Here is a 56,176-nt window from a genome sequence, read left to right as displayed (position 1 = left end):
GACCTGGAAACCATCGCCAAGCTGATTTCCCAGGACCCGGGCTTGTCCGGTGCCTTGCTCAAGCTGGTCAACTCGCCGCACTTCGGGCTGTCCAACAAGATCGGTTCGATCCAGCGTGCGGTGAACCTGCTGGGTAGCCGTTCGATCATCAACCTGATCAACGCCCAGTCGATCAAGGGCGAGATGAGCGACGAGACCATCGTTACCCTCAACCGCTTCTGGGACACTGCCCAGGACGTGGCCATGACCTGCCTGACACTGGCCAAGCGCACCGGCATCCAGGCGGCGGACGAGGCCTACACCCTCGGGCTGTTCCATGATTGCGGCGTCCCGCTGATGCTCAAGCGTTTCCCCAACTATATGGATGTACTTGAAGAGGCCTACGCCAAGGCTGATGCGCAAACACGCGTGGTCGACACCGAGAACCGTGCATTCAACACCAATCATTCGGTGGTCGGCTATTTCACCGCCAAGTCCTGGCGCCTGCCGGAGCACATCAGCGCGGCCATCGCCAACCATCACAATGCCTTGGCCGTGTTCCGCGAGGAGTCGCCGCGCAACACCCAGAGCCAGCTGAAGAACCTGCTGGCGGTGCTGAAGATGGCCGAACACATCTGTGCGTCCTGCCGGGTCTTGGGCAACCAGCATGTCGACCATGAGTGGAATGCGGTCGGCCCGCTGGTACTGGACTACATCGGTTTGTCGGAGTACGACTTCGAGAACCTCAAACAGACCATTCGCGAGCTGGGCGGGCACTGATTCATGCCGGAATTACCCGAAGTCGAGACTACGCGGCGCGGTATCGCACCGCACCTGGAAGGCCAGCGGGTCAGCCGCGTGGTGGTGCGAGACCGGCGCTTGCGCTGGCCAATCCCGGAGGACCTGGACGTGCGTTTGTCCGGGCAGCGTATTCTCAGCGTCGAGCGGCGCGCCAAGTACCTGCTGATCAATGCCGAGGTCGGCACCTTGATCAGCCATCTGGGCATGTCGGGCAACCTGCGTCTGGTGCAGATGGGGCTACCGGCGGCCAAGCATGAGCACGTCGATATCGAGCTGGAGTCGGGGCTGATGCTGCGCTACACCGACCCACGCCGGTTCGGTGCCATGCTCTGGAGCCTCGATCCGCTCAATCACGAGTTGCTGCTGCGTCTGGGCCCAGAGCCGTTGACCGACCTGTTCGACGGCGAGCGCCTGTTTCAGCTGTCGCGCGGGCGGACGATGGCCGTCAAGCCTTTCATCATGGATAACGCGGTGGTGGTGGGCGTGGGCAATATCTACGCGACCGAGGCGCTGTTTGCCGCCGGTATCGACCCGCGCCGTGAGGCGGGCGGAATCTCCCGTGCCCGTTACCTGAAACTGGCCATCGAGATAAAGCGCGTGCTGGCGGCAGCCATCGAGCAAGGGGGTACGACCTTGCGCGATTTCATTGGCGGCGACGGGCAGCCTGGGTATTTCCAGCAGGAACTGTTCGTGTACGGCCGGGGCGGTATGCCTTGCAAGCTGTGTGGCACTGCCTTGCGCGAGGCCAAGCTTGGGCAACGGGCCAGCGTTTACTGCCCGCGTTGCCAGCGTTGAATGGCATGGCCCAATCGCCGGCTAGCCGGCGATTGGGCCATCAGGCGCAGCGCAGCGCTCAAGCCTTGCCGGTAATCCGGCGGTACTTGGCCATCAGCTGCTCTTCGGTTTCCGGGTGCGCCTCATCCAGCGGGATGCAGTCGACCGGGCAGACCTGCTGGCACTGCGGCTCGTCGTAGTGACCCACGCACTGGGTGCACAGGTTCGGATCGATCACGTAGATCTCTTCGCCTTGGGAGATTGCCTCGTTCGGGCACTCGGGTTCGCAGACGTCGCAGTTGATGCAATCGTCGGTGATTATCAGGGACATGGGGACTCCGGCCGGGGCTCACCGCCCGGGCATGTTCAACGCAATGGGCACAATTGTGCCGCATTCGCGCCCGCAGTGCACGCGGGCGCGATAATCAGCGCTCAGGCTTACTTCTTGAAACGCTCAGTCAGGGCCTCGGCCACCACCGGGTGCACGAACTTGGTGATGTCGCCGCCCAGCGCTGCGATTTCCCGGACCAGGGTCGAGGAAATGAACGAATAGCGCTCCGAAGGCGTGAGGAACAGGCTTTCGACCTCTGGCGCCAGTTGCCGATTCATGTTCGCCAGCTGGAATTCGTATTCGAAGTCGGACACTGCCCTCAGCCCACGCAAGAAGACGTTGGCGCCCTGTTCCTTGGCAAAATGCGCAAGCAGGGTGGAGAAGCCGATGACTTCGACATTGGGCAGGTGCCTGGTGACCTCACGGGCCAGCGCTACCCGTTGTTCCAGCGGGAACAGCGGGTTTTTCTTCGGGCTGGCTGCCACTGCGATGATCACGTGGTCGAACAGCCGCGAGGCGCGCTCGACCAGGTCGCCATGGCCCTTGGTAATAGGGTCGAAAGTACCCGGGTACAACACTCGGTTCATCGCGTCATCCTGGCTGGAGTGCGTTGGGGAGTCGGATGGTAGCGCAGCGATTGCGCCCGGCCAAGTCATGCGGCCGGCTGATGGCACTATAGACAGCAGGGGCATTTGTTGTCATGCACTCTGTGCCAGGCGGGCTATCAGGGTGTCGGTGAGCTTCGCGCTGATGGCGTAGACCGACAGTTGTGGGTTGGCACCGATGCTGGTCGGGAACAGCGAGCCGTCGTGAATCGACAGGTTTTCCAGCTGATGGTGACGGCCCAGGCTGTCGCACACCGCGTGACGTGGATCCTCGCCCATTGCGCAGCCGCCCATCACGTGTGCGCTGCCCAGGCGCGTCTGGAACGGCTCCAGGCGCAAACCGTCGATCATGCGTTGGGCCTGCGCCAGACTGGCAGCTGCGCGGGCATCGCTGTGCGCGGGTGTAACCTGCGTGGCGCCTGCTGCGAACTGGATCTGCGCCATGCTGTGAAAGGCGCGGCGCAGGCCGTCTCGCAAGTAGTCGGTGACCGGGTAATCGAGCACCGGTGAGCCATCGCCACGCAGTTCCACCGCGCCGCCCGGGCTTTCGGGGTGGAAACCGTCGCGCAACAGCGCAAGCATGACGTGGGTATGCGGCAGCTCGGCCATGCGCCGGGCATTTTCGACACCATCGCCACCGAGCAAGGTGCTGGCCAGCGCCGGGTGCAGGGGCGGCACTTCAAGTTTGTAGCCGACCGCGCCATCGACGCCGTCCTGCCATTGGAAGTGGTCACTGTAGATGGATTGCGGGGCGCCGTAGTAAGGGTCGATGCGTGCGTCGAAGCGTGCCGCGCTGAAGTTGACCAGGTGCAGGAAGGTCCGCTTGCCCAGGCGCTCGTGGGGGTCAGGAGCCTTGGAACGCAGCAGCAGGGCGGGGCTGTTGATGCCGCCGCCTGCGAGGATGTAGTGGCGTGCGCGCACAGTGATGCTGCGCCCGTTGGTGTGTATCCCTTGAGCATCCAGCCCTTGGCAGCGCAGATGCTCGATGCGCTCGCCGTCATGCTCGAAGCGTTCGGCCCGGGCCAGATACAGCAGCTCGCCGCCCTTGTCGAGCATGGCTGGAATGCGCGTCACCAGCATCGATTGTTTGGCGTTGACCGGGCAACCCATGCCGCAATAGCCAAGGTTCCAGCACCCCCGGACATTGCGCGCAATCACGGCCCATCGGTAGCCGAGCCGTTCACACCCACGGCGCAGTACGTCGTTGTTGGCGTTTGGCGGCACCGCCCAAGGCGTAATGCCGAGGTCTTGCTCGATGCGTTCGAACCAGGGGCGTAGTGCGTCGTTGTCCAGCCCTTTTACGTTGTGGGCCGCGGCCCAGTGGGCCAAGGTCGGCGTGGGCGTGCGAAAGCTGGAGGTCCAGTTGACCAGCGTGGTGCCGCCTACCGCACGGCCCTGCAGAATGGTGATGGCGCCGTCCTTGCTCATCCTGCCCAGGCCTTCCTGGTAGAGACTGGCGTAGGCCTCATTCTCAAGCAGGTGGAAGTCACTGCTGGTCTTGAGCGGGCCTTCCTCGATCAGCAGTACCTTGAAGCCTGCGGCGCTGAGCATCTGCGCGCTGGTGGCGCCGCCGGCACCGCTGCCTATCACGGCAATGTCGGCTTGCAGGCTGAGGTCCTGCCCCAGGCGTGAGCCGTCGTAGGTGATCCAGCCGCGTTCGAGGCCTTGGCGAAACGGGTCGATGACAGGCATTGAAGATGCTCTTGTTGTTGGTCAGATTTTCGGCGGCCCGGGGTAACCACAGGCGGCCCAACTTTCCGGGCGCTCGTACCAGGCCATCGTCAGCAGTTGCACGATCGACGAGTGTCCCATGCGCAGCAGGTTCAGCGAACTGTCCTGCCAGCGTTGCAGAAACCCCGCAATCTGCTGTTCACCGGCCTGTTCCCAGGCGCCCCAGACCCCGGTCAGTGGGCCACGGGTCAGCGGCAGGCTGAGCACATCGAACAATTGCCGGGTGAGCTTGAGCATTTGCGGGGACAGTGCCGCCAGTTTGGCGTCGAGAGTGGGCAGCACCAGTGCTGCGCTTGCCGAAGTACCGGCGAGCACCACCGGGATCAGTGCCCGCAGCAATGGCAGGTCGTCATCGCGCAATACGTGGTACCCGGTTGCAGGCGCCTGAGGGCTGCAACCGACCAGGCTGGCACTGGCCAGAAACACGCTGGCTCCCAGGCTGAAACGCATGAATTCGCGCCGCTGCATGGCCCGGCCCTCAGCGGATGAACAGTTTGTAGACCAGGCGCTGCAAGGCCTTGCCATACGGCGGGTAGACCAGGCGTGCGGCGTTCAGGCGCTGCTTGGCCAGCACTGCCTTGGCCTTGCTGAAGGTCAGGAAGCCGTCGTGGCCGTGGTAGTGCCCCATGCCCGAGGGGCCGATGCCGCCGAACGGCAGGTCGTCCTGAGCGACATGCAGCAGTGTGTCGTTGAGGCATACACCACCGGAGTGGCTGTGCTGCAGTACATATTCCTGCTCGGCACGGTCGTAGCCGAAGTAGTACAGCGCCAGTGGGCGTGGCCGTTCATTGATGTAGGCCAGTGCGCCGTCGAGGCTGTCATAGGGTACTACCGGCAGCAGCGGGCCAAAGATTTCGTCCTGCATCACCTGCATGCTGTCGTTCACCTCCAGTAGCAGCTGCGGCGGCAGGCGCCTGCCTTGGCGGGGCTCGTCTGGGTACAGGTCGATGATCTGCGCGCCTTTGCTGCGGGCGTCATCCAGCAGGTGTTGCAGGCGCTGCAATTGCCTCGGATTGATGATGGCGCTGTAGTCGGGGTTGTCGGCGATGCGCGGGTACAACCGGTGGACCGCCCTGCGGTAGGCATCGCTGAAGGCGTTCAGGCGCTCGCGTGGTACCAGGACGTAGTCTGGGGCGACGCAAGTCTGGCCGGCATTGAGGGTCTTGCCGAACGCGATACGCTCGGCAGCGCTGTCCAGCGGCACGCTGGACGAAACGATGGCTGGCGACTTGCCGCCAAGCTCCAGTGTGACCGGGGTCAGGTTTTGTGCTGCGGCCAGCATGACCTGGCGCCCGACGCTGGTGGCGCCGGTGAACAGCAGGTGATCGAAGGGCAACCGGGCAAACGCCTGGCCGACTTCCACCTCGCCCAGCACCACGCTGACCAGCTCGTGCGGGAATACCCGCTCAAGCAAGGTTTTCAGCGCCAGGGCGCTGGCAGGTGTGGCCTCACTGAGCTTGAGCATCACCCGGTTGCCGGCGGCCAAAGCGCAGGTCAGCGGGCCGATGGCGAGAAACAGCGGGTAGTTCCACGGCACGATGATGCCAACTACGCCAAGCGGCTGATACAGCACGCGGGCGCTGGCCGGCTGGAAGGCCAGGCCTACGGTTCGCCTTGCGGGTCGCATCCAGCGCTTGAGGTGGCGCTCGGCATGGCGAATACCTTGTACCGAGGGCAACAGTTCGGCCAGCAGGGTTTCGTCGGCGCTGCGGCCGGAAAAGTCCGTATCGATCGCCTCTATCAGCCGTTGTTGATCCGCCAGCACAGCCTCGCGCAGGCTTTTCAGCCATTGCCGGCGTTGGGCCAGGGGCGCCATGGGGTTGCCCGCAAATGCTTTGCGCTGGGTGGCGAACGTGGCCGCCAGGTCGATGTCGGACTGCAAGGGAGGCACGGCGATAGGTGAAGTCACGGCGGCTCTCATCGGGGCTAGAGAATCTCTAGAGCCTATACTCTAATCGGGACGATGGTACGAATATTTTTCCCGCCACCGCACGGTGCATCCGGGCCCTGTTACCCCGTAATATGGACCCTTACCGTAAGCCTGCAGACTGGGAGCTGAGCATGGCCCCGCGCATGAAGACTCGAGAGCGCATCGTGCAGAACAGCCTTGAGCTGTTCAACCAGCAAGGCGAGCGTAGCGTGAGTACCAACCACATTGCTGCGCACATGGAAATTTCGCCCGGCAACCTCTACTACCACTTCCCCAACAAGCAGGCGATCATCGCCCTGCTGTTCAGCCAGTACGAAGAGCTGGTGGACAGCTTCCTGCGCCCGCCGCAGGGGCGCGCCGCCACCGTCGAAGACAAGCGTTTCTATCTCAAGGCGTTGCTCGCAGCGATGTGGAGCTACCGGTTCCTGCACCGTGACCTCGAGCACCTGCTCGACAGCGACCCTGAGCTGGCTGCCCGTTACCGGCGCTTTTCCGAACGTTGCCTGCGCCAGGGCCAGGCGATCTATCGGGGCTTCGTCGAGGCCGGCATTCTGGTCATGGCACCTGCGCAGATCGAATCGCTGACCATCAACGCCTGGATCGTGCTTACTTCTTGGGTCCGCTTTCTCAGCACCACGCGCGAGCACTCCGCTCACCTAGGTGAAGAAGCCTTCAAGCGTGGCGTCTATCAGGTACTGGTACTGGAACTCGGCTTCGTCACCGCCAACGCCCGCAGTGCCGTGGATGCCCTGTGCCAGGAATTCCATGTTCCGTTCAACCAGGCTCTGGAACGTTAACCCAGAGCCTTCGTGCCATCGATCAGGAGATTGTCATGCCCCTTGCGCAATTGATCACCCCGCAGCAACTGGCCGAGCGCCTGGGCTCGCCCAAGTTGGTGATCCTCGATTGTCGGTTTGCCTTGGAAGACGTGGATTACGGCCAACGCAGCTATGCCGAGGGGCATATCGCCGGGGCGCACTTCGCCGACCTGGAGCGCGATCTGAGTGGGCCGGTGAGCAAGGGCAAGACCGGCCGCCATCCCTTGCCTGACCCACAGCGGCTGGTCGAGCGTTTGCGTGAGTGGGGGCTGGACAATGACAGCGAAGTGGTGCTGTACGACGATGGGCCTGGTGCTTTTGCCGCCCGTGCCTGGTGGCTGCTGGCCTGGTTGGGTAAACGCACAGGTGTGGCCATTCTCGATGGAGGCCTCAAAGCCTGGCACACCGCGGGCCAGCCATTGAGCCTGGACGCGCCGGCACGCTATGAGGGTACGTTCAACGGCGAGCCGGATGCGAAGCTGCTGATTGACGCCGAGCACTTGGCCACTGAGCTTGCAAGCCCCAAGCTGACGCTGATCGATGCGCGTGCCTTGCCGCGTTTTCGTGGGGATGTGGAGCCGATCGACCCGGTGGCCGGGCATATTCCCGGCGCTCAGTGCGCAGCCTTCACCGACAACCTGGGCGAAGATGGGCGTTTCCTGGCGCCAGAGCAGCTCAGGCAGCGCTTTGCCGAGAAGCTGGCGGGGCGTTCACCGGAACACCTGGTGGCGTATTGCGGTTCGGGAGTGACGGCTTGCCATAACCTGTTTGCCCTGGCATTGGCGGGGTATCCGCTGGGCAGGCTGTATGCCGGGTCGTGGAGTGAGTGGATCAATGATCCGGCGCATCAGGTTGCCACGGGCGACTGATACGCCGGGTTATCGCCTATCCACCAGCCACTGCGGAATCCGCCGCTCAAGGTAATACCCCGGATTTCGCAGGCTGCCTTCGACAAACCCCACATGTCCACCCCGCTCATGCAGCTCGAACTGAGTTTGCGGCGTCAGCTCGCTGGGGGTGGGCAGGCTGTGGCGGTATACGAACGGATCATCGTTTGCCTGGATGATCAGCGTCGGCGTGCGGTTTTCCCCGAGATAGTAGCGGCTGGATGAGCGACGATAGTAGTCGTGTACATCGTCAAAACCGTTGAGTGGCGCGGTCACCTTGCCGTCAAAATCCCAGAAGGTACGCAGCTTGCGCAACGACCCGAGCCGGTCGAGCGCGGCCAGGCCTTCATGATGGCCCTGTGCGCGGAAATGCCGTTGTTTGATCTGCACATAGGCCATCATTTCACGCATGAAATGCGCCTGATACACCTTGGAAAAGCCTTGGCCGATGCGGTCGGCGCACTGATCCAGGCGAAACGGTACGGAAACCGCCACGGCCGCCTGCAGTTGGCTGGCGCTGCCACTTTCACCCAGGTACTTCAGCAGTACATTGCCGCCCAGTGAATAGCCGACGGCATACAAGGGGGCCAGCGGGCGTTGAGCGCGCAGGTGGGCGACGACCTCGGCCAGGTCCCCGCTGGCCCCGGAATGGTAACTGCGTGCCAGCAGGTTCGGCTCCCCCGAGCAGCCACGCCAGTTCACCGCAACGCTGGCCCAGCCGCGGGCATCGAGCGCCTGCTGCAGGCCTTTGACATAAGGCGAATGGGACGAACCGGTCAGGCCGTGCAACACCAGCACCAGCGGTGTATCTGGCTGGTGGGGCCCGTGCCAGTCGAGGTCCATGAAGTCGCCATCGGCCAGCCACAGGCGCTCACGCTTGCGTTCAAATGCAGGCAGTTTGCGCCACAGCGGGCCCCAAAGGGTTTGCAGGTGAGGGTTGGACAGCCCGGTGGCCGGGCGGAATGTGGCGGTAAGACTGGGCATGCTGGGCGACTCGTGTTGTGCCTGCCTAGATTGCCATGAAACACCGCCGTTGTACTTGCGCTATTGGTCGGTCAGGGCAGCTCGGGCAAAGGTTGTTGCGCATGGGGCGGGCCGAGAGTGATGAACACTTCCTGCGCAGGGCTCAGCCATATGCGCGCGGCTTCGAGAATGTCCTTGGGCGTCAGGGCTGCCAGGTTTTGGATGTAGGTTGCAAAATGATCTGCAGGTTGGCCAAGGTGGCTTGACGTTGCCAGGCTCTTGGCCAGCTCTGCGTTGCTCGCCATGGTGCGATGCAACCTGCCTGCTATCTGGTTGCGCGCCATGTCGCACTCCGCCTGGCTTGGGCCATGCTCGCGCAGGCAAGCCAGCATCCCGGAAACCAGCTCACGCGAGGCATCGCGGTATTCGGGTGCGACGTCCCATTCAATCTGCAGCAGGCTCGCCGCATCAAAGGGTTTGAGCGACGAGCGGATGGTGTAGGTCAAGGTACGACGGCTTCGTAGCTCTTGTGTCAGACGCGACTCGAAACCGCTGCCGAGGATTTCGTCAAGCATGGTCAAAGCTGCATACCCTGGCTTGTCGGGTGATATGGGCAGCAGCAGAGTTAGCGTGGCCCGTGTGGTACTTGCGGTGTGTTCTTGATGCCGAGTGAGGGCCTCTGGCAACGGCGCCGGTGGCGGGGGCTGTCCTGCCCAGTGTTGCGGTAGCGCCTGAAGGAGTTCCGTGATGAGTGTCTGCGCCTCGTCGCGCGACAGGTCGCCCACCAGGCCGATATCGAGGTTGTTGGCAGAGTAGGCACGTCGGTGGAAGTCGCGCAGCTGCTGCTCGTCGATCTGGTTGAGGCTCTCAGGCGTGCCAGCCCAATGTTTGGCGTAGGGGTGGCCATCGAACACATGGCTCATTGTCGCGTGGGACATCCCAAAGACCGGGGTCGATGCCATTGCGCCAAGGTAGTTGAGCAGTCGTTCGCGGATACCTGCGACGGCTTCTTCCCGGAAGGCGGGGCGTGCCAGCATTTGCGTGAGCAGTTGCAGGGCGCTTGTACGCAGTGCCGGCAGGCTCAGGCAGCGCAGCGTGATCACGGCCTCATCCTGGTTCATTTGCCTTGCCATGATCGCACCCAGCCCCTCGATGGCCTGTGCGAATTGGGCGGCATCCAGATGCTCGGTACCCTGATCGAGGCTGTAAAGGACAAGGGCGGCCAGGCCCGGGCTAGTGCCGTCGAGCGCACTGCCAGCGCGAAAGCGTAGCGCCAGGTCGAATATCGGGCGGTCATGGGATGGCATGAAGCTGACCTTGGCGCCTTCGTCGGTCTGCCATTGCTGTATCTGGGCCGGCAAGGGCTGGTGCTGCTCCAGGTCCAGGCCTTGCGTGGACTCCAGCCGGGCCATTGCCGCCACGGCGGTATCGGTCATGGGGCCCTTGCAAATCAGTGGCATGCTGCTGGTGGAAAGAGGTTTGTTCATGCCGGTGCTCCTGTTTGCAGATGAGTGATGGTCAGCCTTTCGCGGCTCAGGTAGTCGAACGCTACCTGTCGTAATGTCGCGCTATCGAGGTGGCGGACACGTTCGGCTTCTTGATCGATCAGCGAGGGAGACAGACCAGCGGCCGCCGCTGCGCCGATGCGCCCAGCTTGCAGGGTGACGCTGTCGCGGCTGAACAGGCGGCGGGTAAGCATGCGCAGTTTCGCGCGCTCCAGTTCCTGGGGGGAAAGCAGCGTATGGCGCAGGGTATCGATCAAGGTATAGATCGCTTCTACGGCGTGCTCGTGGGTGGATCTTTGACTGTTGATATAGGTTGAAAGGGTCAACAGCGTGTCGCCACGCACCATTGGCTCATATGACAGGCCGATGCCCTTGAGCAGCCGTCGGTCTCGCACCAGCTCGCTGTAGAGCCTTGCGCTGAACCCTTTGCCAAGCACTTCACAGAGCACGCCCAAGGCAGGCACTGTGGTTGCCTCGGTGGCCGTGGCGTGGCTTGGTGCATTGAAGGACATGAACAAACCATCACGCAGGCCTGGCAATTTCAGCTTCTGGCTTCGCTCCTGCAGGTGCGCGTCATGCCGGGGGACCGGTGCTGCGCCAAGCGGGGCCCTGGCGATGCTGGCGAAATACCGGCTCACGTGCTGGCGAAGCGTGGGGAGGTCGACGGCGCCCACCACCACGAGGGTGGCGTTATTGGGCCGATACCACGTTTGATACCAGGTGCGCACGGTATCCAGGCGCATGTTGTTCAGGTCTGCCGGGTTGCCAAACGCCGCCGTGGCATACGGGCTGCTGCCGTGAGCAAGCGCTATGTGCCGTTCAGCTGCCTGCTGTGCAGGAGCGTTTTCGACTTTGAGTCGGCGCTCGTCTTCGATCGCTTTGACTGCCCGTTCCATGTCTGCCTGGCCAAAGGTTGCGCCCGCCATGGCATCCGCCATTATTTCGAGTGCAATCGGCAATCGTGCCGCGGGTAACAGGACATCGTATGCCGTTGCGTCATCGGTGGTAGTGGCATTGGCCTTTCCGCCGAGCCGCGCGATCACCTGGGTGTATCGGCCCGCTTCGAGTTTGCGGCTGCCTTCGAATATCAGGTGTTCCAGCAGGTGCGAGAGGTTGGTATGGCCGGCCGGTTCATGGCTGGTGCCAACGTGGTACCAGAGCTGGATTGCGGCGAGCGGGGTGCTGTGGTCTTCACGCAGATAGACAGCCAGGCCGTTATCCAGTGTGAAATGCTGCAACGATGTGGGGGTGGCATCCGCGATGGAGTCGATGCCGGCTGACACCGTTTGGTCGTCGAGGGTAAACGGGGGAGTCGATGGCATTGCTCAAGTGCTCCTGGTTGGGGTGACCAGGAGCAGCTTCGGCGAGATTGTGCGCTTGCCTGCGCTATATAGTTAGGGCCTGCGTTCAGGCGCGCTGCCACAGCGCGTAATGCACCTGGCCGGTCTTTTTTTCGCGGTGCAGGCGCCAGTTGCCTGGCATTTGCAGGGTAGAGGGTGCCGCTTCGCTCTCGGTGTAGATCCACGCCTGCTCGCGAAGCCACTGGTTCTGCTCAAGCAGGTTGCAGGTGTTGGCCAGCAGGTCCTGATGGAACGGCGGATCGAGAAACACGACGTCGAACTGTTGCTTGGCCGGGGCTTGCAAGTAGCGCTGGGCGTCGGTCTGGAGGATTTGCCCGCGCGGACAGCGCAGGATTTCCAGGTTGTTCTTCAGGTTGTTGATAGCTGCCGCGTTGCTGTCCAGTGCGACGGCATCTGCAGCACCGCGGGACAACGCTTCGAGCACCAGGGCGCCACTGCCGGTAAAGGCATCCAGCACCCGGGCGCCTTCGATGTAGGGCGCCAGCCAGTTGAACAGGGTTTCACGCACCCGATCGGTGGTCGGCCGTAGGCCTTCGCCTTCAGGCACCGCCAGGCGGCGACTGCGCCACTCGCCGGCGATGATGCGCAGGTGGCCCTGACCCTTGCTTTGGCCCTGCTGAGGGCGGGCGGGAGGGGTGGATCTAGGCATTAGTGCTCCGGTACGCCGAGGGGCTGCTCGGCGGGTTTGTCAGTAGGGGCTGGCAGCGGTTTTTGCGGCACGCTCGGGCCGACGGTAACGATCACCAGTTTGTCGGCTGCCAAATGCTTGTTCATGGCTGCCTTGACCTGCTCGACGGTCAGCGCTTGGGACTGCTGCATGAAGTCTTCCAGCCAGGTCAGTGGCAGGTTGTAGAAGCCGATGGCGCCCAATTGGCCGACGATGCTCGCATTGCTGGCGTTCGACAGTGGGAAGCTGCCGGCCAGTTCGCGCTTGGCGTCGTCCAGTTCCTGCTGGGACGGGCCGTTCTTGAGGTAGTCGGCAAGGATACCCTGCACCAGCTTGAGTGTGCCCTCGCTGAGTTCGGCACGGGTTTGCAGGTTGATCATGAACGGGCCGCGCACCTGCATCGGGCTGAATACCGAGTATACGCCGTAGGTCAGGCCGCGTTTTTCCCGCACTTCGCTCATCAGGCGGGTACCGAAGGCGCCGCCACCGAGAATCTGGTTGCCCAGCGACAGGGCTGGCCAGTCCGGGTCCTGGCGGTCGATGCCCAGCTCGGCCAGCATCAGGTGGGTCTGCTTGGACGGGAAGTCGATGTGGGTGGTGCCTGCCTTGGGCTCGACGGGTTGCGCAGGCTTGGCCAGTGCCGGGCCTTTGGGCAGGGCGGCGGAGACCTGGGCGGCAATCGCCTCGGCCTCTTCGCGGCTGAGGTCGCCGACCAGTGCGATTACCGCGTTGCCCGCTGCATAGGCTTTGGCGTGGAATGCGCGCAGCTGTTCCAGGGTGATGCCCGGGATGCTTTCAGCGCTGCCGTCGCTTGGATGGGCGTAAGGGTGGTCGCCGTAAAGTTTGCCGAACAACGCCTTGCCGGCGATCTTGCCGGGGTTCTGCTTCTCGTATTCGAAACCGGCCAGCAGCTGGTTCTTGATTCGTTTGAGTGCGTCCTCCGGGAAGGTCGGCTTGCCGGTTACTTCAGCGAACAGCTTCAGGGCCGGCTCGCGCTTGTCCTTCACACTCAGGCTGCGCAGCGAGGCCACCGCCATGTCGCGGTAGGAACCGTTGCCGAAGTCTGCGCCGAGCCCTTCGAAGCCTTCGGCGATGGCGGTCACATCCTTGCCGGCAACGCCTTCGTTGAGCATGGCATTGGTCAGGGTGGCCAGGCCCGGCGTGTTGCCGTCCTGGCTGCTGCCGGCGGCGAAGGTCACGCGCAAATCGAACATCGGCAGCTCGCGGGCCTCGACGAACAGTACGCGTGCACCTTCGGCAGTGGTCCAGTTCTGGATGTTCAGCTGGCGCCGGCTGGGGGCCTTGCCGTCCAGCTCGGCCAGCGACTGCAGGGTATTGGCGGGGCGGGCCGCGGTGCTGTCGGTTTCGGCGTGGGCAGGGCGAGCCAGGACGCAGGTCATCGCCACCACCAGTGCGATGATGCCCGTGCCGATCAGGGTGTAGCGTGGTGCGCTGCAATCACTCATGAGCGGACTCCTCAGGCAGTACATGGGCAACGCTCAGGCGTTCGCGGGTGAAATAGGTGCGTGCGGCGGCCTGGATATCTTCGGGGGTCACGCGCTTGAGTTCGTCCAGTTCGCTGTCGATCAGTTTCCAGGACAGGCCGACCGTCTCTAGCTGGCCAATGGTGGTGGCCTGGCTGCTGATGGAGTCGCGGTCGTAGACCAGGCCGGCGATCACCTGGGCGCGTACACGTTCCAGTTCCTCGGCGCTCGGCGGGGTGGTCTTGAGCTCATCGAGCAACTGCCAGACGCCTTTCTCGACATCGGCGAGCGTCTTTTGCTTCTGTACGTTAGGAGTAGCCGAGATCATGAACAGGCTGTCGCCGCGGGTGAAGGCGTTGTAGCTGGACGAGGCGCCGGCCACCAGTTCCTGGCCACGCTCCAGGCGCGCAGGCAGGCGGGCGCTGTAGCCGCCGTCGAGCAAGGCCGAGATCAGCCGCAGGGCGTGCGCGGTGCGCGGGTCCTTGGCGGTGGCAAGGCCCGGTACGTTGAAGCCGTAGATCAGGCTTGGCAGTTGGGTGCGCACGTGCAGGGTCAGCTGGCGCCGGCCTGGCTCGGCCAGCTCCAGCGGCAGCTTGGCCGGCGGCACGGCGCGCTTGGGGATAGTGGCGAAGTACTTCTGCGCCAGGCCTTTGACCTCGGCGGCGGTAACATCGCCGACCACCACCAGGGTGGCGTTGTTCGGCGCGTACCAGGACTCGTACCAGTGGCGCAGCTCCTCGACTTTCATGCGTTCGAGGTCGGCCATCCAGCCGATGGTCGGGGTGTGGTAGCCGCTGGCCGGGTAGGCCATGGCGCGGAACAGCTCGAAAGCCTTGGCGCTTGGCTGATCGTCGGTGCGCAGGCGGCGCTCTTCCTTGATCACCTCGATTTCGCGGCTGAACTCATCGGCCGGCAGGTGCAGGCTGGCCAGCCGGTCGGCCTCCAGCTCCAGAGCCACCGGCAGGCGGTCGCGGGCCAGAACCTGATAGTAGGCGGTGTAGTCGTCGCTGGTAAAGGCGTTCTCTTCCGCGCCCAGGTCGCGCAGGATGCGTGAAGCTTCGCCGGGGCCGACCTTGGCGCTGCCCTTGAACATCATGTGTTCCAGAGCGTGGGACAACCCGGTCTGGCCGGGTGTCTCATAGCTGGAGCCGACCTTGTACCAGATCTGCGAAACCACCACTGGCGCGCGGTGGTCCTCGCGCACGACCACTTTCAGGCCGTTGTCGAGGATGAATTCGTGGGTGGGTTGCGCATCGGCGGCAAAGGCTGCGAGCGGCAGGCAGAGCGTGCTGAGCAACAGGCCAGCGGCGCGGCGGGCTAGAGCATTCATAAGGTGTTTAACCTGTTCGGCGGCCCGCAGGGTTTAGCGTCGGCGGGCCAGGAGGTGCTAGGATACTGATCCGGTTGCCTGGCGACCATGCCTGTCGCCGTTCTGGCCTGCAGGTCCATTAAGACAAAACATTGCGCATGAACCAGCCGGCTTCAAAACAGTCTGTTCTGCGTTTAGAGAATTCCAGATGAGCCGCTGCTGGCCCATCGCTACCCTGAGATAGCCGTCTTCCATGTTTGGTTCCAACGACGACAAAAAAGCGCCGGCCGAGGCTGGCGAGAAAAAAGGCCTGTTCAGCTGGTTTCGCAAGAAGCCGCAGCAACCTGTCGCCGAACAGCCACAAGCCCCTGATGCTCAGGCAGTAGAGCCGGTATCGCCGCAGCCTGCCGCCGAGCAGCCTGAAGCGGCTGCGGCCGAGCCGGTGGTTGCCGAAGCGCCCCCGCCTGCCGTTGAGCCGGTACGTCCCGCTGAGCCGGTACTGGCCCCCCAGCCTGCGCCTGTCGTTGAGCCTGCTCCGGCCCCGGAGGTCGCACCGGCCCCTGAGCCCGCTCCGGCTCCTGAGGTTGCACCGGTCCCTGAGCCTGCTCCAGCCCCTGAGCCAGTGCCGGTTCCCGAGCCTGTCCCGGCCTCTGTGAGAGCGGAGTTGCCTGCGAGTGCTGAGCCCGCTGCTGCGCAGCTCGAAAGCCCTGCTCCAGTCGCAGCAGCCCCCGAAGCCCCGGTCAGCAACCTGGTCTTGCCCGTTGCCGAAGAGCCGGTCGCCCTGGTTCCAGACCTTGAGCCAAAAGCCCCGCCAGCGATTCCCGAGCGCCCGGCCCCCGAACAGGCCGTCGCGGCCGTCACCCCAGCCGTTGCCGAACCTGCCAAGCCCGGCTTCTTCGCTCGCCTCAAGCAGGGCCTGTCGAAGACCAGCGCCAGCATCGGCGAAGGCATGGCCAGCCTGTTCCTGGGCAAGAAAGTCATTGATGATGACCTGCTAGACGAGATCGAAACACGCTTGCTGACCGCCGACGTTGGCGTGGAGGCGACCTCGACCATCGTTCAGAACCTGACCCAGAAGGTTGCGCGCAAACAGCTGGCCGATGCCGATGCCCTGTACAAGTCGCTGCAGGAAGAACTGGCCGCGCTGCTGCGCCCGGTCGAGCAGCCGCTGAAGATCCAGGCGCAGAACAAGCCCTATGTGATCCTCGTGGTAGGCGTCAACGGCGCCGGCAAGACCACCACTATCGGCAAGCTGGCCAAGAAGCTGCAACTCGAGGGCAAGAAGGTCATGCTGGCCGCGGGTGATACCTTCCGTGCTGCCGCCGTCGAGCAGTTGCAGGTCTGGGGCGAGCGCAACCAGATCCCGGTGATCGCCCAGCACACCGGTGCCGACTCCGCGTCGGTGATCTTCGATGCCGTGCAGGCCGCCAAGGCCCGTGGCGTCGATGTGCTGATCGCCGATACCGCCGGCCGGCTGCACACCAAAGACAACCTGATGGAAGAGCTGAAAAAGGTTCGCCGGGTCATCGGCAAGCTTGACGCCGAGGCGCCGCATGAGGTGCTGCTGGTGCTCGATGCCGGTACTGGCCAGAACGCCATCAGCCAGGCCAAATACTTCAACCAGAGCGTCGAGCTGACCGGCCTGGCCCTGACCAAGCTGGACGGCACCGCCAAGGGTGGCGTGATCTTCGCCCTTGCCAAGCAGTTCAACATTCCGATCCGCTTCATCGGCGTGGGTGAAGGTATCGACGACCTGCGCACCTTCGAAGCCGAGCCGTTCGTCAAGGCTCTGTTTGCCGAGCGAGAGCACCCATGATCCGATTCGAACAGGTTGCCAAGCGCTACCCCAACGGCCATGTTGGCTTGCATGAGCTGAGTTTCCGGGCGCGCCGGGGCGAATTCCTGTTCGTCACCGGCCATTCCGGGGCCGGCAAGAGCACCTTGCTGCGCCTGCTGCTGGCCATGGAACGCCCCACCAGCGGCAAGTTGATGCTGGCAGGGCAGGACCTGGGCCAGATCAGCAACGCGCAGATCCCGTTCCTGCGTCGGCAGATCGGGGTGGTGTTCCAGAACCACCAGTTGCTGTTCGACCGCACCGTTTTCAACAACATTGCCCTGCCGCTGCAGATTCTCGGCCTGTCCAAGGCAGAGATCGCCAAACGCGTGGATTCGGCGCTGGAGCGTGTGTCGCTGGTCGACAAGGGTGAGCTGTTCCCGGCCGACCTGTCCACCGGCCAGCAGCAGCGGGTCGGTATCGCTCGTGCGATCGTCCACCAGCCCGCCTTGCTGCTGGCCGACGAACCCACCGGTAACCTCGACCCGCGCCTTGCCGCAGAGATCATGGGGGTGTTCGAGGACATCAATCGGCTGGGTACCACGGTGTTGATCGCCAGCCATGACCTGGCACTGATTGCGCGCATGCGCCACCGCATGCTGACCTTGCAGCGCGGCCGTCTGATCGGCGATGGGGAGGCCGGGCAATGAGCACTACACGTACACCCAAGGTTTCCGAGCGGGTCGCCCCAAAGGCCGCCGACGCGGATACCCGGAAAAAGCGCGGCGAGCATGATGATGACGGCCCGGACTTCCGCACGCTGTTGCACGCCTGGCTGGACAGCCACCGTGCCAGCCTGGCCGACAGCCTGCGTCGCCTGGGCAAGCAGCCGATCGGCAGCTTCTTCACCTGCCTGGTGATGGCCGTGGCGCTGAGCATGCCCATGGGCCTTTCGCTGCTGTTGAAGAACGTCGAGAAGCTGGGGGGCTCCTGGCAGCGCGCCGCGCAGATTTCCCTGTACCTGAAGCTCGACGCGGGCAGCAAGGAGGGCGAGGCCCTGGGCCAAGAGATCAAAGGCATGCCTGGGGTGGCCGATGCCTTGTACATCAGCCCAGCGCAGGCGCTGGAAGAGTTCCAGCAGCAGTCCGGGTTGGGCGAAGCCCTGCGTGAACTGCCCGACAACCCGCTGCCTGGTGTCGTGGTGGTGACCCCGACCGAAGTCGACAAGCCGGCTCTGGAGGCGCTGCGGCAACGTCTGGCCGAGCTGCCGCGGGTGGAAAATGCACAACTCGACCTGGTGTGGGTGGAGCGCCTGGCGGCGATCCTCAAGCTGGGCGACCGGTTCGTCTTCGGCCTGGCGGTGATGCTTATTTCTGCCTTGCTGTTAGTAATCGGTAACACAATTCGTCTACATATTGAAAACCGCCGTACCGAGATCGAAGTCATCAAGCTGGTAGGCGGCACCGACAGCTACGTCCGTCGGCCTTTCCTGTACATGGGCGCGTTGTACGGCCTGGGTGCGGGCCTGCTTGCCTGGGGTATCCTCGCGTTCGGCCTCAACTGGCTGAACGAGGCCGTGGTAGGGCTGTCCGGGCTCTACGGCAGCGACTTCTCCCTGGGCGGTGTGCCAGCATCCGATGGTCTGTCGCTCTTGATCGGGGCGGTACTGTTGGGGTATATCGGTGCATGGATTGCGGTGGCTCGGCATTTGAACGAGTTGGCCCCGCGATAGTTTTCTGAGCCAGCATTGACAATTTTTCATTTTTGGAACTTGCACCTTGGTTCCAGGTCTATGTTGGCAGTGCTCACAAGGCACGAGTCTGGTAAGTCGGAGGTTCTTGAATGACCACATCGTTGCAACCTGCCTATGCCCTGGTTCCCGGTGCAAACCTGGAAGCCTACGTGCACACGGTCAACAGCATCCCGCTGCTGACTGTCGAGCAGGAGCGTGATCTGGCCGAGCGTCTCTATTATGAGCAGGATCTTGAGGCCGCTCGGCAAATGGTGATGGCCCACCTGCGCTTCGTCGTACATATCGCCCGCAGCTATGCTGGCTACGGGTTGGCCCAGGCCGACCTCATTCAGGAAGGCAACGTCGGCCTGATGAAGGCGGTCAAGCGCTTCAACCCGGAAATGGGTGTGCGCCTGGTGTCGTTCGCCGTGCACTGGATCAAGGCTGAAATCCACGAATTCATCCTGCGCAACTGGCGCATCGTCAAGGTGGCTACCACCAAGGCCCAGCGCAAGCTGTTCTTCAACCTGCGCAGCCAGAAGAAGCGTCTGGCCTGGTTGAACAACGATGAAGTGCACCGCGTGGCTGAAAGCCTCGGCGTCGAGCCGCGTGAAGTGCGTGAGATGGAAAGCCGTCTGAGTGGCCAGGACATGGCCTTCGACCCGGCAGCAGAGGCGGACGACGACAGCGCCTTCCAGTCGCCTGCACATTACCTGGAAGACCATCGCTACGACCCGGCTGTGCAGCTTGAGGACGCTGACTGGAGCGACAACTCCACCAGCAACCTGCATGAAGCCTTGCAGGGCCTGGACGAGCGTAGCCGCGACATTCTCTACCAGCGCTGGCTGGCTGAAGAGAAAGCCACATTGCATGAGCTGGCAGACAAGTACAGCGTTTCGGCTGAGCGTATTCGCCAGCTGGAAAAGAATGCGATGAACAAGGTGAAGGCGTTGATTGCTGCGTGATTGGCGCCTGATGCACTGAAAAGCCGCTGGCCCATGACAGGGTGAGCGGCTTTTTTGTTTGCGTATGCTTTACCGGCCTCGGGAAGGGGCAGTCAAAGTCAGCGTATCAATTCAGGGCCTGCGCGAAGCATCCAGCTGCATCAGGTAGCTCGGCCCACCCAGCTGGCTCATTTGCCGGCGAATCCAGCCTGCCCGGCTCGCCACGTAGGCGCTCGGCCGGCTGGCGCTCCACTTGATGGGGCTGGGCAGCACCGCAGCCAATTGAGCAGCCTGCTGGCGGTTCAGGCGGCTGGCATCGATACCGAAGTGGTAGCGCGCCGCAGCCTGGGCACCAAATACCCCTTTGCCCCATTCGGCACTGTTCAGGTAGACCTCGAGGATCCGCTCTTTCGACCAGAACAGTTCCAGCAGCGCCGTGAACCAGGCCTCCAGCCCCTTGCGCAACCAACTGCGACCCGACCACAGGAACAGGTTCTTGGCCACCTGCTGGGTCAAGGTGCTGGCACCACGGATGCTGCCGCCGCGCTCGTTATAGGCTAGCGCCGCCTGGATGGCGGGGATGTCGAACCCCCAGTGGTTGGCGAACTTCTGGTCTTCACCGGCGATGACCGCGACCTTGAGGTTATCCGAGATATTTTCCCACGGCTGCCAGTCGCGCTGCAGGTCGATCGGCTCGCCACTGACCCACGACTGCACCTTGCGCTCGACCATCAATGCCGTGCCGGGAGGCGGTACCCAGCGGAACACCAGCACCAGCACGATGCTGCCGGCAGCGAACCAGAACAGGGCGCGGGCGAGGCGACGGAGTAGGGATGACAGCATGGCGATGGCTTGGCCGGACCGGTGGAACGGGCCATTATACAGACCCGATCCCAGGAGTCGTCCCATGCTTCGCACCTTCCTCATGCTCGCCGCCTTTTTCGGCTTTACCGGTGTCGGCCTGGGCGCATTCGCCGCCCATGGGCTGAAAAACCGCCTGAGCGCAGATTACCTGGCCATCTTCCAAACCGGAGTGACCTATCAACTGGTACATGCCTTGGCAATCTTCGGGGTCGCGCTGCTCGCGGCGCACTTGCCGGGGCGCCTGGTTGGCTGGGCCGGTGGTCTGTTCGCCCTGGGCATCGTGCTGTTCTCCGGTAGCCTGTACCTGCTGACCCTCAGTGGGCTGGGCAAGCTTGGCATCATCACCCCTATCGGCGGCTTGTGCTTCCTGGCCGGCTGGGTCTGCCTGGGCATGGCAGCATGGCGTTTAGGCTGACCAAGCGGTCCACAATCACGACTAATGGCGTGCACCGCCCTTGGGTTAACGCGTTGATCGGAGCTAGAATGCTGGCCCCCAACGCACAATGGTGGCCGTGCGCATGCGCATTCAATTGAACGGTGAACCTTATGAATTGCCCGCTGGCGAAAGCGTCGCGGCGCTGCTGACCCGCCTGGAGCTGACCGGGCGCCGGGTGGCAGTGGAATTGAACCTGGATATCGTGCCACGCAGTCTGCACGACAGCACGCAGCTCAACGACGGCGACCAGGTCGAAGTGGTCCACGCTATTGGCGGCGGCTGATTCCGGCCTGGCGATTCACCTGCAAGCCCAGCAACCTTTTCCAGAGGATCTTTGATGAGCAACGTTCGTAGCGACAAGCCCTTTACCCTGGCCGGGCGCACTTTCCAGTCGCGCCTGCTGGTCGGCACCGGCAAATACCGTGACATGGAAGAAACCCGCCTGGCCATCGAGGCCTCGGGCGCCGAAATCGTCACTGTCGCCGTGCGCCGCACCAACCTCGGCCAGAACCCGGGCGAACCGAACCTGCTCGATGTGCTGCCACCGGACCGTTACACCATTCTGCCGAACACCGCCGGCTGCTATGACGCCGTCGAAGCGGTGCGCACCTGCCGCCTGGCCCGTGAACTGCTCGACGGCCATAACCTGGTCAAGCTGGAGGTCCTGGCAGACCAGAAGACCCTGTTCCCCAACGTGATCGAAACCCTCAAGGCCGCCGAAGTACTGGTCAAGGACGGCTTCGACGTGATGGTCTACACCAGCGATGACCCGATCATTGCCCGTCAGCTGGCCGAAGCAGGCTGCATCGCGGTCATGCCGCTGGCCGGCCTTATCGGCACTGGCCTGGGCATCTGCAACCCGTACAACCTGCAGATCATCCTGGAAGAATCCAAGGTGCCGGTGCTGGTCGATGCAGGCGTGGGTACCGCCTCCGATGCCACCATCGCCATGGAAATGGGCTGTGAAGCGGTGCTGATGAACTCGGCCATCGCCCACGCCCAGCAGCCCGTGCTGATGGCCGAGGCCATGAAACACGCAATCGTCGCCGGGCGCATGGCCTACCTCGCCGGGCGCATGCCGAAGAAACTCTATGCCAGCGCGTCTTCGCCGCTGGATGGTCTGATCAAGTAAGAGCTACTGATGACTGAATCGCAAGATACGCCGATCACCACCGACGGCGAAGCGCGTCCACACCGCCGCATCAAGAGTTTCGTGATGCGCGCCGGGCGCATGACCGAAGGCCAGCAACGCGGCCTGGACCAGGGCGGCCCGCTGTATATCCTGCCGCTGGCCGAAAGCCCGGTGGACTATGACCAGGTGTTCGGCCGTTCGGCGCCACGCACCCTGGAGATCGGTTTCGGCATGGGCCATTCCCTCTTGGAGATGGCCGCTGCCGCACCTGAGCAAGACTTCATCGGTGTTGAAGTGCACCGCCCGGGTGTCGGCGCGCTGCTTAACGGCGTGCTGACCGAGGGCCTGAAGAACCTGCGGGTGTACGATTGCGACGCCATCGAAGTGCTCAACCGCTGTGTGGCCGATAACAGCCTCGACCGCTTGATGCTGTTCTTCCCTGACCCATGGCACAAGGCGCGCCACCACAAGCGTCGTATCGTGCAGTTGGAGTTCGCCGAGCTGGTGCGTCGCAAGCTCAAACCGGGTGGCATATTCCATATGGCCACTGACTGGGAGCCGTATGCCCAATACATGCTGGAAGTGATGAGCGCGGCGCCGGGGTACCGGAACCTTGCAGCGGACGGGGCTTATGTGCCGCGTCCCGAAGAACGTCCAATCACCAAGTTCGAGCGCCGTGGTGAGCGCTTGGGGCATGGGGTTTGGGATTTGAAGTTCGAGAAGGTGGGTTGATTGGCTGTTTGAGCCTTTCGATGTTGCGCTGAGCCGCCTATGCAAGCCCTCCGGGGCTTGTTTGTAATCAAGGCCGAGGGGCATGCCTGACCGCCTCGGTGACTCCCTGCAAAGGGCAGTCGAGTGGTAGAGCTGCCCTGGTTTTGCGGGGCAGCTTCCAGTCAGTCAGCTTTACCCCCGCCGATCAGCGACCACGCCAATCAACACCAGCACCACCAACAGCACCGGCGCCAGCGCGTAGTTGTTGAACTGGCTCAGCCCCTTCACCACCCACGGCGTGGCATAGATCAGCGCCGCGCCGCTGCCGATCATCACCAGCAGCGCCATGAACGGAACCCGCAGGGCACCTGCCAGGCCGCCCAGCCGTTGTTCCACCCAGCCCTTGATATCGGTGCCAAACAGCACCAGCAGGCAGCCCACCAAGGCCAGCGAAATCTCAGACAGGTTGCTACGGCTCCAGCGGGAAACCGTTGCCAGCAGGTCAAGTACCAGATCCATGGGTCATCCTTAGGTCAAGAAATACTGCAGCAGGTCATTGAGGAACAACTGGCCGCGTGCCGTGGCCACCAACCGATCCGGTTCGACCTGCAAAAGGCCTTTTTGTTCGGCGGCGCGGCGGGCCTCGGCGAGTTGCGTCAGTGGCAAGCCGGTACGCTGGCTGAACAGCTCGGCTTCTACGCCATCGGTCAGGCGCAGCGCGTTCATCAGGAACTCGAACGGCAGCTCGTCCACCGGCAGCAGCTTTTCGCCGGCTTTGAACGGCTTGGCCAGGTTCAGGTAGTCCTTGGGCAGGCGGGTTTTCCAGGTGCGCAGGATACGGCCGTCGGTAAAGGTCAGCTTGCCGTGGGCGCCGGCTCCGATGCCGATGAAATCGCCAAAGCGCCAGTAATTGAGGTTGTGCTTGGCAGCACGCCCCGCCTGGGCATAGGCCGAAACCTCATACTGCTTGTAGCCGTGCGCCGCCATCAGTGCCTGGCCGGCCTCCTGAATGTCCCAAAGGATGTCGTCCTCGGGCAGTTCAGGTGGTTGGTTCCAGAATACCGTGTTCGGCTCCACGGTCAGCTGGTACCAGGACAGGTGCGTTGGCCCCAGGTCGATGGCCTGGCGCAGGTCGCCCAACGCATCGTCCAGTGACTGATCGGGAAGGCCGTGCATCAGGTCCATGTTGAAGTTGTCGAAGCCGGCCGCCCGGGCCATGCCCGCTGCGCGAATGGCTTCGTCGCCATTGTGGATGCGCCCAAGCGCCTGCAGTTTGGCCGGCTGGAAGCTTTGCACGCCAATCGACAGGCGATTGATGCCCGTCTGCCGGTACGCCTTGAACTTCTCCTGCTCGAACGTCCCTGGGTTGGCTTCCAGCGTGATTTCAATGTCCGGCGCGAAGGGGATGCGTTGCTCCACGCCGCGCAGCAACCTGCCAAGGGCATTGGCGCTGAACAGGCTAGGGGTGCCGCCGCCGAAGAAGATCGACGAAATTGGCCTTCCCTGAACCGCAGGCAGCTCTTGGTCTAGGTCGGTCAGCAGGGCATCGACATAGGCCTCTTCCGGAAGCTCAGGCCCAGCTGCATGGGAGTTGAAGTCGCAGTAAGGGCATTTGCGCACGCACCACGGAATGTGGATGTACAGTGCCAAAGGTGGCAACGTGGCGAAACCCGCCACGCCAGGCTGGCGCGGCTGGGTGGACAACAATTCGATCATGCCAGGCCCAGACGTTGGCGCAGCAGGGCCATGGCGCGGGCGCGGTGGCTGAGCTGGTTCTTGTCGGCAGGCGCGAGGTCGGCGCTCGAGCAGTTGCGCTCAGGCACCCAGAACAGCGGGTCATAGCCAAAGCCTTGATTGCCGCTGGCTTCGAACATGATGCGCCCATGCCAAAGGCCCTCGCAGAGGATGGGCAGTGGATCGTCGGCGTGGCGTACCAGTGCCAGCACACAGACGAACTGGGCGCCGCGCTGATCTTGCGGTACATCCTTGAGTGCTTCGAGCAGCTTGGCGTTGTTTGCCGCATCGCCCTTGCCGTCGGCATAGCGCGCCGAGTAGATGCCCGGCGCGCCACCGAGAAAGTCGACCGCCAGGCCAGAGTCGTCGGCCAGCGCGGGCAGCCCGGAGATGCGTGCAGCATTGCGCGCCTTGAGGATGGCGTTCTCGACGAACGACAGGCCGGTTTCTTCGGGTTCTACCTGGCTGAACTCACCAATCGAGCGCAGTTGCACGGTCTGGCCGAGCATGGCCTGAAGTTCCTTGAGTTTGCCGGCATTGTGGCTGGCCAATACGAGTTGCTGGAGATTCATCATTCGCCTGGGAACACTTCCTGGTTGAAGCTGAGTTTATGGCTGACCCCACCGGTTTCGACATTCAGGTCGAAGGTCAGCGTCTCGGCCTGTTGGATCTTGAACTGGGCGATGTAGTAGATCGCGCCTCGATCGGTAATCTGCTTGAACGACAGTGGGTTGCTGCGCCCGGTGAGGTCTTTTACCGTGCCGCTGACCACCGCCATGGCGGGTTTGCTGGCCTTGAGCACGGCGATGTTGAGCACCCCCTGATTCTTGCTGCGGACAAGCCCAGTGGCGGCGGCAATGTCCGGCTGCAGCATGCTGGAGGTGAAGGCGCTGTAGTGCACCGTCACGTCGCCGAACACTTCCTTGCGCTCGGGTTTGGCGGCATCGGCAGCCAGTACCGGCAGCGCCAGGCACAAGCTGATCAGAAACAGGGCTAGGCGACGCATGGTGCGATTCCTCTGCTGGGCGTCAGACCGCGAGCTGGTGCTCCTGCAGGCCGGGGCTACTGACGCGGTAAATGCCGATTTCCCCTAACAGATTAGGCCAAAGCCGGCCGCCCCACCCATTGCGGTGCAAGTGGTCGACGGCCAGGCGGTCCAGGACCTTGGCGCGGCGCTCATGGCACAGCTGTTCGAAGTCGGCAAAGGTGCAGAAGTGGATGTTCGGGGTGTTGTACCAGGTGTACGGCATGAAGTCCGAAACCGGCATGCGGCCTTTGGTCGCCAGGTACCAGCGGCAACGCCAGTGGCCGAAGTTGGGGAAGGTGATGATGCACTGGCGGCCTACCCGCAGCATCTCGTCGAGGATGCGGTCGGGGTACTCCACGGCCTGCAGGGCCTGGGTCATGATCACTACGTCAAAGCTGTTGCTGGCGAAGTTGCCCAGGCCCTTGTCCAGGTCCTGCTCGATGACGTTGACGCCTTTGGCCACACAGGCGGCGATGTTGTCGGGGTCGATCTCCAGGCCGTAGCCGGTGACCTGCTTGCGATCACGCAGCGAAGCCAGCAGCTCGCCACTGCCGCAGCCCAGGTCGAGTACCCGGCTGCCGGCGGGAATCCAGTCGTGGATGATTTCCAGGTCGGCTCTCATGCTGTCCTCAGATGGCGATGCGGTTCATGTAGTTCGCGAAACCCTGCATGTAGCGAGGCGTGGGGATCAGGAAGGCATCGTGCCCGTAAGGAGAGTCGATCTCCAGATAACAGACGTTCTTGCGTGCCGCCATCAGGGCATCGACGATCTCGCGCGAGCGGGCCGGCGAGAAACGCCAGTCGGTGGTGAACGACATGATGCAGTAGTCGGCTGTGACGTGGGCCAGGGTCGCGGCCAGGTCGCCGCCATTGGCCGCCGCCGGGTCGAAGTAATCCAGCGCCTTGGTCATCAGCAGGTAGGTGTTGGCGTCGAAGCGGCCAGAGAACTCTTCGCCCTGATAGCGCAGGTAGCTCTCGACCTGGAATTCGACGCTGTGGAAGTCGTAATTGAGCTTGTCGCTCTTGAGCTCCCGGCCAAACTTTTCCCCCATCGAGTCGTCGGACAGGTAGGTGATATGCCCGACCATACGCGCCAGCATCAGGCCACGCTTGGGGATCACGCCCTGGTCCTGGAACGAGCCGCCGTGGAATTCGGGGTCGGTGAGGATGGCCTGGCGCGCCACTTCGTTGAAGGCAATGTTCTGGGCCGACAACTTTGGTGCCGAGGCGATATCGACGCAGTGGCGCACGCGGTCGGGGTAGGTCATGGTCCACTGCAGGGCCTGCATGCCGCCGAGGCTGCCGCCGACAATGGCCGCCCACTGCCGGATGCCCAAGCGATCGGCAAGGCGTGCCTGGCTGTGTACCCAGTCTTCAACGGTCAGTACCGGGAAATCGGCGCCATACGGCTTGCCGGTGGCGGGGTTGACGCTGCTGGGGCCGGTGCTGCCGTTGCAGCCACCGAGGTTGTTCAGGCTGACCACGAAGAAACGGTTGGTGTCGATCGGCTTGCCAGGGCCGATGCAGCTGTCCCACCAGCCGGGCTTGCGGTCGGTGGTGGCGTGGTAGCCGGCCGCGTGGTGATGGCCAGACAGGGCATGGCAGATCAGCACAGCATTGCTTGCGCTGGCATTCAGGCTGCCATAGGTCTCGTAGACCAGCTCGTAGCTGGCCAGAGAACGGCCACAGGCCAGGGCCAGCGGTTCATCGAACCGGGCTGTTTGCGGTGTAACCAGACCGACGGAATCTTCGGGAAGGACAGTGGACATCGACCCTGCTCACGCTTGACGGAGGCGTAAGTCTAAAGAGCGCTACCCCCAGCGGCAAGCAAAGGCTTGCCGCCGGGAACAACAGGGCTCAGATCATCCGCCACAGTTCCTGTGGCATGCCGGCATAGGCTGCCAGCGGTGGCATGACAAACGATTGCAGCACCTGGATCGCGATGAAGGCGAAGATCGGCGAAATGTCCATGCCGCCCAGGCTGGGCACGATCCGGCGGAACGGCGCCAGCACGGGTTCGCTGATCTGGTAGGCCAGCTCGGCCGCAGGATTGTGGCTGTTCGGCGCGACCCAGGACACGATCACCATGACGATCATCGCGACCCAGAAAATCTTCAGGAACAGCGAGGTGATGCCGATGATCGCCCACATCAGCAGGTGCAGCACATCACCGAAGGTGCCGTAGGTCACCATCAGCACAAAGCCCATCAGCAGAGCCTGGATCACCACCGCCAGCAGCAGCGACGAGGTATCGAGGCCGCCGACGCTTGGGATGATGCGACGGATCGGTTTGAGCAGCGGCTGCGTGGCGCGCACCGCGAACTGGCACAGCGGGTTGTAGAAGTTGGCTTTGACCAGTTGCAGCACGAAGCGCAGCAGGACGATCACCAGGTACAGGCTGACCAGGGTTTGCACCACGAAGATCGCGGCGCCCGACAATGCATTCATCTAATACTCCTTATTTGCCCAATTGCTCGGCCAGCTCGGCAGAACGCTGCGCCGCGGCTGCCAGTGCCTGCTCGACGATGGCTTCGAAACCGTTGCTCTGGAACGACTTGATTGCGGCCTCTGTGGTGCCGGCTGGCGAAGTGACCCGGCGACGCAGCTCGGCGGCGTCAACGTCACTGGCCACCGCCATGTGCGCGGCACCCAGTGCGGTCTGCAGGGTCAGCTGGGTAGCGGTTTCGCGTGGCAGGCCAAGCTTCTCGCCGGCCGCAGTCATGGCTTCGATCAGCAGGAAGAAATAGGCCGGACCGCTGCCCGAGACAGCTGTAACGGCATCGAGCTGGTGTTCATGCTCAAGCCACAAGGCGGTGCCGACGGCCGATAGCAGCTGCTCGGCCTGCTGGTGCTGTGTGCTGGTCACTTCGGCGGTGGCATACAGCCCGCTTACGCCTTGGCGCAGCAGGGCCGGCGTGTTGGGCATGCAACGCACTACCGGGCGGGCGCCGAGCCAGGCCTGCAGGCTGGCGCAGGTGATGCCGGCGGCAATCGAAACGATCAGCTGGCCATCCTGCAGGTTCGGCTGCAGGGCCTCGCAGACGGTTTTCATCACCTGCGGTTTGACTGCCAGGACGATCACGTCAGCCCCGGCGATGGCCTGTGCGTTGTCTTCGAATACCTCGATACCGTGCTCGGCCTGGACCCGGGTGCGGGTTTCGGCGCCTGGATCGCTGGCGCGGATCTGCGTGGCGTCCAGGCCCTGGGCGCGCAGGCCGCCGATCAGGCTGGCAGCCATGTTGCCGGCGCCGATGAAGGCAATACGTGTCTTGCTCATGTCAGGTCCTTGATGGAAAGAGTGAGTAAAGCATGGAATCAGGCGGGGCCGTAGCTGCGGGCGCCGAACAGGGCGGTGCCGATACGCACCCAGGTCGCACCCTGCGCGATCGCAGCTTCCAGGTCGTGGCTCATGCCCATGGACAGGGTGTCCAGGCCAAGATTCAGGCCCTCCTGCAGCTGGCGCAGGCTAGCGAAGGCGGCTTCTTGCTCGGCGCGGTCCTCGCTGGGTTCGGGGATCGCCATCAGCCCGCGCAGGCGCAGGTTGGGCAGTGCGGCCACGGCATTGGCCAGTGCCGGCAGGTCCTCGGGGGCGCACCCCGATTTGCTGTCCTCGCCGCTGACATTCACCTGCAGGCAGATATTCAGAGGCGGCAGGCCTGGGGGGCGTTGTTCAGACAGGCGTTGGGCGATCTTCAGGCGGTCCACGGAGTGTACCCAGTCGAAATGTTCGGCAATTGCTTTGGTCTTGTTCGACTGAATGGGGCCGATGAAGTGCCAGATCAAGGGCAAGTCCCGCAGGTCCTCCTGCTTGGCCAGGGCTTCCTGCAGGTAGTTTTCACCGACATCGCATACACCTGCGGCATGCAGCTCGCGGATGGCACTGGCCGGTTTGGTCTTGCTGACGGCCAGCAACTGAAGGCTGGCCGGGTCGCGTCCAGCGGCCTTGGCTGCGCTATCGATACGGGCGGCAAGGGCGCAAAGGTTGTCTGCTATGGTGGACATGGATCGATGCCGTTGGCTCAGGAGTCAGCGGCATTCTACCTGCTTGATGGCTGTTGGGGAGTCTCATGGACGTGACTGACCTGTTGGCCCGGGCTGGCGATGCAGGGGCGAGTGACCTGCACCTGGCCGCGGGCGAGATACCGATGCTGCGCGTGGATGGTGAGCTGCGGCGCATGGCGCTACCGAACTTGACGCCAGCGGCGTTGACCGATGCCATGGCGCCGCTGCTCGATGAGTGCCGGCGCCAGCAGTGGGCGCAAGGTGATGAGCAGGACCTGGCACTGGAGCTGCCCTCGCTCGGGCGCTTTCGCCTGAACCTGTTCCGCCAGTTGAATGGCCCGGCGGCCACCTTTCGCTTGATCCCAAAGCGGATTGCGACGCTCGACGAGCTTGACCTGGAAGATGTGTTTCGGTCTGTTGCACAGTGGACTGACGGCCTGATTCTGCTCGGCGGGCCTACCGGCAGTGGAAAATCCAGCACCTTGGCGACGCTGATCGATCAGCTGAACCGGCAGCGGTCCTTGCACATCATCACCCTCGAGGACCCTGTCGAAGTTATCCACAACAGCCAGCGAAGCCTGATCAATCAGCGAGAAATCGGTCGGCATTGCCGCGACTTTTCCCAAGGGCTGCGCAGCGCGCTGCGTCAGGACCCGGATGTGATCGTCATAGGCGAATTGCGCGACCTGGAGACGATTCGCCTGGCGTTGCGGGCTGCGGAGACCGGGCACCTGGTGCTGGCAACGGTGCATACGCGCTCGGCTGCTGGCAGTGTCGACCGGCTGGTGGAGGTGTTTGCCGCCGAGGAGAAACCGCTGGTGCGAGCGATGTTGGCGGAGTCGCTGCGTATGGTTGTGGCGCAGGTGCTGGTCAAGTGTGTGCGGGGTGGGCGGGTGGCTGCCCGGGAGGTGCTGGTGGGAACGCCTGCGGTGCGTAACCTGATCCGCGAGGGGCGTATGGCGCAATTGAATTCGGTGATGCAGGCGGGTGCTGCGCAGGGCATGCGGACGATGGAGGGGGCGTTGCAGCGATTGAAGACCCAAGGGTTGATCGGGGCCGTGTAGCAGTGGCCCCAGCAATCCATCGGTTGCCTTGCCAGGTCAGCGCTTGGCCAGGGCCAACTGCTGCGGCGCCTTCGGCAACACTCGCTTGGCCACGACATAGTGCTTCTGCCAGTAAGGCTTGCTCAGGTTGTCGATGCTTACCCGCTTGCCGCGGCGCGGTGCATGGATGAAGCGATCGTTGCCCAGGTAGATGGCTACGTGGTTGACGCGGCGGCTCTTGATGTTGAAGAAGATCAGGTCGCCAGGCTTGAGATCGCTTTTGGCCACCTTCACGCCGTGGCCCTTTGCCATGGCATTGGAGGTGCGCGGCAAGTCGACATCAGCCACGTCATTGAAGGCGTACTTGACCAGCCCGCTGCAGTCGAAGCCTTTTTTAGGGCTGCTGCCGCCCCAAACATAAGGGGTGCCGAGCACATTCACGGCGCGGCTGAGCACGTCGCTGCTCTGTTTCGGCGACATGGCAGCCACTGGCACCTGGCCAGCGTTGTTGGCGCGTGCACGCAAGGCGGTGTGCTTGCTGGGCACGTGTTTCACCGTGGCATTGGTGGTATAGCCGGTGAAACCGTTGGGAAGACGTTGCTCACGGTTGGTGGCGTGGGCGGCCAGGGGCAATAATAGGCAGAGGGTCAGCCATGTCTTGAACAAAGGCGGCATAGATGAAGCTCTTGTGAAGTTTTGGTATTGGCGCGCAACTTTATAACAGCTTTTTGATCAATTTCTGATCCGTTTGTCGATTGTCATGCTGCCGTACGTCGGCCGGCGACGCAAAAGTCACATTTTTTTTTAGAAAATTTTCGGCTAACCCATGGGGGCTATGAATGAACAGTTATGAACAAGGGGCGCCGTTTCACGACACCCATAGCAAGGTCATCGGCTATCTGTTGTGGATTTTCGGCTTCACGGGCTCGCATCGTTTCTACTACGGCAAGCCGATCACCGGAACAATCTGGTTCTTCACCCTGGGCCTGCTTGGCATAGGCTGGCTGATCGACCTGTTCCTGATCCCGTCGATGGACCGCGAGGCTGACTTGCGTTTTCAGTCTGGGCGCATCGACTACAACATTGCCTGGGTACTGCTGACCTTCCTCGGCATCTTTGGCGTGCATCGCCTGTACCAGGGCAAGTGGATCACCGCGATCATCTACTTCTTCACCGGTGGCCTGTTCCTGGTGGGTGTGCTGTATGACTTCTGGACGCTGAACAGCCAGGTTTCCCAAGCCAACGCTGAACGCCGTTGAGCACAAAAAAAGGCCTTGTCACGCTGAGCGACAAGGCCTTATTCGTTACTGGCGGGTCTGCCGCTGCTGCAGTAGCAGGTTACTGAACCCCGCTCCGGCCAGTTGCTTCTGCGCACCGGTCAACTGCTCACGGTTGCTGTATGGGCCGACCAGCACGCGGTACCAGGTTTCATCCTTGACCGTGCCCGACTCCACCTTCACCGTCTGGCCCAACAGGATGATCTGCGCCCGCACCTTGTCGGCGTCGGCCTGTTTGCGGAACGAGCCGGCCTGAAGGAAGTACTGCGTGGTAGCCGCAGGTTTGATCACTGGCGGAGCCGGGGGTGGCGTCTGGCCCAACAGTGCAGCCTGGGCGCGCGCGGTATCGATTTTCGCCGCTTCGGCAGGTGTGACCGGGGTGACCGGCTGGGCTGGGACAGGCGGCGTCTTCTCAGGCACGGCTTCTGGCGGCACGATCACTTCCGACTCGGGCAGCAGGGTGTAGAAGTCATACTTGGGCTTTACCGGCTGCTGCGTAGCGGCCGCGGTTGATTTGCCCGTCTCGGCAACTTTCTCGTGCTTCTGCTGCTCGGGCTTGGCGCGCTTGATATCGCCACCGCCAGGCTCGAGCTTCATCAGGAAGACGATGAAGGCGCCGACCGTCAGGCCGACTGCCAGCCATATCCAGCCGGGGATCGGCTGTTTGGCCGGTGCCTGGGTGCGGCTTGCACCGCGCTTGGGAGCTGGTTTTTTCTTGGCAGCCAACTTACATGCGCTCCAGGGTTTCCAGGCCGAGCAGTTCCAGACCTTGCTTGAGGGTGCGACCCGTCAGGGCTGCCAGGCGCAGGCGGCTCTGCTGTTGCTCGGGGGTTTCGGCGGCGAGGATCGGGCAATTCTCGTAGAAGCTGGAGAACAGGCCAGCCAGGTCGTACAGGTAGGTGCACAACACGTGCGGGGTGCCCTTGTCCGCGACGTTGTTGAGGATCTCGCCGAATTGCGCCAGGCGTGCAGCCAGGTCCTGCTCGTGTGCAGCCTGCAGGACGATGCGGCCTTCCACCTCGTCAAAGCCCTTGCCCAGCTTGCGGAACACGCCGGCCACGCGGGTGTAGGCGTACAGCAGGTAGGGCGCGGTGTTGCCTTCGAAGTTGAGCATCAGCTCAAAGTTGAAGCTGTAGTCGCTGGTGCGGTGCTTGGACAGGTCTGCGTATTTCACCGCGCCGATACCGACCACTTCACCGATGTGGCGCAATTCGTCCTCGGCCAGGCTCGGGTTTTTCTCCTTGACCAGTGCGTAGGCACGTTCCTTGGCCTCGGTGAGCAGGTCGATCAGCTTCACGGTGCCGCCGTCACGGGTCTTGAACGGGCGGCCATCGGCGCCGTTCATGGTGCCGAAGCCCATGTGTTCCATTTGCATCGGGTGGCCGACGAAACCGGCGCGGCGCGCCACTTCGAACACCTGGTTGAAGTGCAGTGCCTGGCGCTGGTCGACGAAGTACAGCGCGCGGTCGGCCTTGAGCACATTGCTGCGGTAGCGCACGGCAGCCAGGTCGGTGGTGGCGTACAGGTAGCCGCCGTCGGCCTTCTGCACGATCACGGGCAGCGGCTCGCCTTCGCTGTTCTTGAACTCTTCGAGGAACACGCACTGGGCGCCTTGGTCCTCGACCAGCAGGCCTTTGGCCTTGAGGTCGGCAACCACGTTGGCGAGGTCGGCGTTATAGGCGCTTTCGCCCATCACGTCGGCCATGGTCAGTTTGACGTTGAGCAGCTCGTAGGTTTTCTGGCAGTGCGACAGCGAAATGTCCTTGAAGCGCGTCCACAGCGCCATGCACTCAGGGTCGCCGGCCTGCAGCTTGACCACCAGGCCGCGAGCGCGGGTGGCGAATTCTTCGGACTCGTCGAAGCGCTTCTTGGCGGCGCGGTAGAAGTTCTCCAGGTCGGACAGCTCGTCGCTGGTGATCGGGTTTTCTTCCAGATAGGCCAGCAGCATGCCGAACTGAGTACCCCAGTCGCCCACGTGGTTCTGGCGGATGACCTGGTCACCCAGGAACTCCAGCACGCGGGCGACGCTGTCACCGATGATGGTGGAGCGCAAGTGGCCGACGTGCATCTCTTTGGCCAGGTTCGGTGCCGACATGTCGATCACCACCTTCTGCGCAGGGCCAGCCTTGCGCGCACCCAGGTGCGCATCGGCAAGGGCGGCGTCCAGGCGGTTGGCCAGGGCGTCGGTGTTCTGGAAGAAGTTCAGAAAGCCTGGGCCTGCGATCTCGACCTTGCTGATGTCGGCACTGGCCGGCAGGGCTGCAATCAGCTTTTCGGCGAGGTCGCGCGGCTTCATGCCAGCCGGCTTGGCCAGCATCATTGCGATGTTGCTGGCGAAGTCGCCGTGGGTCTTGTCCCGGGCGTTTTCCACCTGGATCGCCGGCGACAGCCCTTCAGGCAGCACACCGTCGGTGACGAGTTGGGTGAGGGCTTGCTGGATCAGCTGGCGAATGGTGTCTTTCATGGGGATCTCTTTTCGACCGCTAGCGCGGTGGAGCGCCTGGGTGCGCAGGTGGAAAAACTGGGCATTATCCGTTGCTGGGGCCGGGTTGCCAACCTTTGAGCTGCAAGCTTCAAGCTGCAAGAACAAACGCCATCGCCCGGCCTGCTCTTGCTCTTGCTCTTGCTTGTAGCTTGCAGCTTACAGCTCAATATAGGTCGACCGGGTCGACATCCAGCGACCAGCGTACTTGCCGCCCGCCTGGAAGCTGCTCCAACACTAGCAACCAGGCACTGATCAGTCGATGCAGCGGTGCCCGGGTTTCGGCCTGTATCAGCAATTGCGCACGGAAGCGCCCGGCCTTGCGCTCCATCGGAGCAGGCACCGGGCCCAACAGTTCAATGCCGGGCAAGCGCTGCTCGGTCACCAGCCGCTGCGCGGCGCTGCAGGCTTCGTCGAGAAAACCTTCGGCCTGCCCTGGCTTGTGCGCTTCGGCGCGCAGCAGGGCAAGGTGGGAATACGGTGGCAGGCCAGCGGCGCGGCGCTCGTCCAGCGCCTGTTCGGCAAAGGCGAAGTAGCCTTGCTCGGTCAACTGCACCAGCAGCGGGTGGTCGGCCAGGTGCGTCTGGATGACCACTTTGCCGGGTTCCTCGGCACGCCCCGCGCGCCCGGCGACCTGCACGATGAGCTGGGCCATGCGCTCGGTGGCGCGGAAGTCGCCGGAGAACAACCCGCCATCAGCATCGAGAATCGCGACCAAGGTCACCCGCGGAAAGTGATGCCCCTTGGCCAGCATCTGCGTCCCGACCAGGATGCTCGGCTGGCCGCGCTGAATGGTGCTGAACAAATTGTGCATCGCGTCCTTGCGCGCCGTGCTGTCGCGGTCGACCCGCAGGATCGGGTAATCGGGGAACAGTACCTTCAGACGTTCCTCGGCGCGCTCGGTGCCTGCACCTACCGGGCGCAAGTCGACATGGTCGCACTTGGGGCACTGGTGCGGCAGGCGTTCGTCGTACCCGCAATGGTGGCAGCGCAGTACGCCGGCGCGCTGATGCACGGTCATGCGGGCATCGCAGCGCGGGCATTCGCTGAGCCAGCCGCAGTCGTGGCACAGCAGCGTCGGGGCGAAACCGCGGCGGTTGAGGAAAACCAGCACCTGCTGGCCTGCTTCCAGTGTCTGGCGGATGGCCTGTTGCAGCGGGCCGCTGATGCCGCTGTCCAGCGGCAGGCTTTTCACATCCAGGCGTAGCATGCGTGGCGGGCGCGCACCTCCTGCGCGCTGGTTCATGCGCAGCAGGCGGTAGCGGCCGGTCAGGGCATTGTGCAGGGTTTCCAGCGAAGGGGTGGCCGAGCCGAGCAGGATCGGGATGTTCTCCTGGTGAGCGCGCACCATCGCCAGGTCGCGGGCGTGGTAGCGCAGGCCTTCCTGCTGCTTATAAGAGCCGTCATGTTCTTCGTCGATGATGATCAGGCCCGGGTTCTTCATGGGAGTGAACAGCGCCGAGCGCGTGCCGATGATGATATCCGCCTCGCCATCTCGCGCCGCCAGCCAGGCGTCGAGGCGTTCGCGGTCATTGACGGCCGAATGCACCAAGGCGATGCGTGCGTTGAAACGCTGTTCGAAACGCGCCAGGGTTTGCGGGCCGAGGTTGATTTCCGGGATGAGCACCAGCGCTTGCTTGCCGGCTTCCAGGGTTTCGCGGATCAGTTGCAGGTAGACCTCGGTCTTGCCGCTGCCGGTAACGCCGGCCAGGAGGAACGCATTGAAGCTGCCAAAGCCATCGCGCACGGCCTCGAAGGCCACTCGCTGTTCTTCGTTGAGCGGCAGTTCCGGCTGGGCCAGCCAGTGCTCATGGCGTTGATCTGGCAGGTGGCGGCGTACTTCGAGCTGAACCAAGTCCTTGGCCAGTAACAGGTCAAGGCTGTCCTTGTTAAGGTTGAGCTTGCTCAGCAGGCTGTGCGCAACGCCGTGCGGGTGTTGCGCCAGCGTTCTGAGGGCGTCCCGCTGGCGCGGTGCGCGGGCGATGCGCGGGTCTTCCAGGCGGGCACCTGGGGCCATGTGCCAGAAGCGCTCCTGACGCATCTCGGCCGGCTCGCCCTGGCGCAGCAAGGTGGGCAAGGCCCAGCTCAGGGTGTCGCCGAGGCTGTGCTGGTAGTACTGGGCCGTCCACAGGCACAGCTTGAACAGCGGCGCCGGCACCGGTGAAACCGGGTCGAGCAGGGCGCTGGCCGGTTTGAGCTTGTCGGCAGGGACCTCGCTGTGGTCGCAGACCTCCACCAGCACGCCGATCATCTCGCGGCGGCCGAACGGCACCCGGATGCGCATTCCCGGGGTGAGTGCCTGGTGCGCCATGCTCGCCGGCGCCCTGTAGTCGAACAGGCGACGCAGGGGGGAGGGCAGGGCAAGGCGCAGGATGACGTCGGACACGCGTAAGGTCTCGCAGGGCGTTTCGAAGACTGGCGAGCCTATCAGACGACAGTCGGTGCAAGCGACAACTTGCGTCGACGCGGCGCTCTGGTATTATTCCCCGCCTAATTACGTGCGGTATTCAACAATTGGTGTTGGGTGGCGGCACGCAGCTCGAGGAAGTGACCATGAAAGCTGATATTCATCCGAACTACGAAGCAGTTGCTGTGACCTGCAGCTGCGGCAACAAATTCGAAACCCGTTCGACCCTGGGCAGCACCCTGGCGATCGACGTTTGCAACCTGTGCCACCCGTTCTACACCGGTAAGCAGAAAGTGCTGGACACCGGTGGTCGCGTTCAGCGCTTCGCCGATCGCTTCGGTATGTTCGGTACCAAGAAGTAATCATGCGCATGGCGAATCCTTCGGGCTTCGCGTTGTTGCTGAAAAAGGCGCCCCTTGTGGGCGCCTTTTTTGTGGGCGCGCTCTGGCAAGTGCCGGCCCTGGCGTTTTGCCCATTGCCGGACAGGCCGCAGATCGTGGCGGTGCGTCAGGTGGTCGATGGCGATACCCTGCGCCTTACCGATGGTCGCAGCGTGCGCATGATTGGCATCAACGCCCCGGAGATAGGGCGCAAGGGGCGCACCAGCGAACCTTTTGCCGAGGCCGCCAAGCGGCGTTTGCAAGCCTTGGTCAAAGCCAGCGACGGCCGTGTCGGCTTGGTGCTCGGCGTCGAGCCCAAGGACAAGTACGGCCGCACGCTGGCACACGTTTACGCCCGCAGTGGCGACAATCTTGAAGCCCGATTGCTTGGCGAAGGGCTTGGCTATCGCGTCGCGGTTGCGCCCAATGTGCGTTTGGTGGCGTGCCAGCGAGTGGCCGAGCAATCGGCGCGCAAGGCAGGCGCTGGCCTTTGGCGCCCTTCACCGGTACTTCGCGCCAGCCAGGTTCGCCAGTCGGGCTTCGCGGTGATCGGCGGCAGCATCCGGAATATTGCACGCAATCGCGGTGGAGTCTGGCTGGAACTTGAAACTGACGTGGTGCTGCAGGTTCCCGCTCGTCTGCAACGCAACTTCCCCGTCGGCTTCTTCGATAACCTCAAAGGACGCCAGGTCGAGGCGCGGGGTTGGGTGCTGGATCGTTCCCGCAAGGGTGGGCTCAAGCCGGGGCAGCGACGCTGGGTGTTGCCAATCACCGATCCGAGCATGCTGGAACGCATTTCAAGCTGAAAAGATGTAGACATTTCGCTATTGGATTGTACACACTGTTGTTCGAATGCCCCCGTGTGTTATAGCGTAAAGTCGTAGGCTAAAGGCCTTGACACAAGTGACCGACCAGTCTTGTGGCTCCCCGGCTCTTTGCGTATCCTCGGCGGTCCGTCAGAACAGTAAATAGCGGAATGCCCACCATGTCAGACCTGAAAACCGCCGCTCTCGAATACCACGCTCAACCTCGTCCGGGGAAACTGAGCGTCGAGCTCTCCAAGCCCACCGCCACCGCCCGCGATCTCGCCCTGGCCTACAGCCCAGGTGTTGCAGAACCGGTGCGTGAAATCGGCCGTGATCCTGAGCTGGCCTACAAATACACTGGCAAGGGCAACCTTGTTGCAGTTATTTCCGATGGCACCGCCATCCTCGGTCTGGGTGACCTTGGCCCACTGGCTTCCAAGCCGGTCATGGAAGGCAAGGGCGTTCTGTTCAAGCGTTTCGCCGGTATCGACGTGTTCGATATCGAAGTCGAGTCGGAAAGCCCGCAAGCTTTCATCGACACCGTTCGCCGCATTTCGATCACCTTCGGTGGCATCAACCTCGAAGACATCAAGGCACCCGAGTGCTTCGAAATCGAGCGCACCCTGATCGAGCAGTGCGATATTCCGGTGTTCCACGATGACCAGCACGGCACCGCTATCGTTACCGCTGCCGGCATGATCAACGCCCTGGAAATCGCGGGCAAGAAGCTCGAAGACGCCAAGATCGTCTGCCTGGGTGCCGGCGCTGCCGCCATCTCTTGCATGAAGCTGCTGGTCAGCATGGGCGCCAAGGTCGAAAACATCTTCATGATCGACCGTAGCGGCGTGATCCACGCTGGCCGTGACGACCTGAACCAGTACAAGGCCCAGTTCGCTCACGCTACCGACAAGCGCACCCTGGCTGATGCCCTGGACGGTGCCGATGTGTTCGTTGGCCTGTCCGGCCCGAACCTGCTGAGCGCGGAAGGCCTGAAATCGATGGCTGCCAACCCGATCGTGTTCGCCTGCTCGAACCCGGACCCTGAGATCTCGCCAGAGCTGGCTCATGCCACCCGCAACGATGTGATCATGGCTACCGGTCGTTCCGACTACCCGAACCAGGTCAACAACGTGCTGGGCTTCCCGTTCATCTTCCGTGGTGCCCTGGACGTTCGCGCCAAGCGTATCAACGAAGAAATGAAGATCGCCGCCGCTATCGCCCTGAAGGACCTGGCCAAGCTGCCGGTGCCTAAGGAAGTTTGCGAAGCCTATGGCGTTGAAGGCCTGGAATTCGGCCGTGAGTACATCATTCCGAAGCCGCTGGACGCACGCCTGATCACCGTCGTTTCCGATGCCGTAGCCAAGGCTGCCATCGAATCCGGCGTGGCTACCCTGCCATATCCGAAGCACTACCCGCTCAACAGCGTTGACGAAGTATTCAACGGCTGAAGCAGGGTGCAAAAAAGAACCGGCTCATATGAGCCGGTTTTTTTTTGGGTTCAAGCTGCAAGCTGTCGGCTCAGAACAAATCCATGGGCGCCGCTTCATCGGCCGGCAGCGGGCTGCCCGGCGCTGCACCGTTGCCCAGTTCATCCACCGATGGTGGCGAATCTTCAGCCTTGAACAGTTCGAAATACGCGTTAGGCGTGCTCGGGGAGGCCGCACGGCCGCTGACCGGGTCGACACGCAGGCTGAGGATGCCTTCCGGTTCTGCAGGCGGGTGGTTGGGCTTGTCCTTCAGGGCCGCGCCCATGAAGCTCATCCAGATCGGCAGGGCAGCCGTCCCGCCGTATTCGCGGCGACCCAGGGTTTCCGGCTGGTCGAAACCGACCCAGACGGTAGTGACGTAATCGGCGTTGTAGCCGGAGAACCAGGCATCCTTGGACTCGTTGGTGGTGCCGGTCTTGCCCGCCAGGTCCGTACGACCCAGGGCCAGGGCGCGGCGCCCGGTCCCGCGTTTGATCACGTCCTGCAGCATGCTGGTGAGGATATAGGTGGTACGGCCATCGATGATCTGCTCGGCGGTTACCGGTGCCTGTGTGGCGGGTGCAGGCTGGCCAGGAACCGACGGTGCCTCTCCTGGCAGCGACGCCGTGCTGATCGGCTGCTCTGGTGCCGCCAGGCCTGCGTCGTCCTCGGCGCCCTGCGGCACGCGCGCAGGGTTGGCGGTGAACAGCGTCTCGCCGTTGCGGCTCTCGATGCGCTCGATCAGGTACGGGTTGATCTTGTAACCGCCGTTGGCGAAGGTGCTCCAGCCAGTGGCGATTTCCATGGGCGTCAGGGTCGCGGTGCCCAATGCCAGCGACAGGTTGGGCGGCAGATCCTGCTTGTTGAAGCCGAACTTGGTGATGTAGTCGATGGTGCGGCCTACGCCCATGGCCTGCAGCAAGCGGATCGATACCAGGTTGCGCGACTTGTACAGCGCTTCGCGCATGCGAATCGGGCCGAGGAAGGTGTTGGTGTCATTCTTGGGTCGCCATTCCTTGTCCAGGTATTCGTCGACGAACACGATCGGAGCGTCGTTGACCAGGCTGGCGGCGGTGTAGCCGCTGTCCAGCGCCGCGCTATAGATGAACGGTTTGAAGCTTGAGCCGGGCTGGCGCTTGGCCTGCATGGCGCGGTTGTAGTTGCTCTGCTCGAACGAGAAACCGCCAACCAGCGCACGGATGGCGCCGTTGTAAGGGTCCAGCGTGATCAGCGCGCTCTGCGCTGCCGGTACCTGGCTGAACTTGAGTTTGCCGTCGTCCAGCCGCTGCACGCGCACCAGGTCGCCAACCTGGGCCACGTCTGCCGGCGATTGTGGCGCCCGGCCCTGCGCATTGCTATTGATGAACGGGCGCGCCCACTTCATGGTGTCCCATGCGACATCTTCTTCCTTGCCGCCGCGGGTCAGTACTTTCAGCCCGCTTTTCTCAACCTGGGTAACGATGGCCGGCTCCAGCCCGCCCAAGGTGCGCTGCTTGTTCAATTCCTGCAGCCAGGCAGCCTGGCCTTTGCCCGGGAAGCGCGATTCAGGGCCGCGGTAGCCGTGGCGCTCATCATAATCGGACAGGCCACCGTGAACGGCCTTGTTGGCGATTTCCTGCATGTCGCTCGGCACTGTGGTGGTGACGCGGAAACCCTCGGTATACGCATCGCTGCCATAGCGGCCAACCATTTCGGCACGGGCCATCTCGGCGATGTAAGGCGCGTTAACCTCCGGCGCCGATACGTGGTAGCTGGCGTTGAGCGGTTCGGCCAGGGCGGCCTGGTAGCTCGCCTCGTCAATCTTGCCGAGCTTGTACATGCGGCCCAGGATCCAGTCGCGACGCTCTTTTGCACGCACCGGGTTGGCCAGAGGGTTGAAGCGCGACGGTGCCTTGGGCAGGCCGGCGATCATCGCCATCTGCGCCAGGCTCACGTCACGGATCGACTTGCCATAGTAAACCTGTGCGGCAGCGTCGATGCCGTAGGCGCGGTTGCCCAGGTAGATCTTGTTCACGTACAGCTCGAGGATCTCGTCCTTGGTCAGTTCGCGCTCGATCTGCAGGGCCAGGAGAATCTCGTTGGTCTTGCGCGAGAAGCTGCGCTCGCTGGTGAGGAAGAAGTTCTTCGCCACCTGCATGGTGATTGTGCTGCCGCCGGTCTGTATATGACCGGTTTTCACCAGTTGGGTCGCGGCGCGCATCAGGCTGGCCGGGTCAACGCCGTAGTGATTGAGGAAATTGTCGTCCTCGGCTGACAGAAGCGCCTGAATGAATTGCGGGGGAATGTCCGCGAAACGGATGGGCGAGCGGCGCATTTCGCCAAACTCGGCGATCAGCTTGCCATCGCTGCTGTACACCCTCAGGGGGATCTGCAACTGGATGCTTCTGAGCGAATCGACCGACGGCAGGTTGGGACTAAGATACAGAAACGCACCGCTCACACCGAGTACGAGCGCGCAGATGACTGCGACGAAAGACCACCAGAAGAACTTCAGCAGACGTATCAAGGCTTTTGGGTGTCCAGGTTGAGGGGTGAATTGCGCACGGAGCCGGCGGACGAAAAAACGCTGGGCATTATAAGCATTTTTCGCCTCGCCGGGTGACCGGCCGGGCGGCCCGCTGCACCTTCCGGCCATCAAGCCTTGGTGCTGGCGCGGGTTTCAGGGCTGTCACAAAGGAGCAGCGATGCTTGGACGCATTGGCAAGGATGCCGGTTCACTGTTGGGGGTTGAAATTGCCGTCGATTCGGTTCGGCTTGTACAACTGCAACGCAGAAAAGGGCGCTGTGAGCGTCTTGCCTGGGAGGTTGAGCGATTCGAGCCCGCAGGTGCTGCTGATTGGTGGCAAGTGCCTGATCGCGTCGTGGCGGCGCTGCGTAGCGCTTGTCGGCGCAGTGGCAGTCGCCAGCGCCGGGTCGCAGTGGCCCTGCCTGCCTCGCAGGTAATCTGCAAGTTGTGCCAGCTACCGGCAGACCAGCCAGTAGCCGAAATGGAGGCGCAACTTCTGGCTGATGCGGACAGGTTGTTTCCTTTCCCGCTGGAAGAGCTGGTGATGGACTTCCAGGTGTTGGGGGCTTCATGTGGGCAGGCTGGCGCGCGTGATGTTCTGGTGGTGGCCTGCCGGCAGACCCTGCTGCAGTCGTTGGAAGCGATTTTCGATGACGCTGGGTTGCTGCTGGAAGTCGTCGAGGTCGACAGCATCGCCTTGCGGCGAATGATGCCGCAACCGGGTGCAGACGGCTGCGCGCTGCTGCGCCTTGAGCCCGGCAGCGCTACGCTGCATTGCTGGTCACAGGGTGTATTGCCGCAGCGGCGCGAAGTGCCCCTGGGCCGGCTGGCCGAACTGTTTGTCGATGACCTGCAGGTGCAAGACCTGCTTCTGGCTGGGAGCCTGCAGCTTGAGCAAGGTCGGCTCGGTGACTTGATTGACCGGTTGGAAGTGCCTTATCGGGCGTTGCCCCAGGTGGCTGGCCTTGCATGTCACGACGACAACATGGCATTGGCGTCTGCCCTGGCGCTGGGAGCTTTGCGCTGATGCTGCGTATCAATCTTTTGCCCTGGCGCGAACAGCAACGCTTGGCGGCGCTTCGCCGTTTTCAGCTCATGCTGATTGGCAGCGTGGTGCTGGCACTCTGTGTTGTGTTGTTGATGGACCAGCTGGCGCGCCAGCGGGCGCAGCATCAGGCCGCTGCCAACCTGGGGTGCCAGGCCGCGATCGCGGGGCTCAATAGGCAGCTGGAGCAGCTTGACGTCATTCAGCAGGCCCTCGACGCAGCAAGGGCCCAAACCGCCTCGCTGGACGCTTTGTTTGCGGACCGAGGGCTTCTCACGGCGCTGTTCAGCGATCTGGAGCGGGCATTGCCCGAGGGCGTTCAGGTTGTCGAACTGAAGGTCGAGGGTGAGCGGTTGCACTTGGTTGGGCTGGCCGCTTCCAGCGCTGTGATAGCGCAATTGATGCGTGATCTCGGGCGCTCCGGGATATTGCTCGACCTGGAATTGAAGCGGATCAAGAGCTTGCCTGCTGGTGAAGAGTTTTTGCTGCTGGCGCGGATGTCGGACTCTTGGTCGTGAAGCTGCGCGTGCGTCTGGACTGGCAGGCCCTGGTAGCTCGCTCGCGCTTGTTCCGATGTGCCCTGCCGATAGCCGCGGCGTGCCTGGTGCTTGCGGTCGGCTGCCTGATTCGTTGGCCGGAATGGCGGCAACTGCAGCAGGCAGCGCAGGTAAACCAAAGGGCCCTCAACGACAAGCATCATGCCAAGGCCACCCAGGTGTTGGCGCATGTGCATGCACCGCAAGCGCTGAGTGAAGCCCAGCGGCACCTGCACGATATGCGATGGCGCCTGGCGGCCGGGGGCGAAATCAGCGATCTGCTCGATCAGTTGGCCGCGTCGGGGCATGTGCATGGGCTGCATTTCGAGCAACTTGAGGTACTGGATGAGCAGAAGAAGGCAGGTTTCGCACGAACGCCGCTGGATGTGCAGGTAGTTGGGCGTTACGCGGCGTTGCGACTTTGGCTCGATGAGTGGCTTGGGCAGGTTCGCCTGCTGCGTGTCGGCGACATGCATCTGGCCGATGCTCAAGGCAGGCCCGGCTTGCTGCGATTGAGGCTGCGGGTTGACGCCTTCCACGCCGATGGGCCGGTGGCAGAGCCGGAATCATTGGCTTGGATACCCGCCCGGGGTGAGGTCTTGCCAGCGGTTCTCGATCCGTTTTCGACGTGGTCGGGTCGCGTTGTCAGGCGAGGGCTCGCCTCTGTCCCGCTGGCTCAGCTGGAAATGGTCGGAAGCTTGTCCCGGGGCATGGAGCATGAGGCTTTGCTGTCATCTGCCGGGCGGCTCTATCGCGTGCGTTCCGGTGACCGTCTGGGGCGCGATGGGGGGCTGGTGGAACGCGTGGATGAGCACCAGGTAACGGTGCGCGAGCGGTTGTTCGTGGGCGGCACTTGGCGCGAGCGCACGGCATTTCTGAGGCTCAGGCAGGGCGTGGACGGGGAGATCAGGGAAGATCATGAACAGGTTGATGAAGTGGGTGGTGGTGGCTTTGCTGCCGATGCCGTTGCTGGCGGCAACGCCTTATCGGGGTGAGCCGATTTCGCTGAACTTCCAGGACGTGGAAGTGCGCCTGGTGTTGCAGGTGCTGGCCGACTATGCCGGCATCAACCTGGTCGCCAGCGACACTGTGCAGGGCAGTATTACCTTGCGTCTGCAGGATGTTCCCTGGGATCAGGCTTTGGAGCTGGTGTTGCGCAGCAAGGGCCTGGCCCGGCGCGAAGAGGGCAAGGTGCTGTTGGTGGCGCCAGCGGCTGAGCTGGCCGAACAAGCCCTGGGCGCGCGTATAGGCTTGGAGCTGGACGCCCAATCGCAGCCGTTGCGCCGCGAGTTGCTGCCGATACACCACGCCGAGGCCTCAGAGCTTGCCGAATTGCTGCTGGCCACGCTGGCCGATGACGGCATTCTGACGGGGCGCGGTAGTTTGAATGTGGATGTGCGCACCAATACGCTGGTGGCGCACCAGCCTGAGGAGCGGCTTGCCGAGCTGCGCCAGTTGGTGGCGCAACTGGATGTGCCGGTACGGCAGGTAGAGATCGAGGCGCGCATCGTCGAGGCCAATGTCGATTACGAGAAAAGCCTTGGGGTGCGCTGGGGCCCGCGGCTCTACAGCGAAGCTGCTGTTTTGGGCAAGGACGTGTTTGTCGATCTTGGGGTGGAACGGGCCGGTTCCAGCATTGGCCTGGGGGTGTTGCGTGGGAGCGTGCTGCTGGACCTTGAACTCAGCGCCATGGAGAAGACCGGCAATGGTGAAATCATCTCCCAGCCCAAGGTGGTCACCGCCAATAAGGAAACCGCCCGCATCCTCAAAGGCACCGAAGTCCCTTACCAGGAGACCACGAAGAGTGGCGCTACCTCGGTTGCATTCCGCGAGGCTTCGCTGTCGTTGGAGGTCACTCCGCAGATTACGCCGGACGGCAAGGTGATCATGACGGTCAAGGTGACCAAGGACGAGCCTGATTTCGTCAATGCCTTGAACGATGTGCCGCCGATCCGCAAGAACGAGGTCAATGCCAAGGTACGGGTAGCTGACGGGGAAACCATCGTCATTGGCGGTGTGTATTCGACCACGCAAAACAATGTGGTCGACAAGGTGCCATTTTTCGGTGATCTGCCGTATGTTGGGCGGCTGTTTCGACGCGATGCATTACAAGAGAAAAAATCCGAGCTGCTGGTCTTCCTGACTCCGCGTATCATGAATGACCAGGCGATTGCTGTGAGTCGTTGATTCTGTGCGAAATTTGATACTTGTAGGGCCCATGGGCGCTGGAAAAAGCACCATCGGGCGCCTGTTGGCCAAAGAGCTGCGCCTGCTGTTCAAAGATTCCGACAAGGAAATCGAACTGAAAACAGGCGCCAACATCCCGTGGATCTTCGACAAAGAAGGCGAGCCGGGCTTCCGTGATCGTGAGCAGGCGATGATCGCCGAGCTCTGCGCGCTCGATGGCGTGGTCGTGGCGACCGGCGGCGGCGCGGTGATGCGCGAGGCCAACCGCCAGGCCCTGCACCATGGTGGCCGGGTGATCTACCTGCATGCCTCGGTGGAACAGCAGGTCGGGCGTACTGCGCGCGATCGCAATCGCCCTTTGCTGCGTACTGCCAATCCGGAGGCGACTTTGCGTAGCCTTCTTGAAGCACGCGACCCGCTCTACCGTGAGATCGCCGACATCGTGGTTGAAACCGACGAACGGCCCCCGCGCATGGTCGTACTGGATATTCTCGAGCGCTTGCAGCAGTTGCCGCCCCGGTAGGCCGGGACTATTCTCGGCCAGCGCCGAGGCGAGGTTCAACGTTACCGCGTGGGTCGCTCAGCCGACGCCGCGCCCAAGTACATTGTGGGGATACATGCAGACACTAAAGGTCGACCTGGGCGAGCGCAGCTACCCGATCTACATTGGCGAAGGCCTGCTTGAGCAGCCAGAACTGCTGGCGCCGCACATTGCCGGCCGGCAGGTTGCCATCGTTTCCAACGAGACCGTCGCGCCCCTGTATCTCGAACGTCTCAGCAAGACGCTGGGTGCCTATTCGGTGCTGCCAGTGATCCTCCCGGATGGCGAAGCCCACAAAAACTGGGAAACCCTGCAGTTGATTTTCGACGGCCTCCTCACGGCCCGGCACGACCGCCGCACCACGGTGGTGGCCCTCGGTGGTGGCGTTATCGGCGACATGGCCGGCTTCGCTGCGGCGTGCTATCAGCGCGGCGTCGATTTCATCCAGGTACCGACCACCCTGCTGTCCCAGGTCGACTCCTCTGTCGGCGGCAAGACCGGCATCAACCATCCGCTGGGCAAGAACATGGTGGGTGCGTTCTACCAGCCCAACGCCGTGCTGATCGACACCACCACCCTCAACACCCTGCCCGAGCGCGAGCTGTCGGCGGGCCTGGCCGAAGTGATCAAGTACGGGCTGATCTGCGACAAGCCCTTCCTTGGTTGGCTCGAGGACAATATCAAGGCTTTGCGCGCCCTCGAGCCAGCGGCGCTGACCGAAGCAATCCAGCGCTCGTGTGCAGCCAAGGCTGCGGTGGTCGGGGCTGACGAACGTGAGTCTGGTGTGCGCGCAACGCTCAACCTGGGGCATACCTTCGGGCATGCCATCGAAACGCACATGGGCTACGGTGTCTGGTTGCACGGCGAGGCCGTGGCAGCGGGTACGGTGATGGCCCTGGAGATGTCGATGCGTCTGGGCTGGATCGATCAGTCCGAGCGCGATCGCGCAATCCGTCTGCTGCAGGATGCAGGTTTGCCGGTGGTGCCACCACAGGAAATGACCCCGGCGCATTTCATGGAGCATATGGCGGTCGACAAAAAGGTGATCGATGGGCGTTTGCGTCTGGTGCTCCTGCGCCAGATGGGCGAAGCCGTGGTTACCGACGACTATCCGAAAGAGATTCTTCAGGCCACGCTGTCGGCGGATTACCGCGCGATCGTGGCCCAGCTTTGAGGTTGTGACAGCGCAATGACCAGTTTGCATGCCGATGAGGCGTTTCTCGACCATTACCAGTTGAGCCACGATCCGTTCGCGCCGCGTGTGCCCGGCTTCAAGTTTTTCCCTGCCCAGCGCAAGCCTGTGCTCGGCCAACTGCACCACCTGGCCCGTTACAGCCAGCTGATGCTGGTGGTTACAGGCCCGGTCGGCAGCGGCAAGACGTTGTTGCGCCAGGCCTTGGTGGCCAGCACCAACAAGCAGTCGGTGCAGAGCGTCGTGGTATCGGCGCGCGGCGCCAGCGATGCTGCCAGCGTGCTGGGCCAGGTGGCCCAGGCGCTGGACGTGGCTCCGGCGGAAGTTCAGGCGATCCTCTCCAAGGTGGTACAGCTTGCCCTCACCGGGCAGGAAGTCTATTTACTGGTGGACGATGCGGAACAACTCGACGAGTCGGCACTCCAAGCGTTGCTGGAGCTGGCGGCAGGTGTCCCGGAGGGGCGCCCGCACGTGTTCCTGTTCGGCGAAGCGTCGCTGATCGCCGGGTTGGATGAGATCCATGTCGAGGAAGAGCGTTTCCACGTCATCGAACTCGCCCCCTACAGCGAGGAAGAGACCCGCGAGTACCTGGAGCAGCGCCTGGAAGGTGCAGGCCGGGGCATCGAGGTGTTCACCCATGAGCAGATCGTCGATATTCATGAACACTCCGACGGTTGGCCTGGCAACATCAACCAGGTCGCCCGCGATACCTTGATCGAAGCCATGATCGCCAGCCGTAGTACGGCGAAGCGACCAACCATGGGGTTCAAAATGCCTAAGAAACACGTGCTCGCGCTGTCCGCTGTCGTTGTAGTGGCCGTTGCTGCCGCGGTTCTCATGCCCAAGAAAAGCGACAAGGCGGCTACGGATGCGCCCGCAGCCCAAGCCCAATTGCCGCTGGGGGAAGCAAAGCCCGCTGACCCGGCCATCGAATTCTCAGGCTCGTCGCAGCCGATGCCACTGCCCCTGGTTGGCCAGTCGCAGCCGGTGATGCGCGAGCCGCTGGCGCAGGCCGCCGGCATGGGGGATGGTGAAGAAGGTGGCCCGGCGGACAGCACTGCGCTGCAGCCAGGCAATCCGCCAACGGTAACGACCATCGCACCACCGCAGGGTGAAGCTGCAGGCCCCGCACCGACCATGGCTCAGGCTACCACCAGTACGCCGCCGGCCCAGCCGGTTGCGCCTGTGCAGAAGCCGGTAGCAACCCAGCCGGCCAAGCCGGTTGCACCCGCCAAGCCCGCTCCTGCACCGACCCAGGTTGCCACTGCCAAGCCCGCTGCCAAACCTGCAACAGGCGGCAGCGGTAACAGCGGCTGGTACTCCGGTCAGAAGCCTGGCAATTATGTAGTGCAGATCCTTGGTACCAGCTCCGAAGCGTCGGCGCAGGCCTTCGTCAAGGCGCAGGGTGGCGACTATCGCTACTTCAAGAAAAGCCTGCAGGGCAAGCCGCTCTACGTGGTCACCTATGGTAGCTTCGCCAACCGCGATGCAGCGGTTGCGGCAATCAAGAACTTGCCAGCGAAGGTTCAGGCTGGTAAACCTTGGCCACGTACTGTCGCCAGCGTCCAACAAGAGCTGGCCACGGCCCGCTGATACCTTCCGGGCGGCACCACCCCGCCGCCCAGTTGCTGAGCGATAACTGACTTTCGTCTAGCCTGCTGCGCCCGAGCGCGGCAGGCTTTTCTGTCCCAGGCTGCCGGCCACAAGCCAATCTTGCAGTCATGGCTGAAACGCTTCAGACTCGAGCCAAGCCGCTATCACGGCGCATGGCGCAAAAACATTCAAAATTGCGACATAAATTTTCAATGGTGAGACATGAAAATTTGTGGGCATCGCTGTCGCTGTGCAACAATGGTTTTCCATGGCCACCGCAAAAAAGCTGGCATTTGATCGGCGTGGATGGTAAGTGGTTGTTAAAAAAGAGATTTGCCTCCGGTTGAGAGGTGAACCTGGTGAGAAAGTGTCTATGAAAACAGGTCTGTACCATCCCGAAGAATTCAAGGACAACTGTGGTTTTGGCCTGATCGCCCATATGACGGGCGAACCGAGCCACCACCTTCTGCAAACGGCCATGCAGGCCCTGACTTGCATGACCCACCGTGGCGGCATCAACGCCGACGGCAAGACCGGTGACGGTTGCGGTCTGCTCATGCAGAAACCCGATCAATTCCTGCGTGCCGTGGCCCAGGAGCACTTTGCCGTCGAGCTGCCCAAGCAGTACGCCGTTGGCATGGTGTTCTTCAATCAGGACCCGGTAAAAGCCGAAGCCGCTCGCGCCAACATGGATCGCGAAATCATCGCTGCCGGCCTGACCCTGGTTGGCTGGCGCAAAGTCCCGATCGACACCAGCGTGCTCGGCCGCCTGGCGCTGGAGCGGCTGCCGCAGATCGAACAGGTGTTCATCGGCGGTGAAGGCCTGAGCGATCAGGAATTCGCCATCAAGCTGTTCAGTGCCCGTCGCCGTTCGTCCGTGGCCAACGCCCACGACGCCGACCACTACATCTGCAGCTTCTCGCACAAGACCATCATCTACAAAGGCCTGATGATGCCGCGCGATCTCGCGGCCTTCTATCCCGACCTGGACGACGAGCGCCTGCAAACCGCGATCTGCGTGTTCCACCAGCGCTTCTCCACCAACACCCTGCCGAAATGGCCGCTGGCGCAGCCGTTCCGCTTCCTCGCCCACAATGGCGAGATCAACACCATCACCGGTAACCGCAACTGGGCGATGGCCCGTCGCACCAAGTTCGCCAACGACCAGATCCCCGACCTCGAAGAGCTCGGCCCGCTGGTCAACCGCGTAGGCTCCGACTCCTCGAGCATGGACAACATGCTGGAGCTGATGGTCACCGGCGGTATCGACCTGTTCCGCGGCGTGCGCATGCTGGTACCGCCAGCCTGGCAGAACGTCGAGACCATGGACGCCGACCTGCGCGCCTTCTACGAATACAACTCCATGCACATGGAACCGTGGGACGGCCCGGCCGGCATCGTCATGACCGAAGGCCGTCATGCGGTCTGCCTGCTTGACCGCAACGGCCTGCGCCCGGCGCGCTGGGTGACCACCAAGAATGGCTATATCACCCTGGCGTCGGAAATCGGCGTGTGGGACTACAAGCCTGAAGATGTCATCGCCAAGGGCCGTGTCGGCCCAGGCCAGATCTTCGCGGTGGATACCGAGACCGGCCACATCCTCGACACCGATGCCATTGACAACCGCCTGAAGTCGCGCCACCCGTACAAGCGCTGGCTGCGTCAGCACGCCTTGCGCATCCAGGCGACGCTCTCCGACGACCAGGGCGCGGCCAGCTACGACGCTGACCAGCTCAAGCAGTACATGAAGATGTTCCAGGTCACTTTCGAAGAGCGTGACCAGGTACTGCGCCCACTCGGCGAGCAAGGCCAGGAAGCGGTCGGTTCGATGGGTGACGACACGCCAATGGCCGTGCTGTCGCAGCGCGTGCGTTCGCCTTACGACTTCTTCCGCCAGCAGTTCGCCCAAGTTACCAACCCGCCGATCGACCCGCTGCGCGAAGCGATCGTCATGTCGCTGGAGATCTGCCTGGGTGCCGAGCGCAACATCTTCCAGGAATCTCCTGAGCATGCCTCGCGGGTAATCCTCAGCTCCCCGGTCATCTCGCCCGCCAAGTGGCGTTCGTTGATGAACCTGGAGCGCGAAGGCTTCGACCGTCAGCTGATCGACCTCAACTACGAAGAAGGCATCGGCCTGGAAGCGGCCATCCGCAACATCGCCGATCAGGCTGAAGAAGCGGTGCGCGCTGGCAAGACCCAACTGGTGCTCAGCGACCGCTACATCGCCCCGGGCAAGCTGCCGGTGCACGCTTCGTTCGCCGTTGGCGCGGTCCACCACCGCCTGACGGAAAAAGGCCTGCGTTGCGACAGCAACATCCTGGTCGAAACCGCCACTGCCCGTGACCCGCACCACTTCGCCGTGCTGCTGGGCTTCGGCGCCTCTGCGGTGTACCCGTACCTGGCGTATGAAGTGCTGGCCGACCTGATCCGCACCGGCGAAGTGCTGGGCGACCTGGACGAGGTCTTCAAGTACTACCGCAAAGGCATCTCCAAGGGCCTGCTGAAGATCCTGTCGAAGATGGGCATCTCCACCATCGCCTCCTACCGTGGCGCTCAGCTGTTCGAGGCCGTAGGCCTGGCCGAAGAAGTGGTCGGCCTGAGCTTCAAAGGCGTGTCCAGCCGCATCAAGGGTGCGCGTTTCGTCGACCTCGAGGGCGACCAGAAGCTGCTCGCCGCTGAAGCCTGGAGTGCGCGCAAGCCGATCCAGCAGGGTGGCCTGCTCAAGTTCGTCCACGGTGGCGAGTACCACGCCTACAACCCGGATGTGGTCAATACCCTACAGGCCGCCGTGCAGCAGGGCGACTACGCCAAGTTCAAGGAGTACACCACGCTGGTCGACCAGCGCCCGGTGTCGATGATCCGCGACCTGCTGAAAGTGAAGGTGGCCGACGAGGCCCTGCCGCTGGATCAGATCGAGCCGCTGGAGGCGATCCTCAAACGCTTCGACTCCGCCGGTATCTCGCTGGGTGCGCTGTCGCCAGAGGCTCACGAAGCGCTGGCCGAGGCGATGAACCGCCTGGGCGCGCGCTCCAACTCCGGTGAGGGCGGTGAAGACCCCTCGCGCTATGGCACCATCCGCAGCTCCAAGATCAAGCAGGTGGCCACCGGCCGCTTCGGTGTGACCCCGGAATACCTGGTCAATGCCGAAGTGCTGCAGATCAAGGTTGCCCAGGGCGCCAAACCGGGCGAGGGCGGCCAGTTGCCCGGCGGCAAGGTCAACGGCCTGATCGCCAAGCTGCGCTATGCGGTACCGGGCGTGACCCTGATCTCGCCGCCACCGCATCACGATATCTACTCGATCGAAGACCTGGCCCAGCTGATCTATGACCTCAAGCAGGTCAACCCCCAAGCCCTGGTGTCGGTCAAGCTGGTGGCAGAGGCTGGCGTTGGCACCATCGCTGCTGGTGTGGCCAAGGCCTACGCCGACCTGATCACCATCTCCGGTTATGACGGTGGTACCGGTGCTTCGCCGCTGACCTCGATCAAGTACGCCGGCGCCCCGTGGGAGCTTGGCCTGGCCGAAACCCACCAGACCCTGCGCGGCAACGACCTGCGCGGCAAGGTACGGGTACAGACCGACGGCGGCCTGAAAACCGGCCTGGATGTGATCAAGGCCGCCATCCTCGGCGCCGAAAGCTTTGGCTTCGGTACCGCACCGATGATCGCCCTGGGCTGCAAGTACCTGCGCATCTGCCACCTGAACAACTGCGCCACTGGCGTGGCCACGCAGAACGACAAGCTGCGCAAGGACCACTACATCGGCACCGTCGACATGGTGATCAACTTCTTCACCTTCGTCGCCGAGGAGACGCGCGAGTGGCTGGCCAAGCTGGGTGTGCGTAGCCTGGGCGAGCTGATCGGCCGCACCGACCTGCTCGACGTGCTGCCAGGCGATACCGAGCGCCAGCACTACCTGGACCTGTCGCCGCTGCTGGGCAGCTCGCACATCCCGGCTGACAAGCCGCAGTTCTGCGAAGTCGACAAGAACCCGCCCTTCGACAAGGGCGAGCTGGCCGAGAAGATGGTCGAAATGGCCCTGCCGGCCATTCGCGATCAGGCCGGTGGCGAGTTCGCGCTCGACATCTGCAACTGTGACCGCTCCATTGGTGCGCGCATCTCCGGCGAAATCGCCAAGCTGCACGGCAACCAGGGCATGGCCGCAGCGCCGATCACCTTCCGCTTCACGGGTACTGCGGGCCAGAGCTTCGGCGTGTGGAACGCCGGTGGTCTGAACCTGTACCTGGAAGGAGACGCCAACGACTACGTCGGCAAAGGCATGACCGGTGGCAAGGTCACCATCGTGCCGCCAGCCGGCAGCCCGTTCGAAACTCAGCACAGCGCCATCGTCGGCAACACCTGCCTGTACGGCGCCACGGGCGGCAAGCTGTTCGCCGCCGGCACCGCGGGCGAGCGCTTCGCTGTGCGTAACTCCGGCGCCCATGCTGTTGTCGAGGGTACTGGCGATCACTGCTGTGAATACATGACCGGTGGCTTTGTCTGCGTTCTGGGCAAGACCGGTTACAACTTCGGCTCTGGCATGACTGGCGGCTTCGCCTACGTGCTCGACATGGACAACAGCTTCGTCGACAAGCTCAACCACGAGCTGGTGGAAATCCAGCGTATCAGTGGTGAAGCGATGGAAGCCTACCGTAGCCACCTGGCGCGGGTCCTTGGCGAATACGTGGAAGAAACCGGCAGCGAGTGGGGGCGTGAGCTCTCGGAAAACCTGGACGACTATGTGCGGCGCTTCTGGCTGGTCAAGCCGAAGGCGGCCAACCTCAAGCAACTGCTGTCCAGCACCCGTGCCAACCCGCAGTAAAAACAGCTGCAAGTGGCAAGCCTCAAGCTGCGAGTAATAGCAGCTCGAGGTTTGCCCGGCTTAAGTGATCGTCTTGCGGCTTGCAGCTTGTAGCTTGCAGCTGCTGTTAAGAGGTTTTGAAAAATGGCTGAACGTCTGAGTAACGACTTCCAGTTCATCGAAGTGGGCCGCAAGGACCCGAAGAAAAAGCTGCTGCGCCAACGCAAGAAGGAGTTCGTGGAAATCTACGAGCCTTTCAAGCCCCAGCAGTCCGTAGAGCAGGCACACCGCTGCCTGGGCTGCGGTAACCCTTATTGCGAGTGGAAGTGCCCGGTGCACAACTTCATCCCGAACTGGTTGAAGCTGGTCTCCGAAGGCAACATCCTGGCTGCGGCGGAACTCTCGCACCAGACCAACACCCTGCCGGAAGTCTGCGGCCGTGTGTGCCCGCAGGACCGCCTGTGCGAGGGTGCCTGCACCCTGAACGATGGCTTCGGCGCGGTGACCATCGGTTCGGTCGAGAAGTACATCACCGACACCGCCTTCGCCATGGGTTGGCGCCCGGACATGTCCAAGGTCAAACCGACCGGCAAGCGCGTTGCCATCATCGGTGCTGGCCCGGCAGGCCTGGGCTGTGCCGACGTGCTGGTGCGCGCCGGGGTTACCCCGGTGGTGTTCGACAAGAACCCGGAAATCGGCGGCTTGCTGACCTTCGGCATCCCTGAGTTCAAGCTGGAAAAGACCGTGCTGAGCAATCGTCGCGAAGTCTTTACCGGCATGGGTATCGAGTTCCGCCTGAACACCGAAGTGGGCACCGACATCACCATGGAACAGCTGCTCGCCGAGTACGACGCCGTGTTCATGGGCATGGGTACCTACACCTACATGAAAGGCGGCTTCCCGGGCGAGGACCTGCCGGGCGTGCATGACGCGCTGGACTTCCTGATCGCCAACGTCAACCGCAACCTGGGCTTCGAGAAGTCGCCGCAAGACTTCGTCGACATGCAGGGCAAGAAGGTCGTGGTGCTGGGCGGTGGCGACACCGCAATGGACTGCAACCGCACCTCGATCCGCCAGGGCGCCAAGGCGGTGACCTGTGCCTACCGTCGTGACGAAGCCAACATGCCGGGCTCGCGCAAAGAGGTGAAGAACGCAAAGGAAGAAGGCGTGAAATTCCTCTACAACCGTCAGCCGATCGCCATTGTCGGTGAAGACAAGGTCGAAGGCGTGAAGGTGGTCGAGACCCGTCTTGGCGAGCCTGATGCCCGTGGTCGTCGCAGCCCTGAGCCAATCCCGGGTTCCGAAGAAATCCTCCCGGCGGACGCCGTGGTGATCGCTTTCGGCTTCCGCCCAAGCCCGGCACCTTGGTTCGAGCAGCATGGCATCCAGATGGACAGCCAAGGCCGCGTGGTGGCCCCGGAGAAAGGCAAGTTCAAGCACCAGACCAGCAACCCGAAAATCTTTGCCGGTGGCGATATGGTGCGCGGTTCGGACCTGGTGGTGACCGCCATCTTCGAAGGTCGTACCGCTGCCGAAGGTATCCTGGATTACCTCGAAGTCTGATGTGACCGATGGGGCCGCACAGCGGCCTCATCGCTTTTTGTATACAAAATTGCTTGATCCACGGCACCCAATAGACAAAACGCATGGTCTCAACCGTGCCTTTTGCGCTGGCGTCTGAGAAAATGCCCGCACTTTTTTGCCGGATGCCGACATGACTGCCCTGAAGAACGATCGTTTCCTGCGTGCACTGCTCAAGCAACCCGTAGACGTCACCCCTGTATGGATGATGCGCCAGGCCGGCCGTTACCTGCCGGAATACCGCGCCAGCCGCGCCAAGGCCGGTGACTTCATGAGCCTGTGCATGAACCCGCAGTTCGCCTGCGAGGTCACCCTGCAGCCGCTGGAGCGCTACCCGCTTGACGCAGCGATCCTGTTCTCGGACATCCTCACCATTCCCGATGCCATGGGCCTGGGCCTGTACTTCGAGACCGGCGAAGGTCCGCGCTTCAAGAAGGTCATCAGCACCCCGGCCGACATCGAAGCCCTGCCAATCCCTGATCCGCAGAAAGACCTCGGCTACGTGATGAATGCCGTCAGTACCATTCGGCGCGAGCTCAACGGCCGTGTGCCGCTGATCGGTTTCTCCGGCAGCCCGTGGACCTTGGCCACCTACATGGTCGAAGGTGGTTCGTCCAAAGACTTCCGCAAGACCAAGGCGATGGCCTACGACAACCCGCAAGCCCTGCACCTGCTGCTGGACAAGCTGGCACAGTCGGTCACCAGCTACCTCAACGGGCAGATCCTGGCCGGCGCCCAAGCCGTGCAGATCTTCGACACCTGGGGCGGCAACCTGTCGGCGGCGGCGTATCAGGAGTTCTCCCTGGCCTACATGCGCAAGATCGTCAGCGGCCTG

Annotated in this window: 52 protein-coding genes and 1 pseudogene (2 of these 53 running past the window's edge); 27 read left to right on the top strand and 26 right to left on the bottom strand. The window is 62.8% G+C overall.

Annotated features, from left to right (window positions below):
• Both ACMGGN_RS20745 and mutM read left to right on the top strand, forming a co-directional pair.
• A protein-coding gene (locus tag ACMGGN_RS20745; protein WP_174141113.1) for an HDOD domain-containing protein crosses the window boundary here: on the top strand, nt 1–759 show its 3' portion. 60 nt of this gene lie to the left of the window's left edge; the window shows 759 of its 819 coding nt (coding positions 61–819); its start codon lies beyond the left edge, outside the window; the stop codon is at nt 757–759.
• Between the two features lie 3 nt (nt 760–762).
• Nucleotides 763–1,575, top strand: coding sequence for a bifunctional DNA-formamidopyrimidine glycosylase/DNA-(apurinic or apyrimidinic site) lyase (mutM, locus tag ACMGGN_RS20740; protein WP_115273352.1), 813 nt, complete (start codon nt 763–765; stop codon nt 1,573–1,575).
• Nucleotides 1,576–1,633: 58 nt separating this feature from the next.
• On the opposite strand, the gene ACMGGN_RS20735 is transcribed toward mutM, so the two are convergent.
• The 5 genes from ACMGGN_RS20735 to ACMGGN_RS20715 form a co-directional block, all read right to left on the bottom strand.
• Complete coding sequence (locus ACMGGN_RS20735; protein WP_009683359.1) at nt 1,634–1,885, bottom strand: YfhL family 4Fe-4S dicluster ferredoxin; 252 nt, start codon at nt 1,883–1,885, stop codon at nt 1,634–1,636.
• A 107-nt stretch (nt 1,886–1,992) separates the two neighbouring features.
• Nucleotides 1,993–2,472 (bottom strand): pantetheine-phosphate adenylyltransferase, encoded by a 480-nt coding sequence (gene coaD / locus ACMGGN_RS20730; protein WP_039601221.1) that lies wholly within the window; start codon nt 2,470–2,472, stop codon nt 1,993–1,995.
• A 111-nt stretch (nt 2,473–2,583) separates the two neighbouring features.
• Nucleotides 2,584–4,182, bottom strand: coding sequence for a GMC family oxidoreductase N-terminal domain-containing protein (locus tag ACMGGN_RS20725; protein ID WP_414156260.1), 1,599 nt, complete (start codon nt 4,180–4,182; stop codon nt 2,584–2,586).
• 21 nt (nt 4,183–4,203) lie between these two features.
• Entirely contained in the window at nt 4,204–4,689 is a 486-nt protein-coding gene (locus ACMGGN_RS20720) for a twin-arginine translocation pathway signal protein (protein WP_174141030.1), read from the bottom strand.
• Nucleotides 4,690–4,699: 10 nt separating this feature from the next.
• The gene (locus ACMGGN_RS20715) at nt 4,700–6,130 is read right to left on the bottom strand and encodes a coniferyl aldehyde dehydrogenase (protein WP_414156259.1); all 1,431 of its coding nucleotides are present in this window, start codon (nt 6,128–6,130) and stop codon (nt 4,700–4,702) included.
• 152 nt (nt 6,131–6,282) lie between these two features.
• Between ACMGGN_RS20715 and ACMGGN_RS20710 the strand changes: the two genes are divergently transcribed.
• Both ACMGGN_RS20710 and ACMGGN_RS20705 read left to right on the top strand, forming a co-directional pair.
• Nucleotides 6,283–6,948 (top strand): TetR/AcrR family transcriptional regulator, encoded by a 666-nt coding sequence (locus tag ACMGGN_RS20710; RefSeq protein ID WP_046787081.1) that lies wholly within the window; start codon nt 6,283–6,285, stop codon nt 6,946–6,948.
• Between the two features lie 35 nt (nt 6,949–6,983).
• Nucleotides 6,984–7,838, top strand: a complete 855-nt coding sequence (locus ACMGGN_RS20705; protein WP_204919402.1) for a sulfurtransferase — start codon at nt 6,984–6,986, stop codon at nt 7,836–7,838.
• Between the two features lie 9 nt (nt 7,839–7,847).
• Here the strand turns inward: ACMGGN_RS20705 and ACMGGN_RS20700 are convergent, their stop codons facing one another.
• The 6 genes and pseudogenes from ACMGGN_RS20700 to ACMGGN_RS20675 all read right to left on the bottom strand — a co-directional run bounded on the left by ACMGGN_RS20700 (nt 7,848) and on the right by ACMGGN_RS20675 (nt 15,166).
• Nucleotides 7,848–8,840 (bottom strand): hydrolase, encoded by a 993-nt coding sequence (locus ACMGGN_RS20700; protein ID WP_414156258.1) that lies wholly within the window; start codon nt 8,838–8,840, stop codon nt 7,848–7,850.
• Between the two features lie 71 nt (nt 8,841–8,911).
• Nucleotides 8,912–10,306, bottom strand: a complete 1,395-nt coding sequence (locus tag ACMGGN_RS20695; protein ID WP_414156257.1) for a M16 family metallopeptidase — start codon at nt 10,304–10,306, stop codon at nt 8,912–8,914.
• Nucleotides 10,303–11,646, bottom strand: coding sequence for a M16 family metallopeptidase (locus tag ACMGGN_RS20690; protein WP_196997342.1), 1,344 nt, complete (start codon nt 11,644–11,646; stop codon nt 10,303–10,305). Before ACMGGN_RS20690 ends, ACMGGN_RS20695 begins: the two co-directional genes overlap by 4 nt.
• Before the next feature lie 85 nt (nt 11,647–11,731).
• Nucleotides 11,732–12,334 (bottom strand): 16S rRNA (guanine(966)-N(2))-methyltransferase RsmD, encoded by a 603-nt coding sequence (gene rsmD, locus ACMGGN_RS20685; RefSeq protein WP_012312296.1) that lies wholly within the window; start codon nt 12,332–12,334, stop codon nt 11,732–11,734.
• Nucleotides 12,334–13,686: pseudogene (locus ACMGGN_RS20680) on the bottom strand (M16 family metallopeptidase); the annotation flags it as partial. The gene rsmD and the pseudogene ACMGGN_RS20680, both read right to left, overlap by 1 nt.
• Nucleotides 13,687–13,810: 124 nt before the next feature.
• Nucleotides 13,811–15,166 (bottom strand): M16 family metallopeptidase, encoded by a 1,356-nt coding sequence (locus ACMGGN_RS20675; RefSeq protein WP_414156256.1) that lies wholly within the window; start codon nt 15,164–15,166, stop codon nt 13,811–13,813.
• Between the two features lie 232 nt (nt 15,167–15,398).
• Here ACMGGN_RS20675 and ftsY point away from each other — a divergent pair, with 232 nt between their 5' ends.
• From ftsY to rpoH, 4 genes are all read left to right on the top strand, one after another.
• Nucleotides 15,399–16,961 carry a signal recognition particle-docking protein FtsY gene (gene ftsY, locus ACMGGN_RS20670; RefSeq protein ID WP_174141020.1) on the top strand — a complete coding sequence of 521 codons (1,563 nt, stop codon included), beginning with the start codon at nt 15,399–15,401 and terminating at the stop codon, nt 16,959–16,961.
• Nucleotides 16,958–17,629: a cell division ATP-binding protein FtsE gene (gene ftsE / locus ACMGGN_RS20665; protein WP_039601211.1), complete on the top strand. Its 672-nt coding sequence runs from the start codon at nt 16,958–16,960 to the stop codon at nt 17,627–17,629. The genes ftsY and ftsE overlap by 4 nt, the downstream gene beginning before the upstream one ends.
• On the top strand, nt 17,626–18,651 hold the full coding sequence (gene ftsX, locus ACMGGN_RS20660) for a permease-like cell division protein FtsX (RefSeq protein WP_046787033.1): 1,026 nt from the start codon (nt 17,626–17,628) through the stop codon (nt 18,649–18,651). Before ftsE ends, ftsX begins: the two co-directional genes overlap by 4 nt.
• A 110-nt stretch (nt 18,652–18,761) precedes the next feature.
• Nucleotides 18,762–19,616 carry an RNA polymerase sigma factor RpoH gene (rpoH, locus tag ACMGGN_RS20655; protein WP_012312302.1) on the top strand — a complete coding sequence of 285 codons (855 nt, stop codon included), beginning with the start codon at nt 18,762–18,764 and terminating at the stop codon, nt 19,614–19,616.
• 111 nt (nt 19,617–19,727) lie between these two features.
• On the opposite strand, the gene mtgA is transcribed toward rpoH, so the two are convergent.
• The gene (gene mtgA, locus ACMGGN_RS20650; RefSeq protein WP_161871751.1) at nt 19,728–20,438 is read right to left on the bottom strand and encodes a monofunctional biosynthetic peptidoglycan transglycosylase; all 711 of its coding nucleotides are present in this window, start codon (nt 20,436–20,438) and stop codon (nt 19,728–19,730) included.
• A gap of 64 nt (nt 20,439–20,502) precedes the next feature.
• Between mtgA and ACMGGN_RS20645 the strand changes: the two genes are divergently transcribed.
• The 4 genes from ACMGGN_RS20645 to trmB all read left to right on the top strand — a co-directional run bounded on the left by ACMGGN_RS20645 (nt 20,503) and on the right by trmB (nt 22,759).
• Nucleotides 20,503–20,874, top strand: coding sequence for a DUF423 domain-containing protein (locus tag ACMGGN_RS20645; protein ID WP_012312304.1), 372 nt, complete (start codon nt 20,503–20,505; stop codon nt 20,872–20,874).
• 103 nt (nt 20,875–20,977) lie between these two features.
• The gene (gene thiS / locus ACMGGN_RS20640) at nt 20,978–21,178 is read left to right on the top strand and encodes a sulfur carrier protein ThiS (RefSeq protein ID WP_033702586.1); all 201 of its coding nucleotides are present in this window, start codon (nt 20,978–20,980) and stop codon (nt 21,176–21,178) included.
• Between the two features lie 54 nt (nt 21,179–21,232).
• On the top strand, nt 21,233–22,027 hold the full coding sequence (locus tag ACMGGN_RS20635) for a thiazole synthase (RefSeq protein ID WP_008092966.1): 795 nt from the start codon (nt 21,233–21,235) through the stop codon (nt 22,025–22,027).
• Between the two features lie 9 nt (nt 22,028–22,036).
• Complete coding sequence (trmB, locus tag ACMGGN_RS20630) at nt 22,037–22,759, top strand: tRNA (guanosine(46)-N7)-methyltransferase TrmB (RefSeq protein ID WP_115273364.1); 723 nt, start codon at nt 22,037–22,039, stop codon at nt 22,757–22,759.
• Nucleotides 22,760–22,930: 171 nt separating this feature from the next.
• Here trmB and ACMGGN_RS20625 read toward each other — a convergent pair whose 3' ends face one another.
• From ACMGGN_RS20625 to ACMGGN_RS20585, 9 genes are all read right to left on the bottom strand, one after another.
• A complete protein-coding gene (locus ACMGGN_RS20625) occupies nt 22,931–23,257 on the bottom strand; it encodes a DUF3392 domain-containing protein (protein ID WP_003257821.1) in 327 nt (108 codons plus the stop codon).
• Between the two features lie 9 nt (nt 23,258–23,266).
• A complete protein-coding gene (hemW, locus tag ACMGGN_RS20620; protein ID WP_414156255.1) occupies nt 23,267–24,454 on the bottom strand; it encodes a radical SAM family heme chaperone HemW in 1,188 nt (395 codons plus the stop codon).
• On the bottom strand, nt 24,451–25,047 hold the full coding sequence (rdgB, locus tag ACMGGN_RS20615) for an RdgB/HAM1 family non-canonical purine NTP pyrophosphatase (protein WP_174141019.1): 597 nt from the start codon (nt 25,045–25,047) through the stop codon (nt 24,451–24,453). The genes hemW and rdgB overlap by 4 nt, the downstream gene beginning before the upstream one ends.
• Complete coding sequence (locus ACMGGN_RS20610; RefSeq protein ID WP_046787038.1) at nt 25,044–25,478, bottom strand: DUF4426 domain-containing protein; 435 nt, start codon at nt 25,476–25,478, stop codon at nt 25,044–25,046. The genes rdgB and ACMGGN_RS20610 overlap by 4 nt, the downstream gene beginning before the upstream one ends.
• Before the next feature lie 22 nt (nt 25,479–25,500).
• Nucleotides 25,501–26,121, bottom strand: a complete 621-nt coding sequence (metW, locus tag ACMGGN_RS20605) for a methionine biosynthesis protein MetW (protein ID WP_012312310.1) — start codon at nt 26,119–26,121, stop codon at nt 25,501–25,503.
• A gap of 7 nt (nt 26,122–26,128) precedes the next feature.
• Nucleotides 26,129–27,268, bottom strand: coding sequence for a homoserine O-succinyltransferase MetX (gene metX, locus ACMGGN_RS20600; RefSeq protein WP_012312311.1), 1,140 nt, complete (start codon nt 27,266–27,268; stop codon nt 26,129–26,131).
• Nucleotides 27,269–27,356: 88 nt separating this feature from the next.
• Nucleotides 27,357–27,947 (bottom strand): YggT family protein, encoded by a 591-nt coding sequence (locus tag ACMGGN_RS20595; protein ID WP_046787040.1) that lies wholly within the window; start codon nt 27,945–27,947, stop codon nt 27,357–27,359.
• Between the two features lie 10 nt (nt 27,948–27,957).
• Nucleotides 27,958–28,776, bottom strand: coding sequence for a pyrroline-5-carboxylate reductase (gene proC, locus ACMGGN_RS20590; RefSeq protein ID WP_196997346.1), 819 nt, complete (start codon nt 28,774–28,776; stop codon nt 27,958–27,960).
• 38 nt (nt 28,777–28,814) lie between these two features.
• A complete protein-coding gene (locus ACMGGN_RS20585; RefSeq protein ID WP_046787042.1) occupies nt 28,815–29,501 on the bottom strand; it encodes a YggS family pyridoxal phosphate-dependent enzyme in 687 nt (228 codons plus the stop codon).
• A gap of 65 nt (nt 29,502–29,566) precedes the next feature.
• Between ACMGGN_RS20585 and ACMGGN_RS20580 the strand changes: the two genes are divergently transcribed.
• The gene (locus ACMGGN_RS20580) at nt 29,567–30,565 is read left to right on the top strand and encodes a type IV pilus twitching motility protein PilT (protein ID WP_281870200.1); all 999 of its coding nucleotides are present in this window, start codon (nt 29,567–29,569) and stop codon (nt 30,563–30,565) included.
• 36 nt (nt 30,566–30,601) lie between these two features.
• Here ACMGGN_RS20580 and ACMGGN_RS20575 read toward each other — a convergent pair whose 3' ends face one another.
• Nucleotides 30,602–31,219 carry a C40 family peptidase gene (locus ACMGGN_RS20575; RefSeq protein ID WP_046787044.1) on the bottom strand — a complete coding sequence of 206 codons (618 nt, stop codon included), beginning with the start codon at nt 31,217–31,219 and terminating at the stop codon, nt 30,602–30,604.
• A 164-nt stretch (nt 31,220–31,383) separates the two neighbouring features.
• On the opposite strand from ACMGGN_RS20575, the gene ACMGGN_RS20570 reads away from it, so the two are divergent.
• Nucleotides 31,384–31,803 (top strand): NINE protein, encoded by a 420-nt coding sequence (locus ACMGGN_RS20570; RefSeq protein ID WP_039602507.1) that lies wholly within the window; start codon nt 31,384–31,386, stop codon nt 31,801–31,803.
• A 45-nt stretch (nt 31,804–31,848) separates the two neighbouring features.
• Here ACMGGN_RS20570 and ACMGGN_RS20565 read toward each other — a convergent pair whose 3' ends face one another.
• The 3 genes from ACMGGN_RS20565 to ACMGGN_RS20555 form a co-directional block, all read right to left on the bottom strand.
• Nucleotides 31,849–32,547 (bottom strand): SPOR domain-containing protein, encoded by a 699-nt coding sequence (locus ACMGGN_RS20565; protein WP_414156254.1) that lies wholly within the window; start codon nt 32,545–32,547, stop codon nt 31,849–31,851.
• A gap of 1 nt (nt 32,548) precedes the next feature.
• Nucleotides 32,549–34,285, bottom strand: a complete 1,737-nt coding sequence (argS, locus tag ACMGGN_RS20560) for an arginine--tRNA ligase (RefSeq protein ID WP_115273369.1) — start codon at nt 34,283–34,285, stop codon at nt 32,549–32,551.
• A 184-nt stretch (nt 34,286–34,469) separates the two neighbouring features.
• Nucleotides 34,470–36,689, bottom strand: coding sequence for a primosomal protein N' (locus tag ACMGGN_RS20555; protein ID WP_414156253.1), 2,220 nt, complete (start codon nt 36,687–36,689; stop codon nt 34,470–34,472).
• Between the two features lie 167 nt (nt 36,690–36,856).
• Between ACMGGN_RS20555 and rpmE the strand changes: the two genes are divergently transcribed.
• The 3 genes from rpmE to ACMGGN_RS20540 all read left to right on the top strand — a co-directional run bounded on the left by rpmE (nt 36,857) and on the right by ACMGGN_RS20540 (nt 39,344).
• The gene (rpmE, locus tag ACMGGN_RS20550) at nt 36,857–37,072 is read left to right on the top strand and encodes a 50S ribosomal protein L31 (RefSeq protein WP_012312321.1); all 216 of its coding nucleotides are present in this window, start codon (nt 36,857–36,859) and stop codon (nt 37,070–37,072) included.
• A gap of 2 nt (nt 37,073–37,074) precedes the next feature.
• Entirely contained in the window at nt 37,075–37,896 is an 822-nt protein-coding gene (locus ACMGGN_RS20545) for a thermonuclease family protein (RefSeq protein WP_046787048.1), read from the top strand.
• A 179-nt stretch (nt 37,897–38,075) separates the two neighbouring features.
• Nucleotides 38,076–39,344 (top strand): malic enzyme-like NAD(P)-binding protein, encoded by a 1,269-nt coding sequence (locus ACMGGN_RS20540; protein WP_039603148.1) that lies wholly within the window; start codon nt 38,076–38,078, stop codon nt 39,342–39,344.
• 70 nt (nt 39,345–39,414) lie between these two features.
• On the opposite strand, the gene ACMGGN_RS20535 is transcribed toward ACMGGN_RS20540, so the two are convergent.
• On the bottom strand, nt 39,415–41,865 hold the full coding sequence (locus ACMGGN_RS20535) for a penicillin-binding protein 1A (protein ID WP_410003547.1): 2,451 nt from the start codon (nt 41,863–41,865) through the stop codon (nt 39,415–39,417).
• 181 nt (nt 41,866–42,046) lie between these two features.
• On the opposite strand from ACMGGN_RS20535, the gene pilM reads away from it, so the two are divergent.
• The 10 genes from pilM to hemE form a co-directional block, all read left to right on the top strand.
• Nucleotides 42,047–42,895, top strand: coding sequence for a type IV pilus biogenesis protein PilM (pilM, locus tag ACMGGN_RS20530; RefSeq protein ID WP_119688132.1), 849 nt, complete (start codon nt 42,047–42,049; stop codon nt 42,893–42,895).
• Nucleotides 42,895–43,431 carry a PilN domain-containing protein gene (locus ACMGGN_RS20525; RefSeq protein ID WP_414156252.1) on the top strand — a complete coding sequence of 179 codons (537 nt, stop codon included), beginning with the start codon at nt 42,895–42,897 and terminating at the stop codon, nt 43,429–43,431. The genes pilM and ACMGGN_RS20525 overlap by 1 nt, the downstream gene beginning before the upstream one ends.
• The gene (locus tag ACMGGN_RS20520; RefSeq protein ID WP_367903856.1) at nt 43,428–44,444 is read left to right on the top strand and encodes a pilus assembly protein PilP; all 1,017 of its coding nucleotides are present in this window, start codon (nt 43,428–43,430) and stop codon (nt 44,442–44,444) included. The genes ACMGGN_RS20525 and ACMGGN_RS20520 overlap by 4 nt, the downstream gene beginning before the upstream one ends.
• The gene (locus ACMGGN_RS20515; RefSeq protein ID WP_161871623.1) at nt 44,368–45,636 is read left to right on the top strand and encodes a type IV pilus secretin PilQ; all 1,269 of its coding nucleotides are present in this window, start codon (nt 44,368–44,370) and stop codon (nt 45,634–45,636) included. The genes ACMGGN_RS20520 and ACMGGN_RS20515 overlap by 77 nt, the downstream gene beginning before the upstream one ends.
• Nucleotides 45,637–45,640: 4 nt before the next feature.
• Nucleotides 45,641–46,159 carry a shikimate kinase AroK gene (gene aroK / locus ACMGGN_RS20510; protein ID WP_039602073.1) on the top strand — a complete coding sequence of 173 codons (519 nt, stop codon included), beginning with the start codon at nt 45,641–45,643 and terminating at the stop codon, nt 46,157–46,159.
• 94 nt (nt 46,160–46,253) lie between these two features.
• Complete coding sequence (gene aroB / locus ACMGGN_RS20505) at nt 46,254–47,351, top strand: 3-dehydroquinate synthase (protein WP_046787053.1); 1,098 nt, start codon at nt 46,254–46,256, stop codon at nt 47,349–47,351.
• 15 nt (nt 47,352–47,366) lie between these two features.
• Nucleotides 47,367–48,962, top strand: coding sequence for an SPOR domain-containing protein (locus ACMGGN_RS20500; RefSeq protein ID WP_046787054.1), 1,596 nt, complete (start codon nt 47,367–47,369; stop codon nt 48,960–48,962).
• Between the two features lie 373 nt (nt 48,963–49,335).
• Nucleotides 49,336–53,781 (top strand): glutamate synthase large subunit, encoded by a 4,446-nt coding sequence (gene gltB, locus ACMGGN_RS20495; protein ID WP_414156251.1) that lies wholly within the window; start codon nt 49,336–49,338, stop codon nt 53,779–53,781.
• A gap of 123 nt (nt 53,782–53,904) precedes the next feature.
• Nucleotides 53,905–55,323 (top strand): FAD-dependent oxidoreductase, encoded by a 1,419-nt coding sequence (locus ACMGGN_RS20490; protein WP_115273377.1) that lies wholly within the window; start codon nt 53,905–53,907, stop codon nt 55,321–55,323.
• Between the two features lie 151 nt (nt 55,324–55,474).
• Nucleotides 55,475–56,176: the 5' portion of a uroporphyrinogen decarboxylase gene (gene hemE, locus ACMGGN_RS20485; protein WP_119688135.1), read on the top strand. The gene runs 363 nt beyond the window's last position; only the first 702 of its 1,065 coding nucleotides appear in the window; the start codon lies at nt 55,475–55,477; its stop codon lies beyond the right edge, outside the window.

Origin of the sequence: Pseudomonas sp. BNK-30 (assembly GCF_047456185.1) — a bacterium.
GTDB lineage: Bacteria > Pseudomonadota > Gammaproteobacteria > Pseudomonadales > Pseudomonadaceae > Aquipseudomonas > Aquipseudomonas putida_E.
Note: the sequence above shows the minus strand (reverse complement) of the source record. Positions and strands in the feature narration are given on the sequence as shown.

Coding starts and splice junctions, on each gene's coding strand:
- mutM (WP_115273352.1), top strand. CDS start 763: ATGCCGGAATTACCCGAAGTCGAGACTACGCGGCGCGGTATCGCACCG.
- ACMGGN_RS20735 (WP_009683359.1), bottom strand. CDS start 1,885: ATGTCCCTGATAATCACCGACGATTGCATCAACTGCGACGTCTGCGAA.
- coaD (WP_039601221.1), bottom strand. CDS start 2,472: ATGAACCGAGTGTTGTACCCGGGTACTTTCGACCCTATTACCAAGGGC.
- ACMGGN_RS20725 (WP_414156260.1), bottom strand. CDS start 4,182: ATGCCTGTCATCGACCCGTTTCGCCAAGGCCTCGAACGCGGCTGGATC.
- ACMGGN_RS20720 (WP_174141030.1), bottom strand. CDS start 4,689: ATGCAGCGGCGCGAATTCATGCGTTTCAGCCTGGGAGCCAGCGTGTTT.
- ACMGGN_RS20710 (WP_046787081.1), top strand. CDS start 6,283: ATGGCCCCGCGCATGAAGACTCGAGAGCGCATCGTGCAGAACAGCCTT.
- ACMGGN_RS20705 (WP_204919402.1), top strand. CDS start 6,984: ATGCCCCTTGCGCAATTGATCACCCCGCAGCAACTGGCCGAGCGCCTG.
- ACMGGN_RS20700 (WP_414156258.1), bottom strand. CDS start 8,840: ATGCCCAGTCTTACCGCCACATTCCGCCCGGCCACCGGGCTGTCCAAC.
- ACMGGN_RS20695 (WP_414156257.1), bottom strand. CDS start 10,306: ATGAACAAACCTCTTTCCACCAGCAGCATGCCACTGATTTGCAAGGGC.
- ACMGGN_RS20690 (WP_196997342.1), bottom strand. CDS start 11,646: ATGCCATCGACTCCCCCGTTTACCCTCGACGACCAAACGGTGTCAGCC.
- rsmD (WP_012312296.1), bottom strand. CDS start 12,334: ATGCCTAGATCCACCCCTCCCGCCCGCCCTCAGCAGGGCCAAAGCAAG.
- ACMGGN_RS20675 (WP_414156256.1), bottom strand. CDS start 15,166: ATGAATGCTCTAGCCCGCCGCGCCGCTGGCCTGTTGCTCAGCACGCTC.
- ftsY (WP_174141020.1), top strand. CDS start 15,399: ATGTTTGGTTCCAACGACGACAAAAAAGCGCCGGCCGAGGCTGGCGAG.
- ftsE (WP_039601211.1), top strand. CDS start 16,958: ATGATCCGATTCGAACAGGTTGCCAAGCGCTACCCCAACGGCCATGTT.
- ftsX (WP_046787033.1), top strand. CDS start 17,626: ATGAGCACTACACGTACACCCAAGGTTTCCGAGCGGGTCGCCCCAAAG.
- rpoH (WP_012312302.1), top strand. CDS start 18,762: ATGACCACATCGTTGCAACCTGCCTATGCCCTGGTTCCCGGTGCAAAC.
- mtgA (WP_161871751.1), bottom strand. CDS start 20,438: ATGCTGTCATCCCTACTCCGTCGCCTCGCCCGCGCCCTGTTCTGGTTC.
- ACMGGN_RS20645 (WP_012312304.1), top strand. CDS start 20,503: ATGCTTCGCACCTTCCTCATGCTCGCCGCCTTTTTCGGCTTTACCGGT.
- thiS (WP_033702586.1), top strand. CDS start 20,978: ATGCGCATTCAATTGAACGGTGAACCTTATGAATTGCCCGCTGGCGAA.
- ACMGGN_RS20635 (WP_008092966.1), top strand. CDS start 21,233: ATGAGCAACGTTCGTAGCGACAAGCCCTTTACCCTGGCCGGGCGCACT.
- trmB (WP_115273364.1), top strand. CDS start 22,037: ATGACTGAATCGCAAGATACGCCGATCACCACCGACGGCGAAGCGCGT.
- ACMGGN_RS20625 (WP_003257821.1), bottom strand. CDS start 23,257: ATGGATCTGGTACTTGACCTGCTGGCAACGGTTTCCCGCTGGAGCCGT.
- hemW (WP_414156255.1), bottom strand. CDS start 24,454: ATGATCGAATTGTTGTCCACCCAGCCGCGCCAGCCTGGCGTGGCGGGT.
- rdgB (WP_174141019.1), bottom strand. CDS start 25,047: ATGATGAATCTCCAGCAACTCGTATTGGCCAGCCACAATGCCGGCAAA.
- ACMGGN_RS20610 (WP_046787038.1), bottom strand. CDS start 25,478: ATGCGTCGCCTAGCCCTGTTTCTGATCAGCTTGTGCCTGGCGCTGCCG.
- metW (WP_012312310.1), bottom strand. CDS start 26,121: ATGAGAGCCGACCTGGAAATCATCCACGACTGGATTCCCGCCGGCAGC.
- metX (WP_012312311.1), bottom strand. CDS start 27,268: ATGTCCACTGTCCTTCCCGAAGATTCCGTCGGTCTGGTTACACCGCAA.
- ACMGGN_RS20595 (WP_046787040.1), bottom strand. CDS start 27,947: ATGAATGCATTGTCGGGCGCCGCGATCTTCGTGGTGCAAACCCTGGTC.
- proC (WP_196997346.1), bottom strand. CDS start 28,776: ATGAGCAAGACACGTATTGCCTTCATCGGCGCCGGCAACATGGCTGCC.
- ACMGGN_RS20585 (WP_046787042.1), bottom strand. CDS start 29,501: ATGTCCACCATAGCAGACAACCTTTGCGCCCTTGCCGCCCGTATCGAT.
- ACMGGN_RS20580 (WP_281870200.1), top strand. CDS start 29,567: ATGGACGTGACTGACCTGTTGGCCCGGGCTGGCGATGCAGGGGCGAGT.
- ACMGGN_RS20575 (WP_046787044.1), bottom strand. CDS start 31,219: ATGCCGCCTTTGTTCAAGACATGGCTGACCCTCTGCCTATTATTGCCC.
- ACMGGN_RS20570 (WP_039602507.1), top strand. CDS start 31,384: ATGAACAGTTATGAACAAGGGGCGCCGTTTCACGACACCCATAGCAAG.
- argS (WP_115273369.1), bottom strand. CDS start 34,285: ATGAAAGACACCATTCGCCAGCTGATCCAGCAAGCCCTCACCCAACTC.
- rpmE (WP_012312321.1), top strand. CDS start 36,857: ATGAAAGCTGATATTCATCCGAACTACGAAGCAGTTGCTGTGACCTGC.
- ACMGGN_RS20545 (WP_046787048.1), top strand. CDS start 37,075: ATGCGCATGGCGAATCCTTCGGGCTTCGCGTTGTTGCTGAAAAAGGCG.
- ACMGGN_RS20540 (WP_039603148.1), top strand. CDS start 38,076: ATGTCAGACCTGAAAACCGCCGCTCTCGAATACCACGCTCAACCTCGT.
- pilM (WP_119688132.1), top strand. CDS start 42,047: ATGCTTGGACGCATTGGCAAGGATGCCGGTTCACTGTTGGGGGTTGAA.
- ACMGGN_RS20525 (WP_414156252.1), top strand. CDS start 42,895: ATGCTGCGTATCAATCTTTTGCCCTGGCGCGAACAGCAACGCTTGGCG.
- ACMGGN_RS20515 (WP_161871623.1), top strand. CDS start 44,368: ATGAACAGGTTGATGAAGTGGGTGGTGGTGGCTTTGCTGCCGATGCCG.
- aroB (WP_046787053.1), top strand. CDS start 46,254: ATGCAGACACTAAAGGTCGACCTGGGCGAGCGCAGCTACCCGATCTAC.
- ACMGGN_RS20500 (WP_046787054.1), top strand. CDS start 47,367: ATGACCAGTTTGCATGCCGATGAGGCGTTTCTCGACCATTACCAGTTG.
- gltB (WP_414156251.1), top strand. CDS start 49,336: ATGAAAACAGGTCTGTACCATCCCGAAGAATTCAAGGACAACTGTGGT.
- ACMGGN_RS20490 (WP_115273377.1), top strand. CDS start 53,905: ATGGCTGAACGTCTGAGTAACGACTTCCAGTTCATCGAAGTGGGCCGC.